The following is a 57671-nucleotide window of genomic DNA, read 5'->3' as shown; positions in this document are numbered from 1 at the left end:
CGACAATGTAGGGCACTCCTACCTGCCGCGCTAAAAGTATATGTTCCCGCGTCTGGGGCATGGGGCCGTCGGCTGCCGATACTACCAGGATGGCGCCGTCCATCTGAGCCGCACCCGTGATCATGTTCTTGACGTAGTCGGCGTGGCCCGGGCAGTCGACATGGGCGTAATGCCGCTTTTCTGTCTCGTACTCGACGTGGGCCGTGGCAATGGTGATGCCCCGTTCCCGCTCTTCCGGTGCCTTGTCGATCTGGTCGTACGCCGTGGGTACGGCCCCCCCGGCTTTGGCCAGGCAGAAGGTGATGGCTGCCGTCAGAGTCGTCTTCCCGTGGTCAACGTGACCGATGGTTCCAACGTTGACGTGGGGTTTCTTGCGTTCAAATTTTTGTTTGGCCATGGGTGGTTTTGCCTCCTCCGTTATTGAGAAATGAAAGGTGAGAAGCCTGAAAATAACTTCACTCCAGGCTGGCATTGTTTTTACTCGCTCCCTGGTCCTCGCGGATCAGCCTACGGCTCAGCCTCGGTCTCGGGCGCCCAGCACTCACTTAACTCAGCTACCTCCAAAGGTAGTACGACTGCATAGACCGAAGAACTGGTTACTGTAACTTGGTTACTGTGAGTGCTGGGCGGCCTATTCGGCATCCTTGCCTTTAGAATCCGGCCTTTGGCCTCTCTGTCCTCGGCCCCGCCCTCGCTCCTCGGCACAGCCTGCGGCTGCTTAACCGCTCGGTAGAAGCTCGCTCGCTCCAAACAAATGCCAGCCCGTTATTTCATCCTTCTGATGGTGTCGCGTTAGCGGCATGAGGGTCTGTTAATAATGGTGGTCTACCGTCCAAAGTAGCCCCTTTACCAACAACGGAACACGCCCCATTAAAATGTTCAGTTACCGAAGCAGGCAGTAAAACTTCCCACTTCGCACTTCCCTATGCTTATGCTCCCTGGCGTTTGCTGATAATCTCGGTGGCGATGTTCTGGGGTACCTCTTCATAATGATCAAACTGCATGACGTAGGTACCCCGGCCCTGGGTCCGGGACCGCAGGTCGGTGGCATAACCGAACATCTCGGCCAGAGGGACAAGGGCGCGAATGACCTGGGCGCCGGACCGGGGCTCCATACCTTCCACCCGGCCGCGGCGGGAGTTCAGGTCACCGATAACATCGCCCATATATTCTTCCGGTACCACAACTTCGACCTTCATGACCGGTTCCAGGAGAACCGGCTGGGCCTTTTTGGCGGCATCCTTGAAGGCCAGGGAACCGGCAATCTTAAAGGCCATTTCCGAAGAGTCGACCTCGTGGTAAGAACCATCCACCAGGGACACCCGCACATCTACTACCGGGTAACCGGCCAGAACACCGTTGGCCATGGCTTCCTGGACGCCGGCGTCAACTGCCGGGACATACTCTTTGGGTACAACCCCGCCGACGATCTTATTAACAAACTCATAACCCTTCCCGGGCTCCTGGGGTTCTACTTCAATAATCACGTGGCCGTACTGGCCGCGGCCGCCCGTCTGGCGGATAAACTTGCCTTCGGCCTTGACCGGCCGGCGAATGGTCTCTTTGTAGGCCACCTGGGGCCGGCCGACTTTGGCACCCACTTTAAACTCCCGCAGCAGGCGGTCGACAATTATCTCCAGGTGCAGTTCGCCCATGCCGGAGATAATGGTCTGCCCGGTTTCGGGGTCGGTATGCATCTTAAAGGTCGGGTCTTCCTCGGCCAGTTTCTGGAGGGCCAGGCTCATCTTTTCCTGGTCGGCTTTAGTTTTGGGCTCAATGGCTACGGAAATAACTGGCTCGGGGAATTCCATGGCCTCCAGGACAATGGGATGCTGCTCGTCGCACAGGGTATCGCCGGTGGTCGTTTCCTTCAAGCCCACCGCTGCCGCTATATCACCGGCGTAGGCCTCTTCAACTTCCTCCCGGTGGTTAGCGTGCATGCGTAAGATACGGCCGATCCGCTCCCGGCGGCCCTTGGTGGAATTGTAAACATAAGAGCCAGATTTGATGGTCCCGGAATAGACCCGGAAAAAGGTTAACTTGCCTACATAAGGATCGGCCATGATTTTAAAGGCCAGAGCGGCAAAGGGCTCGTTATCGCTGGAATGACGCTCATCCTCGGAGCCTGTTTCCGGGTCAATACCCTGGATGGCTGGCACGTCAGTGGGCGCGGGTAAGAAATCCACCACCGCATCCAGCAGGGGCTGAACGCCTTTGTTTTTAAAAGAAGAACCGCAGAGAACCGGTACCATCTTGACAGCAATGGTTGCCTTGCGAATACCGGCCTTGATCTCCTCTTCGGTTAGCTCTTCCCCTTCCAGGTACTTGAGCATTAATTCTTCATCGCTTTCGGCCACAGCCTCCAGCAACTTCTCCCGGTATTCGCGCACCAGGTCTTCCATGTCGGCTGGAACAGGCCCTTCCTCAATGGCGGTCCCTAAATCGTCAGTGTAGTAAATGGCCTTCAGGCGGATCAAATCTACCAGGCCGCGGAAATTATCTTCAGCGCCAATGGGTAACTGGATGGGCACCGGATTGGCTCCCAGGCGGTCGGCAATCATCCTGACGCCCCGGTAAAAATCAGCCCCGATCCGGTCCATTTTATTGATATAGGCAATCCTGGGTACGCCGTATTTATCCGCCTGACGCCAGACGGTTTCCGACTGGGGCTCAACCCCGCCTACAGAACAGAAGACGGCTATAGCCCCATCCAGGACGCGCAAAGAGCGTTCTACCTCCACGGTAAAATCCACGTGGCCTGGCGTGTCGATAATGTTAATACGATGGTCCCGCCAGAAGCAGGTAGTAGCAGCCGAGGTAATGGTGATACCACGTTCCTGTTCCTGGACCATCCAGTCCATGGTTGCATTGCCTTCATGCACTTCGCCCATACGGTGCACGCGGCCGGTATAGAAAAGTATCCTCTCGGTGGTAGTAGTCTTACCGGCATCAATATGGGCCATGATACCGATATTCCTGGTTTTTTCCAGTGGGTATTCTCTAGCCATAAAGTTTCATCCCTTCTTGTAATCAGGTTTCAGGTACCGGAGGTCGCTGTGAGGTGAGACCTCCAGTTCCTGGGCCCCTGACCCCCACACCTACCACCGGTAATGAGCAAAGGCTTTGTTGGCTTCCGCCATCTTATGTGTATCTTCGCGTTTCTTGACAGCACCGCCGGTATTATTGGCGGCATCCATCAACTCGGCAGCGAGTTTTTCGGCCATACTCTTGCCGCTACGCGTCCGGGCGTAGTTTACCAGCCAGCGGATGCCCAAAGTTTGCCGCCTTTCCGGCCGCACTTCCACCGGTACCTGGTAGTTGGCACCACCCACCCGGCGGGCCTTAACTTCGAGGAGCGGCATTACATTTTTGAGGGCTTGTTCAAAAACCTCCACCGGATCCTTACCGGTTTTTTTCCTGATGGTGTCGAAGGCGTCATAACAAATCCGCTGGGCTAGCGATTTTTTCCCATTGAGCATGACCTGGTTAATTAATTTGGTAACCTTGGTACTCCCATAAAGCGGGTCCGGTAAAACCTCCCGCCGGGGAACACTGCCTCGCCGTGGCAACCCTTATCCCCCCTTACCACTACTTTTTGGGCCGTTTGGCCCCGTACTTAGAACGGCCCTGGTTACGGTTCTGGACGCCGGCAGAATCGAGGGTACCTCTGATAATATGATACCTGACGCCCGGCAGGTCCTTCACCCTGCCCCCCCTTACCAGGACCACCGAGTGTTCCTGCAAATTATGACCAATACCGGGGATGTAGGCGGTTACCTCAATGCCATTGGTTAGGCGTACCCGGGCTACCTTGCGCAGGGCCGAATTGGGCTTTTTGGGTGTAGTTGTATAAACACGGGTGCAGACACCCCGCTTCTGGGGACATTCCTTTAAGGCAGGTGCCGTCGACTTTTTGACTACCTTTTCCCTTGCCTCTCGCACCAGCTGCTGGATTGTCGGCATTCCTTCCACCTCCTTCCCCGGCTATTCTTCCAAGATAACGGCTGAGGCTGAACCTACTTCGATGCCGCAGGCCCGCCCCAGCTCTTTCATTGAGTCTACCTCGACTACTTCTACACCCCGTTCGCGGCAAAGCTGAATTAACGGCCCGGTTACATGGGGTTCGGCATCCTTAGCTATATAGACCACCCGGGCTGTCCCCTTCATTACCGCTTTGGTGACCTGTTTGGTGCCTACCACTCGTTTTTTGGCCACCCGCAAACGCTCATAGGACATAATTCAACCTCCCCTGGGCAGTCACACTTTCTTATACTATCATTTTCCGGTAGCCGTGTCAACAGATTCTGGCGTAGCCTCTCCTTCCCCTCCAGCTTCCGGGGTTATTACCCTTAGCTGCCGGTAGCGGCTCATGCCGGTACCGGCCGGGATCAGCTTACCGATAATTACATTCTCTTTCAGGCCCAGGAGGGGATCTACCCGCCCCTTGATGGCTGCTTCCGTCAGCACCCGAGTCGTTTCCTGGAAGGAGGCTGCCGACAAGAAAGAATCCGTCGCCAGGGAGGCCTTGGTAATGCCCAGCAGCACCGGCCGGGCCGTCGCCGGTTTGCCGCCGCTGGCCTGGACCTTCAGGTTTACATCTTCAAATTCAAAGGCGTCCACCAGGGTGCCGGGCAGGAGATCGGTATCACCCTCATCTTCCACCTTGACTTTACGCAGCATCTGGCGGATCATCACTTCGATATGCTTGTCGTTGATGTCGACCCCTTGCAGGCGGTAAACCCGCTGCACTTCCCGCAGGAGATAAAGCTGGACACCTCGGACACCCTTTACCTTTAACAGGTCGTGGGGGTTAACGGAACCCTCCGTTAACTCATCACCGGCTTCCACGTGGTCGCCTTCGTTAACCTTCAGGCGGGAGCCATAGGGAACATGGTAGGAGAACTTTTCACCATTGGCGTCGGTGATTTCAATCTCCCGCCGGCCCCGGATCTCGTTAATGGCGGTAATGGTGCCGGTAGTCTCGGCAATAGTGGCCTGGCCTTTGGGTTTGCGTGCTTCAAAGAGTTCTTCTACCCGCGGCAGGCCCTGGGTGATGTCCTCACCAGCCACACCGCCGGTATGGAAGGTACGCATGGTCAGCTGGGTACCGGGCTCGCCGATGGACTGGGCGGCGATAATCCCCACGGCTTCGCCAATTTCTACATCCTTACCCGTGGCCAGGTCCTGGCCGTAGCATTTACGGCAAACGCCGTAGCGGGTCCGGCAGGTGAGGACGGAACGGATCTTTACCTTTTTAATACCGGCAGCCACAATGGTCCGGGCCGCCTCATCACTAATCATGGTGCCGGCGGCTACCAGGAGTTCACCGGTTTCCGGGTGGTAAACATCCTCCAGAGCATAACGCCCGGTCAGGCGTTCTTCCATCTTTTCGATTACCTGGTTGCCCTCGTGGATTTCCTCCACTTCAATACCGGCCGTGGTACCGCAGTCGTCTTCCCGGACAATGACATCCTGGGCCACGTCCACCAGGCGCCGGGTGAGGTAACCGGAGTCCGCCGTCCTTAAAGCCGTATCGGCCAGGCCTTTCCGGGCGCCGTGGGTAGAAATAAAGTACTCCAGCACCGTCAAGCCTTCGCGGAAGTTGGCCTTGATGGGCAGGTCGATAATCCGGCCGGACGGATCGGCCATGAGGCCCCGCATCCCGGCCAGCTGGCGAATCTGCTGGACGTTACCGCGGGCACCGGAATTGGCCATCATGAAGACGGGGTTGAATTTATCCATGCCCGCCATGAGCTGTTTAGTCAGAGTATCGGTGGCGTTATTCCAGAGGCTGATGACTTTCTGGTAACGCTCTTCCTCGCTGATTAAACCTTTGCGATATTGCTGGTCAATTTTCTCTACTGCGGCTTCCGTATCAGCGATTATCTCCTTTTTCTCCCCTGGCACAACGATATCATTGATGCCAATGGTAAAGCCGGCCAGGGTGGAGTAATGGAAGCCTACTTTTTTGATGCCGTCCAGCAGGGTAGCGGTGGCTTCCGTCCCCAGGAGTTTATAGCAACGGGCGATGATCTCCGTCAGCTTCTTTTTGTCAACTTCACAGTTATAGTAACCCAGTTCTTTGGGGATGGGGATTTCCCGGTTAAAAATCAGGCGGCCGATGGTCGTCTCCAGGAGCTTGCCGTCTTCCAGGCGTACCTTGATCAGGGCGTGGACGTCAATGTCCTTGTTGAGATAAGCCATATAGGCCTCATCGTAGCTGCCAAATACCCTCCCTTCGCCCCTGGCCCCGTGGCTTACGGTAGTCAGGTAATAGGATCCCAGCACCATATCCTGGGTCGGCGAAACGACCGGTTTGCCGTCCTTGGGGTTCAGGATATGGTGGGCGGCCATCATTAAAAGGCGCGCCTCGGCCTGGGCCTCGGCCGAAAGGGGAACGTGGACGGCCATCTGGTCGCCGTCGAAGTCGGCGTTATAGGCCGTACAGACCAGGGGGTGAATCTGGATGGCCCGGCCTTCCACCAGCACCGGCTCAAAGGCCTGAATACCTAAGCGGTGCAGGGTCGGTGCCCTATTTAAGAGGACCGGGTGCTCGGCGATAACCTCCTCCAGGACGTCCCAGACTTCATTCTTTACCCGTTCCACCATACGCTTGGCACTTTTTATATTATGAGCCAGGCCTTTATCTACCAGCCGTTTCATAACAAAAGGCTTGAAGAGTTCCAGGGCCATTTCCTTGGGCAGGCCGCACTGGTGGATTTTTAGTTCCGGCCCGACAACTATTACCGAGCGGCCCGAGTAGTCAACCCGCTTGCCCAGCAGGTTCTGGCGGAAACGGCCCTGCTTACCTTTGAGCATGTCGCTTAAAGACTTCAGGGGCCGGTTACCGGGGCCGGTCACCGGCCGGCCCCGGCGACCGTTATCAATCAGGGCGTCCACGGCTTCCTGGAGCATGCGCTTTTCATTGCGGACAATAATGTCCGGCGCCCCCAGGTCCAGGAGCCTCTTCAAACGGTTGTTGCGGTTGATTACCCGGCGGTAGAGATCATTGAGATCAGAGGTGGCAAAACGCCCGCCGTCCAGCTGGACCATAGGCCGCAGTTCCGGGGGTATCACCGGGATGACATCCAGGATCATCCACTCGGGACGGTTACCAGAGGCCCGGAAGGCTTCTACCACTTCCAGACGGCGGATGGCCCGGATCTTGCGCTGGCCGCTACTGTCCTTCAGTTCCTGCCGCAGTTCGGCGGCCAGCTGGTCGAGATCGATTTCCTGGAGGAGCTCCTTAATGGCTTCGGCACCCATGGCCGCCCGGAAAGCATTGCCGTACTTATCCCGGTACTCCCGGTACTCAGCCTCGGTGAGCAGTTGTTTCTTCAAGAGGGGGGTATCGCCAGGATCGATAACCACGTAGGAGACGAAGTAAAGGACCTTCTCCAGGGCACGGGGTGACATGTCGAGGATGAGGCCCATGCGGCTGGGAATGCCTTTAAAGTACCAGATGTGGGAGACAGGGGCTGCCAGTTCAATATGGCCCATCCGCTCCCGGCGCACCTTGGAACGGGTTACTTCCACCCCGCAGCGATCGCAGACAATGCCCTTATAACGGACCCGCTTGTATTTACCGCAGTGACACTCCCAGTCTTTGGTGGGGCCAAAGATGCGTTCGCAGAAAAGGCCATCGCGCTCCGGCTTCAGGGTGCGGTAATTGATGGTTTCAGGTTTCTTCACCTCGCCGCTGGACCAGGCCCGGATCTGTTCCGGTGAAGCCAGACCGATACGCATGCGCTCAAAGTTGCTTACATCCAGCATTATTCCTGCCCCCCTTGAAGACCTTAAATTTCTTCTTCGTCATATTTACCGCCCGGGACTACCCTGGCCCGTGGTTTTATAACTGTAAAATCACTGTCAAAATCATCTCCTTCAACCTCCAGTTCCAGTTCGCCGGGATCAAGGTCGGCAGGATCAAAGTCCAGGTCTTCTTCTTCAGCTTCATCGACAGCCTCTCCCGGCTCTGCTTCAGGCTGGCCCTGGATGTCCAGGCCCAGGTCCTGGGCTGCTTCGACACCATCATCATCGTCTTCTTTAATTTCGATTTCTTCGTTTTCCTCCGAGAGGACTTTGACATCCAGACCCAGGCTCTGGAGTTCTTTAATTAATACCTTAAAGGATTCCGGCACCCCGGGTTCCGGGACATTTTCCCCTTTCACAATGGCCTCGTAGGTCTTGACCCGGCCGACGACGTCATCGGATTTTACCGTCAGGATTTCCTGGAGGGTATAGGCCGCACCGTAAGCTTCCAGGGCCCAGACCTCCATTTCCCCAAAACGCTGGCCGCCAAACTGGGCTTTACCGCCCAGGGGCTGCTGGGTAACCAAGGAATAGGGGCCGGTGGACCGGGCATGGATCTTGTCATCCACCAGGTGGGCCAGTTTCAGCATATACATATAGCCTACGGTAATGGGACGGTCAAAAGGCTCGCCGGTACGGCCGTCATAAAGTATGGTCTTGCCGTCTTCAGGCAGGCCGGCTTCCCTTAGTTTAGCCTTAATCTCCTCTTCCGAAGCCCCGTCAAAAACCGGGGTGGCTACATTAATCCCCAGGGCTTTAGCCGCCCAGCCCAGGTGTGTTTCCAGGATCTGGCCTAAATTCATCCGGGAGGGCACGCCCAAGGGATTTAACACAATCTCAATGGGCGTACCGTCGGGGAGGAAGGGCATATCCTCTTCCGGCATGATGCGGGAGATAACGCCCTTATTCCCGTGGCGGCCGGCCATCTTGTCCCCTACGGAAATCTTCCGTTTCTGGGCGACGTAAACCCGGACCAGCTCATTAACCCCGGGGGCCAGCTCATCACCGTTCTCCCGGGAAAAGACCTTGACATCGACAACGATACCCGACTCCCCGTGGGGTACCCTCAAGGAAGTATCCCGCACTTCCCGGGCCTTTTCGCCGAAAATGGCCCTTAGCAAACGCTCTTCGGCGGTCAGCTCCGTCTCGCCCTTGGGAGTAACTTTACCTACCAGGATGTCACCCGGGCGTACCTCGGCACCGATACGAATGATGCCCCGCTCGTCCAGGTCCTTTAAAACGTCTTCGCTGACGTTGGGAATATCGCGAGTGATCTCTTCCGGTCCCAGTTTGGTATCCCGGGCGTCACATTCATATTCTTCAATGTGAATAGAAGTAAAAATGTCTTCCTTAACCAGCTTCTCGCTAATGAGGATGGCGTCCTCATAGTTGTATCCTTCCCAGGTCATAAAGGCTACCAGGATATTGCGGCCCAGGGCCAGCTCGCCCTGGTTTGTGGAAGGGCCGTCAGCGATGGGCTGGCCGGCAGTTACCCGCTCCCCTTTGCGGACAATGGGCTTCTGGTTAATGCAGGTTCCCTGGTTGGAACGGACGAACTTTTGCAGGCGGTAGGTATCCACGGTACCGGCATCGGTGCGGATGACAATCTCGCGGGCCGTAACCCTTTCCACAATGCCGCTGTTTCTCGCCAGGACGACCACCCCGGAATCCTGGGCCGCCCGCCATTCCATACCAGTGCCTATTACGGGCGCCTCGGTCCTTAAGAGGGGTACGGCCTGGCGCTGCATGTTGGCTCCCATAAGGGCCCGGTTGGCGTCGTCATGCTCCAGGAAGGGGATAAGGGCCGTGGCCACACTGACCATCTGCTTGGGGGAAACGTCCATGTAATCAACCCGGTCGGCAGGTACGACTACAATTTCCCCGGCATGACGGGCGTTAACCCGCTTCTCTAAGAAATGGCCTTCTTCATCCAGGGGAGCGTTGGCCTGGGCAATGACGTACTTGTCCTCTTCATCGGCAGTCAGGTAATCAATTTCGTTGGTGACGACGCCCTTTTCTTTATCTACCCGCCGGTAGGGGGTTTCAATAAAACCAAACTCATTGATGCGGGCATAGGTACTTAAAGAACCAATCAGGCCAATGTTCGGGCCTTCAGGGGTCTCAATGGGACACATGCGGCCGTAGTGGGAAGTATGCACGTCCCGCACTTCAAAACCGGCCCGTTCCCGGGACAGGCCACCGGGCCCCAGGGCCGAGAGGCGCCGTTTATGGGTTAACTCGGCAAGGGGGTTAGTCTGGTCCATAAACTGGGACAGCTGGCTGGAACCAAAGAATTCCTTGATGGCCGCCACTACCGGCCGGATGTTAATCAGCACCTGGGGTGTAATGACATCCACATCCTGAATGGTCATCCGCTCCCGCACTACCCGCTCCATGCGGGCCAGGCCAATACGGAACTGGTTCTGGAGGAGCTCGCCAACAGAACGCAGGCGGCGGTTACCCAGGTGGTCGATATCATCGGGTTTAACTTCGCCATCCATAAGGCGCAGCAGGTATTTGATGGCATAGATAATATCCTCTTTGGTAAGGCAACGAATATACTCCTGCCGGCCGTTAACTTCCTGCGTCAAAACGCCATGACCCAGCTTTTTGTTCAACTTGTAGCGACCGACGTTGCCCAGATCGTAGCGCTTGGGATCAAAGAAAAGGGATTCCAGCAGGTTCCTGGCGCTCTCGACAGTCGGGGGCTCACCAGGACGCAGGCGTTTATAGATCTCTACCAGGGCTTCCTCTTCGGAATCGGTGTTATCCTTTTCCATGGTATTCTGGATACGCGTATCAAAGTCAAAGAGTTCGAGGATACGGGCATTAGTCGTATAGCCCAGGGCGCGCAGGAGGACGGTGGCCGGGATCTTCCGCGTCCGGTCAATACGGACGTAGATGCTTTCGGTATTGTCGGTTTCGAACTCCAGCCAGGCACCCCGGTTGGGAATAATGGTGGCGCCGTATACATTTGTCCCGTTAGCATCTTTACTTTCCGTATAATAGGCCCCCGGTGAACGGACCAGCTGGCTGACAATAACCCTTTCAGCACCGTTAATGATAAAGGTGCCCTTTTCCGTCATGAGGGGGAAATCCCCCATAAAGACTTCCTGCTCTTTAACTTCGCCTGTTTCTTTGTTAATAAGCCGAACCTTGACCCGCAGGGGGGCAGCATAGGTCATATCCCGCTCTTTGCATTCTTCCTGGGAGTACTTGGGCTCACCCAGGGAATAATCAACAAATTCCAGGACCAGGTTGCCGGTAAAATCCTGGATTGGCGAAATATCCCGCAAAATTTCCCGCAAACCTTCATCAATGAACCACTGGTAGGAGTTACGCTGGATTTCAATCAGGTTTGGTAACTCCAGGGTCTCCTTGATTTTAGCAAAGGTCCACCGTTCCCTGGTCCCAACCTTGACCGGATAAGCCAACATGGGTCCCCCCCACAAGAAATTCAAAAGCAAGGTGTTGAAAACCTCGCTTTTGACCTCTAAAGTTCCTGCTACCTATTATTGCCGTCCCAGGAAATACTTAATCATGTGACAGCAAATTAATGGCATTTTGTTATGTTAGCATAAAGGGCGACTAATGTCAAGGACAAAAATTATAGCCGGGGAGCGTCGGTTCCCCGGCTTCTGGCAGCAGGCAACTATTTGATTTCCACAGTGGCGCCGGCTTCTTCCAGCTTGGCCTTGATGCTTTCGGCTTCTTCTTTGCTGACCTTTTCTTTAACCGGCTTGGGAGCGTTGTCTACCAGGTCTTTGGCTTCTTTGAGGCCCAGGGCGGTAATTTCGCGGACCACCTTGATGACGTTAATCTTCTTGTCGCCGGCGGACTTCAAGATGACGTCAAATTCGGTCTGCTCTTCAGCCGGTGCTTCAGCCGGGGCTGCTGCTCCCGGAGCTACAGCCATGGCTACCGGCGCGGCAGCGCTGACGCCAAATTCTTCTTCCAGGGCCTTAACCAGTTCGGCGAGTTCCAGCACCGTCAAACCTTTGACGGCATCGATAATTTCTTGAACTTTGCTCATGATTGAGAGTCACTCCTCCTCTGAAAATCATTCTACCCTGAAAATAACTTCGTTCCAGGCTGGCATTGTTTTTGCTCGCTCCCTGGTCCTCGCGGATCAGCCTACGGCTCAGCCTCGGGCTCGGGCGGGGTTCCCGGCCTATTCGGCATCCTTGCCTTTAGAATCCGGCCTCGGACATCCTGTCCTCGGCCCCGCCCTCGCTCCTCGGCACAGCCTGCGGCTGCTTAACCGCTTGGACCAAGTCGCTCGCTTCAAACAAATGCCAGCCCTTTGTGTACCGTGTTAGCGGTATGAGGGTCTCAAGCTGCTTCTTCTTTCTTTTTGCGGATGGCCTCCAGGACGTAGGCCAGGTTGCGGATATTGCCAGCCAGGACGTTAACCAGCCCGGCCAGGGGAGCCTGGAAGCCGCCCACCACTTTGGCCAGGAGCTGTTCGCGGGAGGGCAGGTCGGCCAGGGCCTTGATTTCATCCAGGCCAATAACCCTGCCCTGCAAAACGCCCGCCTTAATCTGGAAGGTCTTGCTGTTGCGCATTACTTCCGATAAGATTTTGGCCGGTGCCGCAGGGTCGTTTAAGCTGAAGGCCGCAGCAGTTGGCCCTTCCAGGAAAGGTTCAAGGGCATCCAGGCCCAATTCCTGCGCGGCCCTGCGCGTGAGGGTATTTTTCACCACTTTAAATTCTACCCCGGCTTCCCGTAACTGCCGGCGTAGCCTGGTCATTTCAGCTACATTCGTTCCCCGGTAGTCGGCCAGGATGGTGACGATGGAATTGCCCATCTTTTCCTTTATTTCAGCCACTGCCGCAACCTTGGCTTCCCTCTGTTTGTTCATTTCCCCACCTCCGTTCTGCCAAAAATAAAAGCCCCCGCAGACAAACGAGGGCAAAAGATAATTATAATTAACCTTAAACCTGGAAGGTTAATTTTTAACTACCTCGGCAGGATATTAAGCCTACCTGGCACCTGCTGTCTACGGTAAATACCGTATGAAGTTTTTAAACTGTAATTTTAGCTATTTACCTTACGGCCCGCAGGGGGTTAACTTTGACCCCCGGCCCCATGGTCGAAGAAATACTGATGCTCTTTAAATACTGGCCTTTGGCCGCTGCCGGTTTGGCCCTTACCAGGGCTTCTATCAGGGCCTGGAAATTTTCTTTCAATTTATCTTCTGCAAAACTGGCTTTGCCAATAGGAGCATGGACAATGGCCGTCTTATCTACCCGGAATTCAATTTTACCGGCCTTGACTTCTTTAATGGCCCGGGCCAGGTCCATGGTTACCGTGCCCGCCTTGGGATTGGGCATAAGCCCCCGGGGACCTAAAATACGGCCTAGTTTACCGACCATACCCATCATATCAGGGGTAGCAATGGCCACGTCAAAGTCGAGCCAGCCGCCCTGGATTTTTTCTACCAGGTCTTCGGCGCCCACAAAATCGGCCCCGGCTTCCTCAGCTTCCCGGGCCTTTTCTCCCTTGGCAAAGACCAGCACCCGCCGGGTTTTACCGGTACCGTTGGGCAGGACTACCGTCCCCCGGACCTGCTGGTCGGCATGGCGGGGGTCGACACCAAGTTTTACCGCTACCTCAATGGTTTCATCAAATTTGGCGCTGGCCGTTTTCCTGGCCAGGGCAATAGCTTCGCCGGGTTCGTAAAGTTGCTGCCTGTCTACCAGTTTACTAACCTCGCGGTACCTTTTACCATGCTTGGGCATTTGGGCATTCCTCCTCGTGGTTCTAGCGGATTACTCCTCCCACCAGCCTCTATTCAAGCCTCTACTTCCACACCCATGCTGCGGGCAGTACCCTCGATCATGCGCATGGCTGCTTCAATACTGGCGGCATTTAGATCCTTCATCTTAAGTTCGGCAATCTCCCGGATCTTTTCCCGGGAAACCTTGCCGACTTTCTTGCGGTTGGGCTCCCCGGAAGCCGTCTCAATACCCAGGGCTTTTTTCAGCAAAACGGCTGCCGGTGGCGTTTTGGTAATAAAGGTAAAGGAACGATCTTCGTAAACAGTTATCTCCACCGGGATAATCAGGCCAGCCTGGTTGGCTGTCCGGTCGTTAAACTCTTTGACGAAGGCCATAATGTTAACCCCGTGCTGGCCCAGGGCCGGACCTACTGGCGGTGCCGGCGTCGCCTTACCTGCCGGTACCTGGAGTTTAACCACTGCCGTTACTTTCTTGGCTTTGGGTGGCATTTTTAACACCTCCTTCGAAATATGAGTGTGTGTTTCAATAATCAACCGTCATGGATGGTAGATGGTACTTTACTTTAATCAATCTTTTCTATCTGGTTAATATCCAGCTCAATAGGTGTTTCCCTGCCGAACATGGAAACCAGGACCTTTATTTTACCCTTATCGGGCTGGATCTCTTCTATCGAACCGATAAAGTTTTCAAAGGGGCCACTGGTAACGCGTACATTTTCACCCACGGCTACATCAATCCGCGGCCTCGGTTCTTCAACACCCATCTGTTGCAGGATTTGCTGGGCCTCTTCCTCCCGGAGGGGTATGGGCTTATTACCCGTACCCACAAAACCGGTTACCCCTGGTGTATTGCGCACTACGTACCAGGAGGCATCGGTTAAAATCATTTCCACCAGCACATAACCAGGGTATATTTTCCGTTTGACGATTTTACGCTTGCCGTCCTTAACCTGGATCTCGTCTTCCATGGGCACTACTACCCGGAAGATTTTATCGCCCATGTTCATGGACTCGACGCGCTTTTCCAGGTTGGCTTTAACCTTATTTTCGTAACCAGAATAAGTGTGGATGACAAACCAGGCCTTTTCCATGTTAACCTCTACCGCAAGATCAATTTGCCCAGCAGAAAACTAAAGACAGAGTCAAAAAGCCATAATAAGGCCGCCACAATGAGCACTGAAACCAGTACCACGGAAGTATAGGTTACCAGTTCCTTACGGGACGGCCAGTGGACCTTTTTTAACTCAGTCCAGGACCCCCGAAAAAATTTGGTAGCTTGCTCTTTAAAACTGGTTTTGTTGTTAACTGTTTTGGCCACGGTCTTGGTTACCATTTAAAAACCCCTATCCTATTTCGTTTCCTTGTGCACAGTGTGCCTGCCGCAGTAACTGCAGTACTTTTTCAGTTCCAGGCGATCGGGGTCATTCTTTTTATTTTTGCTGGAAGTATAATTACGTCGCTTGCATTCGGTACATGCCAGGGTAATCCCCACCCGCACTGCCGGCCACCTCCATTATGATAGAAGTGGGGAGGTGGAAAATTGCCCCGGGGGTCAATTCCACTTCCCACTTCTTTAAATTTCCCTGCTAGAAAACTCTTCTCCACCGCTCCAGGGTTTTTACCCCGGGGCGGCTAAACACTCTTATTAGTTTGCCATAAATATAAAACCCTGTCAATATTTATTTACTCGATAATCCCGGTCACGACGCCGGCGCCCACGGTGCGGCCGCCTTCACGGATGGCAAACCGTAAGCCTTCTTCAATGGCTATGGGGGTAATGAGCTCGATGGTCATGCGGATGTTGTCCCCAGGCATCACCATCTCTACCCCTTCGGGCAGTTTGACTACCCCCGTCACGTCCGTCGTCCGGAAGTAGAACTGCGGCCGGTAACCGTTGAAGAAGGGTGTATGCCGCCCGCCTTCTTCTTTGGTCAGTACGTATACTTCCGCGTTAAATTTGGTGTGGGGTTTGATGGACCCCGGCTTGGCCAGTACCATCCCGCGTTCTACTTCTTTGCGCTCTACTCCCCTGAGAAGCGTGCCAATGTTATCCCCGGCTACCGCTTCGTCCAGAATCTTCCTGAACATCTCTACCCCGGTCACTACCGTCTTCCGGACCTGGTCCCTGAGCCCGATAATCTCTACTTCATCCCCTACTTTCACCTTGCCCCGCTCTACCCTGCCGGTGGTCACCGTGCCCCGGCCGGTAATGGTGAACACGTCTTCGATGGGCATTAGGAAGGGTTTGTCGACGTCCCGTTCGGGGGTTGGCACGTAGCTGTCTACCGCATCCATCAGTTCCCAGATCTTGCTGCACCATTCACATTCCCGCTTGCCGCAGCCGCATTCCATGGCTTTCAGGGCGCTGCCTTTGACGATGGGTATCTCGTCACCCGGGAATTCGTATTCGCTTAACAGTTCCCGGACTTCCATCTCTACCAGCTCTAACAGCTCTGGGTCGTCTACCTGATCGACCTTGTTCATGAAAACGACAATGTAGGGCACTCCTACCTGCCGCGCTAAAAGTATATGTTCCCGCGTCTGGGGCATGGGGCCGTCGGCTGCCGATACTACCAGGATGGCGCCGTCCATCTGAGCCGCACCCGTGATCATGTTCTTGACGTAGTCGGCGTGGCCCGGGCAGTCGACATGGGCGTAATGCCGCTTTTCTGTCTCGTACTCGACGTGGGCCGTGGCAATGGTGATGCCCCGTTCCCGCTCTTCCGGTGCCTTGTCGATCTGGTCGTACGCCGTGGGTACGGCCCCCCCGGCTTTGGCCAGGCAGAAGGTGATGGCTGCCGTCAGAGTCGTCTTCCCGTGGTCAACGTGACCGATGGTTCCAACGTTGACGTGGGGTTTCTTGCGTTCAAATTTTTGTTTGGCCATAGGTAGTTTTGCCTCCTCCTAGAATAGCATTACTATTCGCTTTCCTTGCGCCGCGCCTCTTTCACGTAGCCGGGCGTAGCTATCCGCAAAAGATATTTCTACATTGGTTAGCCTTTTCCTGCTTGTACTCTGTATATTATTACCCTGGTACTGTAAAATAATTCCGGTAACAGGTTGCTTTTGCCATAAACAAGGATATGATAGACTTACATGTGACTTCAATATATAAAGGGAGAAGGTCTGTCCATGCCCGTCCTTGTATTAATCCTTTTGTCCGTCTTCCTGGGGGCCGGGGCCCAGGTATTATTTAAAGTCGGCGTCCTGCAGCTGGATAGCCTCAAGTTTAATATTCCGGGGATTACCGGCTTGCTTTTCAGCCCTTACATCCTGGGAGGCCTGGTAGCCTTTGCCGCCAGTTTCCTCCTCTGGCTAAAAGTCCTGGCCGAAGTCCCTTTAAGTTATGCCTATCCCATGGTTAGCCTGGGTTATGTTTTTGTCTTCTTGCTCTCCTGGCTATACCTGGGAGAAAGCCTGCCGGCCTTACGGGTCGTTGGGCTGGCCTTGATTATCGGCGGCATCCTCCTTATTGCCCGGAGCTAATTTTTACGGTTTTAAGAATAAAGCCCGGTTCCCGGGCTTTGCAGGCCACATCGGCCTGGATAAAGAGCAGGCAGGTGATACTTAAAGTGCTGGATTTTCGTTATGGAATGGAAGATATCAAGGCTAAGGTACAACAGCATACAAGCGGGCTCCTGGATGCCCGCCTATATGCTCAATCCGCCGTCCTCTTACCCCTGTTAAAGGAAGATAACGGTATCCTTTCACTACTTTTTGAAGTCCGTTCCTGTAATTTAAAAACCCAGCCAGGAGAGATCTGTTTCCCCGGCGGGCGCCTTCAACCCGGCGATAGGAGCGTTAAAGAAGCAGCCTTGAGGGAGACCTGTGAGGAACTGGGGCTGGACCCGGATTCTGTTGAAATCTGGGGTGGCCTGGACATCCTGGTTACTCCCTTCCGGCAGGTCATCTACCCCTTTGTCGGCCTCTTGCGAGAGCCCCAAAACATCAGGCCCAACCCCCTGGAGGTGGAGGAAGTCTTTACTGCACCGCTGGACCGGCTCCTCAGCCTTACCCCTGAATATCATGAAATTACCCTGCAGGTGCAACCACCCGAAGATTTTCCCTTCGATAAGATTCCCCATGGCCGGCAATACCCCTGGCGCCGGGCCAGCTGGCCTGAGCTATTCTACGAGTTTGAAGAGCGCATAATCTGGGGTTTAACGGCACGATTACTACAACATTTTCTAGCAATAATCAAAAGTGATATGTATGGTTTCATATAATCGTTATACTCTTATTTCATTCTTACTGATTGGGAAAAATTATCCCCATAAAGAAGGGCAGGCTCCAATCCTTGCCCGCCCTTCGCTCCGTTCTATTCGGCCAGCTTTTGCTCAATCCACTGCAAAGCCGGGGTTTCCCTGACGATATCCAGGTGATTATAATTCATCCCAACCTTGGCCTTTAACGGCGCACCTCTCCTGGTAACCCCCGAGGTATAAGTGGCGCTGGCCACAAAGAGTAAACCGTCGCTGTCATCAGCTTTTTCCCCGATAGGATATCCCCACCAGGTATAGTCCCAGACCTGATTATAACCATAAAGGACATACAGGTTGATGCCGGGATCTAATCCTTTGTTATTTAACTTGGCAATAAAGTTGCTGGTTCCATTGCTGCCATTGGAGTTGGCAATAGCCTGGTTAATACCTTCCGAAGTAATGTAAGCGCTTTGCCCACCATAGTAAAGATCATACATGGTTTCATTTCCATCAGCTGATGTCCAGCTCTCGGAATTAAAGGGGATAGGATGCTCGGGATCATCAACCCAGTTATGCAATAACTGGGTCTGCCCCTGGAAATAATTCCCGTTATAAGTATCAGTCATATCCCAGCGCTTATAATAACGGTATACATAATAAATATATGCTTCCCAGAAAGCTACCGGGCTGTTAAGGTTATTTTGGATAACATTCGTGTTTGCCGTATAGTACCGGAACATGGTATCGAGGCCCTTAAAAGGAGCGGCAACAGCAATGTATTTCCTCACATCGCCACGGTAATCGGTCATCCAGGAAGTATCTGTCCATTCGTTGTTTAAAGAACTCATATAGGCGATAGCCGGCAGGTTCCCTTTGCTATGAGCCACTACATCCACTTTACTGGCCCCGGTTTTTTGTTTTATTATTTCAATAGCATCAGCAATAAGTTCCGCTTGTATCAGGTTATTCCCATGGGTGTGGGGGAAAGAAATAGCAAAGACAGCGTAGCCGCGGTTGGCCAGGTACTGCATCAGGCCAGGATTGGTAATACTGCCTGGTGTCTGATAATCCCAGGGATGGGCCCAGGCACGGTTCATATCATCCCGCGCTCCATGAACAAGGAGCACCGGGTACGGTTTTGTTGCATTCTGCCAGTTAGGCCCGTAACCTAAAAGGAAATAACGATTGCTCTTAAGATGGCCGTAACTGCCGAAATCATAGTCGTTATAGGTGGAACTGTACCCGTCGTGCACGTAAATATCCGCCGGGAACCACGAGCGCACCTTGTCATTCCTGGGCAGGCTAAATTTAACAATCTTCTCCTGCCCGTTTATCATCTGGCTACTGCTGTCTCCCCATAACTCAACCCGCTCCCAGGGATACGGGTCTGTCGCGGTGGAAATAAGAACATGGGAGGCGGCTCTGGCCTCAGGCGGTGGAAGAACTGCTCCGGTTACCAGATTTACCAATAAAAAGAATACCACTAAACCGATAAACCTCCTCCTAATCCTTACCATAAACTTCCTCCTTTCAAGATTAAATTTTAATTTTATTATAGGCAAGGTATTGCATTCTACAATTTCTTTTGTATAAATGGATATTTTCTTGTAATAACTTGTTATTTAAAATGCTTCTTCGAGCATTTTTGTTAGAGTTTTGACCTTCGACCTGCTAACCCAGGCAGGAATTTCATAATCGTCAAAGATAACTTTATAACCCCCCCCGCCACAGTGTATTAACCGCTTTATCCTTTTCAAGTTAACTATATAGGACTGATGCGTCCTTACAAAACAGAAATACTTCTTCAGATCTTCTTCTACTTCCTTCAGGCTTTTGTAGCAGTAGCGCCTGCCTCTGGTGGTATGAAAGCAGGAATACCGGCCAAGCCAGGTTTCGATAAAAAAGATATCGCCAATGTTTACAAAAGTTACCTCCTGCCCGCTTTTGCCCTTTAAATAATATAAAGGTGCAGCCTTAAAAACATCTTCATTTCCAGTCCTGGCAGTAAAGCTCATAAAGGCTCTAAAAAATAACGCCACTTCTTGAAAATCTTTAAACCTGTAAATCCTACCACCTCGCATTTCCTGTACCAGTATCTCCCTGGAATTCGCCTCATTCTTCTGGTTATAGATCTGTAAAATGAATGAAGCGCAACTCTTTTTCTCCATCCCCTCTCTCTCCTCATCTCGGTGGATTACCTAATATATACACTATCCCCGCAGGCTTATAGCTAATTTCACCAGGTCTTCACCGGTCCCGGTTATCTCCTCCAGGGCGGCAGCTAAAGCTTCTGTCCCCGCCGTTTGATTGGTAACCTGGAATTGTATTTCCTGCAGCCCCTCCTGCAGGCGTTTAACAGCTGCTAGAATATGGCAATATAGTTCTTCTGTAACCTTAACTTGTTCGGCAACTCGTTCGGCCAGCTGCCGTACCTCCCTGGCCACAACTTCGAAGCCTGCTCCCATTCGTCCTAACCTGGTAGCTTCAATGCCGGCATTGAGGCCTAAAATTTTGGTCTGGTAAGCCATTCTTTCGATGAAGTTGACTATCTCCCTGGCGCGGGCAGCTTCCCTTTCTACTGCGGCAGCCAGTTCTTCGATTTTCCTTACCTGGGCGGCGATTTCTTCGGCTGCTGCCGCCAGTTCCTGCCCGCCGGCCATGGCATCCTGCATACTCCCGTTAATATTTTGGGCCATGGCCATTAACTGCTCCTCCCTTTCTATCCCCTCCGACACACTGATACCGCCAACTACCCGCCCACCCTCTCTCACAGGTATAGCCCTGGCCACATATGGTACGCCGAGTACTTCCGGTCCTACCCGTTCAACTACACGTTTCCCTTCTGCTATACAGCGCCCTACAACCGAAGCCGGGAGGAGAGGGTCTCCCGGCTTTACAGGTTGTCTAATTTTCTCTCCAGGTACGTATACCAATACCTTCTCTAGATCGCAAACAGATACGGCACAGTCTGCGGCGAATAATCCCGCAAGGCAGGGGGCCACCTCTACAAAAGCTGCCAGTAATCCCATGCTGCTTTCCCCCTTCCCTGAAGAATGCTTCTTCTACCTGGCTTTGCTTAAAGCCAGAAATCCTAATATGGCTGTATGAAATTCTTCTTTTTTCTCATAAAAGGAAGCGTGACCGGCTTCCGGAATGGTAATATACAACGAACCCTTTATAGCCCTGTGGATCTTTATCATTTCTTCCAGGGGAGTAACCATGTCTTTTTCAGCACCTATTAATAACGTCGGCACATTTATTTTTCCTAATCTTTCTAGTATGTCAAAACCACCGTGACTGGAGGACAACCTGAGATAGGCGGCGAACCAGTCACTGGTCAGCACTTCACCGAAATTCTTTTCCCTGGCCTTTAACCATTGGTAATGGGCTTCATAAAAAGTAGATGAATAGATAAAGGGCATGGCCAGTTTGAGAAACTTCTGGCCCGAGTTAAGTTTTACCGCTTCGTCCCAGGCCTCCCCAATGGCCTTAAGGTGATTGGTAAGCCGCGCGGACGTATTGGCTAAAATAAGGGTTTTTAGCATATAACCGTATTTAAGGGCAAAAAGTAAAGCGACCTGGCCCCCGTATGAGGTCCCCACCAGGTGCACCCGGGGTAACCCAAGATGGACAAACAGGTCCCGGAGATCCTCCACATGTTGGCCTATTTCATATTGCTCGCTACATTTGTCCGACTGACCCTGATCGCGAAAATCTACCCTTAAGAGCCGGTAGCCGTTGCGGGTGTAAAAGTCTACGCAATCCACCCAGCTGGCGGTGCTCATCATAATACCGTTCAGTAATACTACCGTTTCCTCTCCCGTGCCGTCCAGTTCATAATAGATCCCTACACCATTAATCTCTACTTTCGGCATATTTCTCCCCTCCGGTAACATCATTCAGGTATTGTTCCATGACGATATTTTAATAATACCCCCCACCGTTCTGTGGGGGGATAATTCATTGACAAAAAGCAGAATAATGAGCTAACAGCTGGATTCTTTTTCCTTGACATTTACCACTTCTGAGGATAACGCAACTCCAGTGCTGATGCGGGTGTCTTTTCGCCAGCGCCGGCCCAGGCTGTTAAAAGCTCGGACCAGCCCTCCCGGGAAAAATAGTACTACTACAATGTAAACAATACCGAAAATGATTAACCAGCGTTCAAAGATTGGGTGCACACTCCCCAGGCTGCTGAACCATTCATGGACTATAGTTACCAGGGCCGAGCCGACGATAGCCCCATAAAGGGTGCCGCTACCTCCAATGATAGTCATCAGCAAAGCATCCAGGGTCTTATCCACAGCCAGTACGGAGGTGCTGACAAAACGCTCCTGCAGGCCATAGAGGGCTCCAGCCAGGCTGGCCGTGATGCCTGCCACCACGGTAGAGAATAATTTGTACCGGAAGACATCATAGCCGATGGCCTGGGCCCGGCGTTCGTTTTCCCGTATGGCCTGCAAAACCCTGCCGGTGGGTGATGAAATAAATAAGCCGAGCAGGTAGAATACCAGAATAAGAAAAAGGAGGGCAAGGTAATAGAAAACAACCCGGTCCTGCAGCATTTCCGGTACCCGGAAGCTAAAACCATCTTCGCCGCCGGTCAGGCCCCGCAGTTTGAAGGCTGCTATAAAGAACAACTCCCCCAGGGCAAGGGTCATCATGGCAAAGTAGGTATCGCGTACCCGCAGGGAGATAGTACCTATTAAGAAAGCCACCACAAGGCCTAATAGTATGGCCATAACTAATCCAAGGAGGGCAATCTCCAGCCCCCGGCCCAGGTTTTTCAAAAGGAGGCCTATGGTATAGGCGCCGCTACCGAAAAAAAGGGCATGGCCAAAGCTTATTATACCGGTATAGCCGAGCAAAATATCATAGCTCATGGCAAAGATGGCGATGATGAATATATGGGTTAAAAGGTTAATAGTGGCCCGGGATTCGGTAAACAGAGGTACTGCTGCCACCAGGAGCAGCAATATGAGCAGTAATATATGAAACCTTCTTCTCTTCACTTAAATATTACCTCCTCCGAACAAACCGGTAGGCTTGACCAGCAGCACCAGCGCCATCAAGAGGACGTTTACCGCCAGGGCCGCCTCCGGTACAAACCATGATACAGCCGCCCCTATAAGCCCTACCAGCAGGGCGCCGACGAGGGAACCGACAAAACTTCCCAGCCCACCGGTGACTACGACAATAAAAGCCAGTAGCTGGTTATCCAGCCCCATGGTCGGGCTGATGGAACCACCCAGGGGCCCCATAATAGCCCCGCCCAGGGCCGCCAACCCCGCTCCCAGGGCAAACACCATGGTAAATACTTTCCTGATGTCAATACCCAGGGCCTGCACCATTTCCGGGTTCTCTACCCCGGCCCGGACAATGATGCCCAGGCGGGTCCGGGTAAGCAAAATATATACTGCCAGTGCAACCACTAATCCCACCACGATGGTAAACAGGCGGTACTTAATGAGCACAATCCCACCAAATTCCCAGCTTCCCTCCAAAAAACCAGGGGGCGGGCTGGTCAGCATATTGGGTCCCCAGACCACCTTGACAAGTTCTCCCAGGACGAGCATTAAGCCCATGGTGAGCAGGATCTGGGATAAATGATTACCGAATACCCTGCTGATGGTTGTCCGCTCCAGGATGACGCCTAGCAAAGCGCCGGCGAGAATAGCGCTTGCCAGGGCCAGGAAAAAACTCTGGGTGCGCCCAAAGACCCAAGTTCCGACATAAGCTCCCCAGAGGAAGAAGGCCCCGTGGGCAAAATTGAGGATACCCATTAACCCAAAGATAATGGAAAGACCTACAGCCAGGAGAAAAATGGCCATGCCGGTGGCGATGCCATTGGTAAATAGATTGATAAAAGTATCCATACATGCACCCCCATCATCAATCGCGTGCTTCAATGCGGGCTCAGGCTAATGCCCAGGTAACGCTGCTGCAGGGAAGTATCCGCTGCCAGGTCTGCCATCGTACCGCTATGCACTGTCCGGCCATCGTCGAGGATATAATACCGGTCCCCCACCGCCCGGGCCAGGTTAAAATTTTGTTCTACAAGGACCACGGTTGTTTCTTTTTTGATCTGTTTGATGGCTTCCGCCAGCTTTTCAACTACCACCGGAGCCAGCCCCTTGCTGGGTTCGTCGATCAGGAGCAGGCGGCTGTTGGTGACCAGGCCGCGCCCCATGGCCAGCATTTGTTTCTGACCGCCGCTAAGGCTCCCCGCTTTCTTCCGCCAGGCCGCCTTCAGGTCAGGAAAGATAGAGACTACTTTTTCCAGCAGGCCCTCCCCATTTTTGCTCCTCATTGCTATCTTTAAATTCTCTTCCACAGTGAGCCCGCTAAAAATAGCCTGGTCTTCAGGCACATAGCCTAAACCTTTTCGCGCCACCAGGTGGGCCGGCAGGCCCGTGATACCCTGGCCTTCAAACTCAATTTTGCCCTGCCTGGGTTTTAAAAAGCCCATAATAGTACGCAAGGTGGTTGTCTTGCCGGCGCCATTACGCCCCAGGAGTACCGTCACTTTCCCGGCAGGCACCTGCAGGGAAACACCTTGCAGAATGTGAAATTCGCCAATATACGTTTGCAGGCCCTCGACATTCAATATCATGCCATTCCCCCTCCCAAGTAGGCTGTCTGGACGCGTTCATCCCGGATAATTTGTTCGGGAGCCCCCGAAGCAAGTACGCACCCGTTGAACAACACGATAACCTCGTCGGAAAGAGACAGGACCATATTCATCTTATGTTCCACCAGGATGATGGTCCGGTCCCGCTTCTCCCGCAGGTGCTGCAATAGCTCGATCATGGCCGGCACCTCCTCCAGGGAGATGCCCGCCGTAGGTTCATCCAGGAGCATTACCTCAGGTTCCATGGCGAGGACAATAGCGATCTCCAGCTTGCGCTTCTCCCCGTGGGTCAGGGTGCTGGCCAGGGACCCCGCCTTTTTCCTTAAGCCAACTGTATCCAGGACTCCCAGGGCTTTGTCTTCCAGTTCTTTAAAGTGTACTACTGGCGTCAACGGGCGAAAACCGGTGCCTGCACTGGCCTGTACTGCCAGCCTCACATTTTCTAATACCGTTAATTTTGGAAACACGTTAGTTATCTGGAAACATCTCCCAAGCCCGCGCCTGGCCCTCTCATGGACAGGAAATCTGGTAATATCTTCTCCTTTAAAAAAGATCCTGCCTCTGGTGGGCACCAGTTGCCCGCTGACCAGGTTAAAGAAGGTTGTTTTCCCGGCACCATTGGGGCCGATAATTGACGTAAAGCAACAAGGCTTAAAAGACACATTAACCCCGTTTACCGCAAAGTGGCCCCCGAAAGCCATAGTTAAATCTTCCGTCCACAGGATAGCATCTGTCACTTCATTTCCACCTCCTCACTCCAGTTTAAGCCTTCTGGCCTCGCGACGCAATTCCTCTCTAAAGTCGGGATGGGCTATGGCAATGAGCCGGTTAACGCGTTCTTTCAGGCTCCGAGCCTTCAGGTGGGCCACACCGTATTCGGTCACTACATAGTCAACATCAGCCCGCAGCAAAGTTACTTTAGCCCCTTCCGGGAGGAAGGGTACAATGGTCGATATGGTACCATTTTTGGCCGTAGACCTTAAGGCGATAATGGACTTGCCGCCCCGGGACATCTGGGCACCAACAGCCGTGTCTGTCTGTCCGCCGGTACCGCTGTACTGCAGGTGGCCAAGGCTTTCCGATACCACCTGCCCGGTCAGGTCGATTTGTAAGGCTGTATTAACACTAACCATTTTGTAATTTTTAGCAATTACTCGTGGATCATTCGTGACTCTTCCCGGCTGGAACTCTATAGCCAGATTTTCATTAAGGAAATTATACAGTTTCCGCGTTCCCAGGGCAAAGTTGCCTACCATTTTGCCGGGCCAGAGGGTTTTGCAACGACCCGTAATAACCCCAGCCTCGGCGAGGTCCACCATACCGTCGGTAAACATTTCGGTATGGACGCCGAGATCCTTTTTGTTCTTAAGAAAGGTTGCTATAGCATTAGGTATACCTCCGATGCCCAGCTGGATGGTTGATCCGTCTTCAATCAGATCGGCTATAAAAGCGCCGATGGCCTGCTCTTCTGTACTGGGCTCTATAGGTGGCAGCTCATAGAGAGGGGCTTCGTTTTCAACGATATAGTCAACCTGGCTGATATGGACCTGGGTATCCCCATAAGTACGGGGCAGATTAGGATTAATTTCCAAAACTACAGTTTTGGCTACAGCCAGGAGATCCTTCTCATAGCCGACACCCAGGGACAAAGAAAAGTAGCCGTGCCGGTCCATGGGACAGGCTGTACCCCAGAAGAAATCTGGCGGGTCGAAACGGGCCTTGCGAATGCCCCAGTCACGACCGTGGGAAGGAATGAGGGATACGGTCCCGAGTTCGTGGCCCCGGCGTTCCCCGGCACCATAAAACCAGCTTTCCAGGAGGAAGTGCCCCTTCATGCTGGGGTCAAGGAAAAAATCGTACTCCCGCAGGAGCAGGGCAGAGAAGACACGCACGTTTTCCACTTCGTCCCGCCGCCTTCCCAGGGCGCCCAGGAGCCCCGGAGGGGCCGAGGCGGCCATGGCGGCGGCAATGCTGCAGCCTGAAGTAACCATACCCACGGCTTCATCTATACTGATACATTTACGACGGTATTCCTCATGCATGTTCATACGATCTGTTCCTCCTTGCTGTTCATCCCGGCCTCCCAGGCAGGCATCACCCGGCGCACGGTCCCCATTTAATGGCGGTAGCAGCCCAGGCATATCCGACCCCGGCGCTAACCATGACCACAAGGTTCCCGTCCTTCACACGCCCCTGCTCCAGGGCCAGTTCCAGGGAAAGCACCTGGTCTAGCTGGCCAATATGTCCGTAATCTTCAAGGTAAATGGACTGTTCGGGTTTCAATCCTAATTCAGAAAGGATATAATCATGGGCCGAGCGCTTCATATGCAGCAGGCATAAATAACCTATGTCCTGCACCGTATAACCGCTGGCCGCCACTGCTTCCCGGATGACCTGCAGGAAGTTAGGCATAGAAACTTCTTCCAGGCGATTCTTCATCCCCTCAGGATCGAAAACGTCCAACGTATATAGCCCCTGCGCCAAAGCTTCAGGAGTTATAGGTACTTTAGTGCCCCCAGCAGTAACCCCTACCGCATCGGCCAGGGAAGGATCCGTTATAATTTTGCTGGCCAGCACTTCGTTGCGCCCCAGATTTTTCTGCAGCACAATGGCCGCGCCCCCTGCGCCCAGGTTATACATAAAGCGCACCCGGGGATTCTTGTAATCGATAAAATCCACGTTACGATAACCGCCGGCCAGGAGGACGGTATTCAGGTTTTCGTCGGCCAGCATCATATCCCGGGCAACCTTCAGGGCCATAACCGTTGTACCGCAGCGCAACTGGACGTCAAATCCCCAGGCATGACCGGCTCCGATTCCTCCCTGTAATTTTATCGCTCCCGTCTGCAGGGGATGCTCTTTGTGCTCTTCTCCTACATAAATGACCAGGTCGATTTCTTCCGGGTCAATACGGCCCTTCTCCAGGGCCCGGCGGGCAGCCCTGATGCCCATTTCAATGGTATGGTCCTCTGAGCCGGGTACCGGCTTGCGACGAAATCCCAGCTTTTTTTCCACCACCTCCTGAGGTATCCCACTTTCCCTGGCGACATCGGCACTGGTCATATACCTGTCTGGCAGGTATACCCCGGTGCTGCGGATACCAATATTTACTGTGGCCATGTGTCTCTTTCCCCTTTCTCTTTAAAGTAATATCCAAACAAGGACAGGCCCGCAACTACGGCTCATTGTCCTCACTTTTAGAAATCGCCGCCGTCAGGGCATCTTCGTTTGGGCACACCTTCTAAAATTGAGTTCTTCACTACTTTGGCCGTTTCTAACGGGATGAACCTGGCGTCCTCCGGCCAGTTTTCTGCTTCAACAATCTCTGCCAGTAGGGAACTTACTTCCTTGAGATCGGCCAGGCGGTAGACCCGGCCGCTTTGCACATGCTGGATGGTAATGCTCCATGGTATCTGTTCGTTACCCGGCTCATGAACCACTCGAACAATAAAAGAAGCTACAACTCGTTTTGGCAATGCCTTTTGCTCCCCTCTAAAACAAAAGCCCGCTATCATCCTTCCAATAGGATGATAGCAGGCTCAAGTTGCCTTCAAGTTACATGGCGGCAGAAACCTGCAGTATCTTTTTATAAAGCTTAACCGTCTTAAGGGAAGGAGCTACGCCCATCTCTTCCCTTAACACTTGCAGGCATCGCTGGTAAACCCGTACTACCATAGCCTTGTTGTTCAATTTGCCATAGGAGTATATTTTTAAGCGATAGGCTTCTTCCCAGCAGTTATCCTTTTTCAGTATCCTGTCCGCCCATTCAATGCAGCCCTGGTAATCTCCCCGCCCGGCCAGCAGGCGGGCCAGGATTTCCGCCGCGTGGATGTACATCACCACCAGGCGTTCCCGTTCCTCCAGGCACCATTCATCCTGGTTTACTCCCTGCAGGTACTCGCCCTCATAGAGTTCCAGGGCTCTATTAAGCAGGGTCTCCGCTTGCTCCGGCCGTTCATTGACCACTTCCTCTGCCCGCCGGACCAGGCCCTCAAATTCTTCCACATCCAGCCAGAATCCTGAAGCCAGATTAAAAAAATAAGCCGTACCTTCACGCTGAATGAAAAAGGAGGGACTGCGCGGCTGCCTCTCCGGTTCCAGCACGCTTAGCAGGGTGTTCAGGGCTACTTTGAAGTCCCGGCCGGCAGCCTCGGGATCTGCTTCCGGCCATAAATAAGCCATTATTTCTTCTTTATGCAATAAGACGCGCCTTTTAGTGATCAGGAGCTGGAACAGCCGCCTGGCGCTCTCCCGGCGCCACTCGTGGCAACCGATCTCTTCTTCGCCGCGCCAGACGCGGAATTTGCCCAGGGTTTGAATGCGCAGGGTATAGCCGATGCAGGGAAACTCCGTATTTATCCCCATTTTTTGCAGCTGCCAGTCAACATAGGGCTGGCAGATATCCTGGCGCCTGGCCTCGTGTAAAAGGGGTACGGAAGCCCGGCCGTCACGGGCACCCAAAAGGGTCCCACGCTGGAGAAGAAAATCATACCCCCTGCTTTCACACAGCTCCAGTAGCTGGGTGAGCCTGGAACGCAATTCCTCACCCGGCCCTGCCTTAAATGCCAGATATGCCAGCCACCAGGCGGCCGTTGCCTTGCCAAAACTATCCCCGCAGCGGCAAAAAAGGTCATGGCCCCGCGCCAGGTACACCCTGGCTTCGGCGAGTTGCTGGCAGGTGGCTGCCGCCACTCCCAGGCAGTGATAAAGGACGGCTGTAAACCACCGGTCCCGTACCTGCTCGGTAACCCGTACCCCTTCCAGGCCGGAGCTTCTGGCGGCCAGCCAGTCTCCCTCCAGGCCATGGATCAGGCACTGGCCCATCATTACCTCCGTGCGGCCGCGGATTATCCCCAGGTTGTCGTTCAGTTCCAGCGCGCGCTGGTAGGCCTCCCGGCAGGCGCCGGTGGGCCAGCCTTTAAGGACCAGCAGGGCATGGCCCAGGCGTACATATCCCATGGCTTCCACAAAGGGCGATCGCAGTTTCTGTCCCAGGCGGATGCCCTCTTCCGCGGCGATGACGGCTTTTTCCCCCTCGCCAATCATAGAGTAACAGAGGGATAAAAGTAGTGGGGTTTCGCGAAAAGAAAGGGGGGGATGGTAGGAGCCTTTTTCTTGCGACGCCGAGCTTTCCAGCAACTGAATGGCTGCCTGCAACCTGCCGGTCCGCAGCAGGAGGCGGGCTTCAAAATTACCCCGGGTGGTGAGATGGAGCATCTCTTTGGCCAATTGCCGGTAGCGATGGGCATGACGAGGTTTGCCCTGATTGATCATGTTTTCAGCCATCAGGCCCAGGATCTCTGCTTTTTCTTCCGTATCCGCCTCGCCCAGAGCTTTATAAGCGCGGCGCAAGAAATCCTCGGCCAGGGCGGGCTGGGCTGTATCTACATAGGTTTCACCCAGCCCCTTCAAGGCCCTGCTCAGGCCTTTTCTGTCGCTGCTGTTCCTGCATTTTTCTGCCGCCCGCCTGTAGAGGGCCAGTGCTCCCTGGTAATTGGAGGCCAGTCTTTCCGCATCCCCCAGGGCCAGTAAAAACTCTACTTGCTCCTGGAATCGGGGCGGGAGCTGCTGCAGATAATGGCGCAAGAGGTGACCCCGGCCACTGCGGACCAGTTCCGAAGAAAGACGGGCCAGGACCTCAGCCGCATCAGCCCACTGGCGCCCTTCCAGCAAATGCTGGAAAGCCTGCTCCTCCTGGCCTTCCTTAAGATAAAAATATCCGGCCCGGCAATGGAGCAGCTCATAATCGGGCAGCCTTTTGCGGGCTTCCCGGCGGAGAAAATCCCGGAAGAGGTTATGATAGCGAAAAAGGCCGTTCCCCAGTTCAGACAGGAAAAGACCCTTCTTGCTGGCGCGAGATAGTAAACGGGGTGTAAATTCACCCCCCATTACCACCGTACAAGCGTGGAGGCTTAAATAATCCAGAATGGAAGTTTTGAGCAAGAATGATAATAAACTGCTATCCTGCCGCTCCAGTACATCCAGGATAAGAAATTCAAAAAGGCTGTCCAGGCTGTTATCCAGGGTATCACTAAGGGGCAACCGGACCGTCCCTTCTTTAATTCCCCTGCCGATAAGTTTGAGGGTCATAATCCAGCCTTCGCTGTAATCGTAAATCCACCGGGCGTCTTCCCGGGTGAGACGGGGCGAGAATTCCCGCGATAAATATTCATAAACTTCCTCAGGGTTCAAGGCCAGATCCTTCTCGTCGATCAGCAACCTCTGTCCCCTGGCCGCCTGGCGGTAAACTTCAGGAATTTCTACCTTTTCCCGGGAAAGAAGGGCTACCCGCAACCACCGGGGCTTACAGGCCAGAAAACGATCCAGGAACAGGGAAACCTCTTTTTCCTCCCCCACCAGGTGCCAGTCGTCGATGATTAAAATTCCTTCTGCCCCGGTATATTCTTCCAGGCTATGCAGCAGGACATTTAATACACTGTCCCAGTTTAACGCCTCATATTTTTTTAGCTCTTCTGGTAATTTATCCCTGATGCCGGGTGCCAGCTTCTCCAGGGCTCCTGCCAGGTAGCTGGCAAAAACAAAACTACTGGCATCCTCCGGCCCCGGGCTGTACCACCCGTAAGGCACCTCCAGCAGGGCAAGAGCCTGGACAATAGCGGTTGTTTTCCCGTAACCGGCCGGGGCGCTAATGACAGTAAGGGAATAATCCATAAGCCGTTGCAATTTATTTTTTAACCCAGGCCTTAACCATATATCTGCTGCAGGCCTGGGAGCAACCAGCTTGCTTTCCACCAGGGCCAGCGACTTTAGCATATCCCGGCCTCCCCTCCCGTTGTTAATAAGCCCAGGGGACTGCATATATTATTGGGATATTTCAAGCAAAAAGGCATGCCTGTAGTATTTAGACAACCGACCTGCCGGTTACAAAGAGGTGGCTTAACTTAATTTTAACATACTTTTAGTTGCATACAAGTTACAATTTGTAGTAACCCAGGTTCCCCTCAAAAAAGACGCCACGAGCTGTCGCCCGCGGCCGTCCTGACTGAAAACAGGTAAAATTAGTAACGCTTGTTTGTAATTGGAGGCACGGTTTCGTCCGGCTTTATTTCCCGGATCAGATTCGGTACCGGGTAATCAAAGCCTTCCTTTTGCTCAAATTTAATATGATAGAAGCTCTGCAGGGCCTGGTGATCCTCTTTGCGGAAGGTCATGGCACCCTTGGGTGTTTCAAAGCTCATGCCTTCCATTGCTGCGATGAGCTTATCGGCGCCGGTATCGCCACCGGTTTTTTCCACGGCCTGCAGGATAGCCGCTGCTACGGCAAAGCCACCGCAGGTAAAGAGATCAGGGGGCTGCCCATTAAAGCGTTTTTTATGTTCTTCCACCAGCCAGTCATTGAGCTTGTTTTTCGGGAGGCCGTAGTAATAGATAGAGAAGCCTTCCTGCCCTTCCAGGCCCTTCATGGCCTTCATGACGGCAATCTCCGGTGTCTGGGTGATGAGCTTAATGCCTTTATCCGCTACCTTCATATCCATAATCTGTTTCCAGGGCGTATTGGCAGTCCCGGCCCAGATAACATAAAGATAGTCGGGGCTGGCATTAATAATCCGCTGGATGTGGACGGTAAAGTCCGTGGCGTTCATGGCGACAAATTCCTGGATGGAGGTCTTGAGGCCTTTCTGTCCCGCTGCTTTCACAAAGGCGGTAGCACCATCGCGACCAAAGGAGTAATCCTGGGCCAGGATAGCGACGCTCGCCCCCGGTTTCGCGCTGGCAATGGCAGCCGCCGCGGCCAGGGCATCCTGGGTGGAGTTCCTCCCCGTCCGGAAGATGTACCTGTTCCACTGGGCCCCGGTAATGCTATCCGCCACCGCTGGCTCCACAATCATTACCCTTTTGTACTCCTGGGCCAGGGGGAGTATGGCCAGGGCGTCGGCAGAGCTGGCGCTCCCCACCAGGATGTCAACTTTCTCTTCTTCTAAAAGCTTCAGGGCTTTTTGTTTGGCTACGTCAGGCTTGGTAGTAGTGTCCTCGACCACTATCTTGATGGGCCGACCGGCCACTTCTCGTTTGCCCTGGGTAAGGTAGTCCAGCCCGAGTTCCAGGCCATTGATGGTCATCTTGCCATAAGTCTCCAGGGCGCCGGTAAGGGATGTAACTACTCCGATTTTGATCGGTTTCCCCGCCTCACTTGCTTTCCCTTTTTCCTTTTCCCCACCACCGCCACAGGCGGTCATAAAAGCAAGCAAGGCTATTGCCGTAAAAATCACAATTAGTTTTTTCCTCAATACTTTTTCCTCCTTCCCTTATTATCCAGGCATGAATTCTACAATAAAAATACTTTTCCCTGTCACCTCCCGCGCCTTTTTTAATCATTTGTTTTATCATTATTTTACGGTTATATAGTTACATGACAGTTACCAGGAAAAAACTGCTTATACCTCCTCTACCGGCGCCTGAAATGTCGCTGTAAAATTTCTGCTGCCTCCGGCGGCACCAGTCCTTCGAGGCATCCTCCAACTATAGCAACCTGGCGGACAATACTTGCACTAACAAAAGAGTATTCCGTTGTGGCCATCAGAAAAATGGTTTCAATATCTTCAGCCAGCTTTTTATTCATTAAGGCCACCTGCATCTCAGATTCAAAATCAGATACCGCTCTTAACCCTTTGATAATGACCGAAGCTCCTTCCTTTCTGGCGAAATTAACCATTAACCCCGAAAAAGGTTTGACGTTTACGTTGGCGAGGTGGCTGGTAGCAGCTTTAAGTAACTCTAATCTTTCTGCTAAATTTAAATATGTCCTTTTAGGAGTACTGACGGCCACTGCAACAATTACACTTTCAAAAAGGTTTGCTGCCCGTTTAATGATATCCAAATGGCCATTTGTTACCGGGTCAAAGGTACCCGGATAGATTGCCACCTGCAAGAGCCATCACTCCTGAAGCCAAAAATGCCGGGGTTATTACTCCCCGGCATAGTATAATTATAAAAATTTAATGCTTGTTCATAATAGACGTCACGGTTTCCTCCGGCTTTATCTCCCGGATCAGAATCGGTACCGGGTAATCAAAGCCTTCCTTCTGCTCGAATTTAATATGGTAGAGCGTCTGCAGGGCCTGATGGTCCTCTTTACGGAAGGTCATAGGACCCTTGGGGGTCTCAAAACTCATGCCTTCCATAACTTCGATAAGCTTCTCGGCGCTGGTATCACCGCCGGTTTTCTCCAGGGCCTGAACTATGGCCATTGCAGCCGCAAAGCCGCCAGGGGTAAAGAGGTCGGGAGGCTGCCCGTTAAAGCGTTTTTTATGCTCCTGGACCAGCCAGTCATTGGCTTTGTTTTTGGGCAGGCCATAATAGTATACGGAATAACCTTCCTGCCCCACCAGGTTCATCATGGCTTTCATGGCAGCGATCTCCGGCGTACCCGTTATGATCTTGATACCCTTTTCCGGCACCCGCATATCCGTGATCTGTTTCCAGGGAGTATTGGCGCTACCGGCCCAGATGACAAATAGATAATCGGGTTTAGCATTGATAATACGCTGGATGTTGGCCGTAAAGTCGGTGGCGTTCATAGGGGCGAATTCCTGGAGAATTACCTTCAGGTCTTTCTGTTCCCCGGCTTTTACGAAGGCGGCGGCACCCTCGCGACCGAAAGAATAATCCTGGGCCAGGATGGCTACCGAGGCGCCGGGTTTGGCTCCGGCAATGGCTGCCGCCACGGCCAGGGCATCCTGGGAAGAGTTGCGAGCCGTCCGGAAGATGTATTTATTCCACTGGGCACCGGTAATGCTGTCGGCCACTGCCGGCTCGACCACCATAATGCGCTGATACTCCTGGGCCAGGGGCAGGATGGCCAGGGCATCGGCGGAACTGGCGCTGCCCACCAGGATATCCACTTTTTCCTCTTCCAGCAGCTTCAAGGCTTTTTGCTTAGCTACATCAGGCTTGGTGGTAGTGTCCTCAGTTAATATTTCTACAGGTCGCCCGGCAACTTCTTTCTTCCCCTGGGAGCATACTCCAGTCCCAGTTCAAAACCATTTATAGTTGCTTTACCATAAGTCTCCAGGGCTCCGGTGAGGGAGGTAACTATCCCGATTTTAATCGGCTTCCTGGCCTCAGAAGCCTTTGCCCTATCTTTGCCCCCACTACAACCTGATAACAACAGCATTAAAAATAATAATGCAATTAACGACAGAGTGCCTTTTTGCTTCAGCTTCAATGGTTTTCCTCCTTCCTGCTAATCTCAATTGCCATTGGCTACAAAAAGGGTAGTCCAGGTGCCTGCTTCTAGATCATCAGGCCACCGTCTACACCCAGCACCTGGCCGTTAATATATGACGCTTCATCAGAAGCCAGGAACAGGTAAGCCGCCGCCACATCCCGGGGTACCCCCAGGCGTCCCAATGGTGTCCTGGATTGCATCAGTTCCAGGACCTTTTCCGGTACTTTGGCCGTCATATCGGTAATGATAAAGCCCGGCGCGATGGCATTGACGCGTATCCCTTTTTTGCCAAGTTCTTTGGCCCAGGACTTCGTTATGCCGATTACCCCGGCCTTGGTAGCAGCATAGTTGGTCTGGCCTACATTCCCGTAAACCCCCACTACCGAAGAGGCGTTGAGAATTACACCCGAACCCTGTTCCATCATAATGGGCACCACGGCCTGGGTGCAGTTGAATACGCCTTTCAGGTTAACAGCAATGACTTTATCCCATTGTTCTTCAGTCATTTTGGTCAAGAAGGCGTCTGCTGTGATGCCGGCATTGTTAATTAAAATATCGATCCGGCCGAACTCCCCTTTTGTGGCATCTACCATGTTTTGTACGCTGGCCCTGTCGGTGACATCTACCTTGAAGAAAAGAGCCCGGGCTCCTGTAGACTTGAGTTCTGCGAGAGTTTGTTCCCCCGCCGCCGCATCAAAATCGCAAATTACCACCATGGCCCCTTCACGGGCAAAAAGAAGTGCCGTTTCCTTGCCGATGCCCCTAGCTCCTCCGGTAATGATGGCTACTTTATCCTTTATACGCATGAGTTCTCCTCCTCGAAATATTTTTTGATATAATTTTATTAACCTTCCTTTTCAGGTCCTCTCTACAATCGTAGCTACTCCCATGCCACCGCCCACACACAGGGTTGCCAGACCATACCGGCTCTGGCGCTTTTGCATTTCATGCACCAAAGTAACCAAAATTCTGGCACCGCTGGCGCCAATGGGATGCCCCAGGGCTATAGCACCACCGTTCACGTTGGTCTTAGTTAAATCCAGTTCCAGTTCTTTAGCTACCGCCAGGGATTGGGCAGCAAAGGCTTCGTTGGCTTCGATCAGGTCCAGGTCGGCAATGGTAAGACCGGTCCGCTTCAGCGCTTTACGAGTGGCCTCCACCGGCCCGATGCCCATGATGCTGGGGTCTACCCCGGCCGTACTCCAGCTGCGAATGGAGGCCACAGGCTTCAGACCCAGGGTTTCGGCTTTCCAGGCCGAAGTTAGCACCACTGCTGCTGCTCCATCGTTAATCCCCGAAGCATTACCGGCCGTAACCGTCCCATCCCTTTTGAAGGCAGGTTTCAATTTGGCCAGGGCCTCCGCAGTGGTGCCAAAACGGGGGAACTCATCCTGGACAAACACGACAGGCTCTCCTTTACGCTGGGGTACTTGTACCGGGACAATCTCATCCCGGAAACGCCCTTCCTTAACAGCCTTTTCTGCCCGCCTCTGGCTCTCCAGGGCAAAACAATCCTGCTCTTCCCGGGTAATATGGTAACGTTCGGCCAGGTTTTCGGCAGTAATGCCCATGTGGTAGTTATAGAAAGCATCCCAGAGACCATCTTTAAGCATCACATCTATTACCTGGTCATCTCCCATACGGCTACCCCAGCGAGCTCCAGGCAGGGCGTAAGGTGCCCGGGACATATTCTCTACGCCTCCGGCCACAATAACATCCGCCTCCCCTGCCTCAATAAGGCGGGCGGCCAGGTTGATGGCCCGCAGGCCCGAGCCGCAGACCATATTGATCGTTATAGCCGGGACTTCCACGGGAAGGCCGGCCTTGATGGCTGCCTGGCGTGCCGGGTTCTGTCCCAGTCCTGCCTGGAGTACATTACCCAGGATTACTTCATCCACCTGGCCGGGTTCTATCCCGGCTCTGTGCAGGGCTTCTTTTATCACGATGGCCCCCAATTCTACTGCCGGAATGTCCTTTAAGGTTCCCCCAAAACTGCCGATGGCCGTGCGCACTGCACTGAGAATAACCACATTGTCCACGCCCGTCATCCTCCATTTTGTTTTAACAATACCTCTGTTTCATTAACTCGCATTTATATAATTATTTAATTAAGATTCTTACTCAGGTCATTCGAACTCACCTTCCCTGCTTAAACTTCTTCACTTCATCACATATACTAGGGCAACCTGGTTACTGTTAGGTTACACTTTTACTTGCTGCCCGGCTTCCACTTTAACCCGTCTTTTCCCGCACCCCTACGGGCTTTCGTAACCCCCCAGTAACTTATACTGTCTATACTTACAATCGCTAAAGTTTTTAAGCCCAGGGAGTGACTGATATGGATCAAAGCCTGGAATTCGATGCCATCCAGATCGGTCAGAAGGCCAGCCTGACCAAAACTATTACAGAATGCGACATCTATACCTTTGCCGGTATCACGGGGGATTTCAATCCGGTTCACATTGATGCCGAGTTCGCCAGGAAAAGCATCTTTAAAGAAAGAATTGCCCATGGGATGCTAACTGCCGGTCTCATATCTGCTGTCCTGGGTACGAAACTGCCAGGCATAAATACCGTTTACCTCAAGCAGGAACTGGAGTTTACATCTCCGGTACGCATTGGCGATACCATTACTGCCCAGGTAGAAGTCCTGGAAAAGAAGCCGGAAAAGAAGATCATCCGCCTCAAGACCATTGCCACCAACCAGGAGGGAAAGCTGGTCCTCAAAGGAGAAGCCGTAGTCATGAAGCCGGTTTCGTGAATGTGCCCACTAATATTTCATGGCTTGCTTGATATGTTTATTTGTAACCGGAGGTGCTTAAAGATGGAATTCAATCTCAACAAAACGCAGGAAATGATTCGCCAGATGGTACGGGAATTTGCCCGGAAGGAAGTAGCTCCTGGAGCTGCCGAACGGGATGCCAGCGGCACCTTTCCCTGGGAAATCGTCCACCAGATGGCTGATTATAACCTGCTGGGCATTCCTTTCCCAGAAGAATACGGCGGGGCAGGGGCCGATACTTTAAGCTACATCATCACCATCGAAGAACTGGCACGGGTTTGTGCTGCTACAGCCGTTATTGTCTCGGCCCACACTTCCCTGGGGGCCCACCCCATCTACCAGTTTGGTACCGAGGAACAGAAGCAGCGCTTTCTTGTACCCCTGGCCCAGGGAAAAAAACTGGGAGCTTTCGCGTTGACCGAACCCAATGCCGGGACCGATGCCGGTTCCCTCCAGGCTACTGCCATCCAAGAAGGAGATCATTATATCCTTAATGGCAATAAAGTTTTCATCACCAATGGCGGTGTGGCGGATGTCTATATTGTCTTTGCCAGGACTGGCCTGGGCAAGGGGAGCCACGGTTTAACGGCCTTCATAGTTGAAAAAGGTACGCCCGGCCTCTCCTTTGGAAAAAAAGAAGACAAACTCGGTATCCGCGCCTCCAGTACGACCGAACTCATTTTCCGGGATTGTCCTGTCCCTGTGGAAAACCGCCTGGGCGAAAAAGGAGATGGCTTCAAAATTGCCATGCAGACCCTGGACGGGGGGCGCATCGGTATTGCTGCCCAGGCTCTGGGTATAGCCCAGGCCTGCCTGGACGCTTCCGTGCGCTATGCCAGAGAGCGAGAGCAGTTCGGCAGGCCCATTGGTTCTTTCCAGGCCATCCAGTGGATGCTGGCCGATATGGCCACCCAGATCGAAGCAGCTCGCCTGCTGACTTACCGGGCGGCGTGGCTTAAAGACAGGAAACGCCCGTTCTCACGGGAAGCGGCCATGGCCAAGCTTTTTGCCTCGGAGACGGCCATGCAGCAGGCCATCAAAGCCGTCCAGATCCATGGCGGGTACGGTTACATGAAGGATTATCCCGTAGAACGGTTCTTCCGTGATGCCAAAATAACCGAGATATATGAGGGTACATCTGAAGTCCAGCGTCTGGTCATCTCAGCCAGCATGTTACGATAGGAGGAAAAGCCCATGCGCATAATCGTCTGCATCAAGCAAGTGCCCGATACCACGGAAGTGCGCATCGACCCGCGTACCGGTACCCTGATCCGTACAGGCGTACCCAGTATAATCAACCCCGAAGATCTTCACGCCCTGGAGGCGGCCCTGGCTATTAAGGATCAGCAGGGGGCGGAAGTTATTGCCCTGTCCATGGGACCGCCCCAGGCTCAGGATGCCCTGCTGGAAGCCCTGGCCATGGGGGTTGACCGGGCCATTCTCTTAAGCGATCGTAATTTTGCCGGCGCTGACACAGCAGCCACTTCTTATACCCTGGCCCGGGCTATCAAGAAAATAGGTTCTTTTGATCTGGTGCTGACCGGCCGCCAGGCCATTGACGGTGATACAGCCCAGGTGGGCCCCCAATTGGCCGAACTGCTGGATATACCCCAGGTAACCTACGTTCAGCAGTTAAGCCTGGCGCCCGACGGTACCTGTCGCTTACAACGGGCTCTGGAGAACGGCTACGAAGTGGTGGAGACCAGGCTGCCGGCCCTCTTTACAGTAGTCAAAGAACTGAACACCCCGCGCTATCCCTCTATCCGTGGTATTGTCCGCGCTTGCCGGCAGGGCGTCACTGCCTGGACGAGTGCAGACATAGCGGCCGTTACCGCTCTCACAGGACTTAACGGGTCGCCCACCCGGGTACGCCGGACTTTTATACCGGAGCATAAAAAAAGCTGCACCATCCTTAACGGCTCTCCCCAGGAGAGTTGCCGCACCCTCCTGCAACATCTTAAAGAACGCCGGATCTTGAAATTTGAACAATTATAGAAGGAGGTCCTGGTTAAAACCATGCGTATAAATAGTGACCTCTGCACGGGTTGCCGCCTGTGCGTGCGCCACTGCCCCTTTGACGCTATAGAAGTAGTTGATAAACGGGCCCGTTTCAAAGATAACTGTAATAGCTGCGGAGCCTGCATAGAAGTTTGTAAATTCCACGCTATCACTCTAGATGAGGTCCCAGGAAAGAGTACTGGAAGGGCTGAGGAAGGGCCCGTAACTTATGCAGGCATCTGGGTCTTTGCCGAGCAGCGGCAAGGGCGCCTGGCCGGGGTAGTGCTGGAACTCCTGGGCGTCGCCCGGGAACTCGCTTCCCAAAGTAATACTGATGTAACTGCCGTACTGTTAGGTCAGGGCGTTGCCGGCCTTGCCAGCCAGCTCATCGCCTGCGGCGCTGATCGTGTTTACCTGGTGGAACACCAGGAGCTGACCAGTTACCGCACTGAGCCTTATACTTATATTCTCAGTAACCTGGTGCAGGAATACCGGCCAGAAATCCTCCTCCTCGGTGCTACCCATATCGGCTGTGACCTGGCCCCGCGCCTGGCCCGGCGCCTGAATACCGGCCTGACTGCCGATTGTACTGGTTTAGCCGTTGACCCTGAAGAAAAAATTCTCCTCCAGACCCGGCCGGCCTTTGGTGGTAATCTCATGGCTACCATCGCCTGCCCCCACCACCGGCCCCAGATGGCCACGGTGCGCCCGGGGGTGATAGTGAAATTAGAGCCGGATTACACCCGCAAGGGCGAGGTCATCAGGCAATCTTATACTATCCCCCCCGAAGTCCTGCGAACCACAGTACTGGAAATTGTACAAACAACTGCAACTACAGTAAACCTGGAAGAAGCGGAAATAATTATTGCCGGCGGGCGTGGTTTGGGTGGACCGGAAGGCTTCCGGAAGCTAGAAAAAATCGCGGCCCTCCTGGGGGCTACTGTAGGTGCTTCCCGGGGAGCTGTGGAGGCCGGCTGGATTGGCCGCGAGCATCAGGTGGGCCAGACAGGTAAAACTGTGCAGCCCAAACTGTATATAGCTTGCGGCATCTCCGGAGCCATCCAGCACCTTGCCGGCATGCAGCGTTCGGGCTGTATAGTAGCCATTAATACTGACGCCAGCGCTCCTATCTTCAGGGTTGCCGATTACGGCATTGTAGGCGATGTTCATCAGATTCTACCTGTGCTGGCCGAAGAAATACAGACCTTCAAGTAAATGCTATAAATACCCTGTATATAGAATGGCAAAAGGGCGCCACGTAGCGCCCTTTCACTTTAGCTGCTAGTTGCCGAAGAAGAGCAGGATGAGAACCAGGAACAGGATCAAGGCCCAGCTGCCAAATGGGCCTGGTCCGAAGAAGCCGCCCATGGTTATTCCCCCTTTCCGGAATACCTAACCAGGATTAATTGCCAAAGAAGAGCAGGATGAGGATCAAGAACAGGATTAAAGCCCAGCTGCCAAATGGACCTGGTCCGAAGAAGCCGCCCATGGTTATTCCCCCTTTCTCCGGTAGTTAGAGGCGGTTAATTACCGAAGAACAGTAGTATCAGTACCAGGAAGAGGATAAAAGCCCAGTTGCCGAAAATGCTATCTGCCATCTTGTGGCCCCCTCTCCAATTTCTCCAGGTTTTACTTTAACTTATGCCATTGCCTGCCAGGAGGTTACACTCCTGGAAAAACGCCCGGCAGGTTACCGGGCTAAACGAAGATAAATAAAGCGATCAACAGGAACAGGAAAAGGAATACCAGGCCGCCATCGGCAAAGATGTCCCGTACCTGGGCTTCAGGCTGGATCTGGACTTCAGCCATGATGCCACCCCCTCTGAAAATAGATACTGGCCGCCAGATGCCACTCCAGGCTGCGGGCCTTTTACCCCCTCCTTTTTAATCCCTCCAGGTATTTTATGTATCTCCTGCACCGGTGGTTACCAAATAAAAAATCCCCCGTATGGGGGATTTGGCTGGGTAATTATCATTAAACATTAAAGCGAAAGTTAATAATATCGCCATCCTGGACGATATAATCTTTGCCCTCCAGACGGGCCAGGCCTTTCTCCTTCACTTTATTCATGTCGCCCAGCCTTTCCAGGTCGTTGAAGTTCACCACTTCGGCGCGGATGAAGCCCCGCTCAATATCGCTGTGAATCTTACCGGCCGCGGCCCGGGCATTGGTGCCCTCTTTGATGGTCCAGGCGCGGACCTCATCTTCCCCGGCCGTGAGGAAGGAAATTAACCCCAGGCGACGGTAAATGGCCCGGGCCAGCCGGTCAATACCCGGTTCGGTAATGCCCATTTCTTGCAGGAATACTTCCCGGTCGGCGGGTTCCAGACGGGCTATTTCGGCTTCCAAGGCCGCACAAAGGGTTAAAACCGGGATGCCCCTGGCGGCAGCATAGGCCTCAACCTCTTCCTGGCCCTCATAATGACCTGCCCGTAACTGCTCTTCGTCAATATTGACCACAATGATCATGGGTTTGGTGGTTAAAAACCCCATGTGCCGTAAAACCTGCCATTCTTCGGCCGTAAGACCAGCTTCCAATAAAGGCTTTTCCGCTTCCAGGGCTTCCTGGCAGCGGCGTAAGGCGCTTTGTTCGGCCAGCAGGTCGCCCTTAATCTTCTTGCTGGCGGCAATGCGTTCCAGCCTGGTTTCCACCAGTTGCAGGTCAGCCAGCAGGAGTTCCGCATTGATCATCTCCAGGTCGCGCACCGGATTGAGGCTTCCCTCCACATGGAGCACGTCCTCCCGTTGAAAGGCACGGACGACATGAAGCAGGGCATCTACCTCCCGGACGGCAGCCAGGAAGGCTGCCCCGGCGCCACGGGTCAATCCCGGTACATCAATAATCTCCAGGGTGGCCGGGGTAACTTTACGAGGGTGGTAAAGGGACGCCAGAAAATCGAGGCGGGGGTCGGGAATGGGCGCGGTGCGGATATTGGTTTTTGTCCGGCCGGCAAAGGCCGAGGTCTCCGCCTCAGCCTGGGTTAAAAGGTTGAATAACGTCGTTTTGCCTACCAGGGGCAGGCCGATAATACCACAGGTCAGGGCCAACTGTCTTCACCTCGGCAACAGTATAACAACTCTGGTGGCAAAAAGAAAGGCCAATGCTTATTATTATTTTCTTGGGGCAATAAAAAAAGGAGCTATCTTGCTCCTTCTGAGATGAATTTTTGGAGCCCATAACCGGGATTGAACCGGTGACCTCCGCCTTACCAAGGCGACGCTCTACCGACTGAGCTATATGGGCATGGTTGCGGGGGATGGATTCGAACCAACGACCTTCGGGTTATGAGCCCGACGAGCTACCAACTGCTCCACCCCGCAATATAAATTTATATGGTGGAGGGGGCTGGATTTGAACCAGCGAAGGCTGCGCCAGCAGATTTACAGTCTGCCCCCTTTGGCCAACTCGGGAACCCCTCCATATTTCCTTTTCAGGCGCAACAGTAATTATAGCATCCTGCCTTGTTGGCGTCAAGCCCTTTTTCCCGGTAATTACTGGTTATTATCCCGCCGTTCCAAATAACGCTCCAGCTTGCGCTTCACGCGCTGGAGGGCATTATCGATGGATTTAACATGGCGTTTCAGGTCAACGGCAATCTCCTGGTAGGATTTACCTTCCAGGTAAGACATTAAAACTTTCCACTCCAGGGAACTTAAAATCTCGCCCATTTTTTCTTCGATGTCAACGAATTCTTCCTGGCTGATGATGAGCTCTTCCGGGTCGGTAATCTTGGAACCAGAAATAATGTCCAGCAGGGTGCGATCGGAATCTTCGTCATAAATGGGCTTATTGAGAGAGACATAAGAGTTCAGGGGGATGTGCTTTTGCCGGGTGGCTGTTTTAATGGCCGTGATAATCTGCCGGGTAATGCACAGCTCGGCAAAGGCCCGGAAGGAGGACAACTTGTCACCGCGAAAATCGCGGATGGCCTTGTAAAGGCCAATCATCCCTTCCTGGACAATATCCTCCCGGTCAGCGCCAATGAGGAAATAGGAACGTGCTTTCGCTCGGACAAAATTGCGGTACTTATTAATCAAATATTCCTGGGCTACTTCATCACCCTCCTGGGCCAGGTAAACAATGTCCTCATCCCCAAGAACTTCATAGGGTTGCCACGTTTCCTGCTGTACATTGACGCTCATGCCAACGCCTCCACCCTGGATTTCCAAGAACCATAGTAATAAAAGGAGGCCCTATATCTTGTCCAATAACATCAATAATTATACAAGAAACCCATCTCAACCGCAAGAGTTAACTACTGCCTACTGGCGGCGCCATTTTTCTAGAACTTTAAGGGTTTCCCCTTGGAGTCGCCCATCCAGGGAGTTCCTCTGGGGGGCCTTCTGGCCCTCCCTGGCCATCTCCCGGTGGGCGTTTTCAATGTAAGCCTTTAACTCGGCTACCGGTAGACGGAGGGCCCCGCCTCCCAGGATCATGCACTGCTCGGCCGCATCGGCAGTTGCTACGTAAACCTGGCCTTGAGTATTGAGGTTCCTTACCAGTTTCTCGATGACAGCGTCAGCCGTTTCACCCTCACGACTGTAAATAATCTCCACGCCGCCGATCTTTTCCTTCTTTTCCACTGCCCCGGCAACCTTATGGGCATCAAAGACAATTATTACCTGTCCACCCCAGTAAGCCTGGTAATTAATTAACTCTGCTATTAGTTTATCGCGGGCATGGGCAAAACTTGACTCTTCTTTTAGCTTAACTAATTCCGGCCAGCTGTATAAAAAGTTATAGCCGTCAACAATGAGCACATCAGGCACAGGTTCACCCCGTTTCATACCGGGCAGCAATACCTCTGGCGGACGACCTCATACATTAAAACTGCAGCTGCGGCAGCAACATTTAAAGAATTAATTCTCCCGCGCAGGGGCAATCTCACGGTAAAATCACAGTGGGACCTGACCAGGGGGGAAAGCCCCCGGCCCTCGCTCCCGAAGACCAGGACGAGGGGTATGGTAAAATCGGTAGCAAAGGCTTCCCTGGTGCCATCGCCCTCAGCACCAATGACCCAGATCCCTTCAGTCTTTAGCCTGGCGATGGCCTGGGACAGGTTGGTCACCCTGGCTACAGGGACATACTCCAGGGCTCCGGCAGCAGCCCGGGCCACGGCTGTGGTTAAACCCGCCGTACGTCGCCGGGGGATAATAATGCCGTGGGCGCCGGCGGCTTCTGCCGAGCGTAAAATGGCCCCCAGGTTATGGGGATCCTCCACCTGGTCCAGCATGATTAAAAAGGGGGACTCCTGTTTTTCCCGCGCCAGGGATAGGAGGTCGTCAAGTTCGCCATAACTCCTGGCCGCCGCCAGGGCTACCACGCCCTGGTGTCGGGAACCTGCCATTTTATCCAGGACCGGCCTGTCCACCCGCTGGACAGGAATTCCCTGGCTCCGGGCCAGGGCGAGGATCTCGCCAATTACCCTGCCTTCCAGCCGGGGGGCCATTAAAATTTTATGCAAGGGCCGGCCGGCCCGCAGGGCTTCCCGGACCGGGTTGCGGCCGGCAAGAATATCGTCCATTAACTTTCCTCCCTGGCACGGACAACCGGCGCCCGGCCACAACTCAGGGCGCCTTCGTGGCAGACGCCTTCCGTCTCGCAGGTGGGCCCGGCGTGGCTAAAAATGAGGGGAGCAATCTTTCTCACCTGGTCCCTCATTTTTAAGGCCAGTTCCCGGATTTCCCACTGGGCCCGGTTACAGCAACGCAGGCGAAAAAAATTAAACAAACTGCGGGCATTAAAGGTACATACCAGCTTTGTCTCACAGGCATTGGGTAACAGGTAGCGGGCATCTTCCCGGGGGACCAGCTCCTGTATTTCATGATATGCCTTTTGTAAGGCCCTCATACATTCCTGGTAGCGAGCCAGGGCTTCCGGCACGGCGGCGATGCTGGGGGGGATAATGTAGGTGAAGTTGTCTTCGTTGACGTAACGCTGGGATTTCTGGGAATAGGAAGCTATGCGGTGCCTGACCAGCTGGTGGGAAAGGACGCGGCTGACCCCTTCTATGGCAAAGGTAAAGGTGATATGCTCCAGGGGGGATTCATGGCCCAGGGATAAAAGCAGGCGCAGCAGCCTTTCTATTTCCTCTCTATCCATTGCGGCCAGAAGCCTGCTTGCCCCCCGGGGCGAATAACAGAGGCGGGCCGCCGCGGCCACCAGGCGCTCCGGCTCCGGGGTATGGCTGATGAGTTCGACTTGCATTTTAATCCTCTCCCTGTTATACTTCCGCCAGCTCAAAAATCAGCCGGGCAAGCTCATCCAGTCTTTGCCACTCGCCCTTGAGGTACAGGTAACCGAAGAGACTTTCCAGGGCCGTGCTGGAATGGTACTCCTCCGGGACGGCGCTGCGGGGCAGGTGACCCGGCCGGGCGTTACGGCCCCGGCGCAGGATGTCCTTTTCCGTAGCCGTCAAGTGGGCCTCCAGGACCGGTACTAACCTGGCCTGGCCGGCGGCCCGGACGAAACGTACGGCTTCCCGGTGCAATTGCTCCAGCCTGGCGGGGCCGCGGCGCACCAGGTGGGTGCGGATCAGCAGTTCGTAAACGGCGTCTCCGACATAGGCGAGAACCAGGGGTGAAAGGCCGGCAACGGGATCCACTGTCGCTCCTCCAAAAATAACTCTATTGCAGGCTGGCATTGTCGCGCTCGCTCCCTGGCCCTTGTGGAGCGCCCAGCACTCAACTCGTTTGTAATAGGTATCTCTTCGCAAACAAAACCGTTGCGAATTGAGTGCTGGGTCAGCCTCGGGCTCGGGCGGGGTTCCCGGCCTATTCGGCATCCTTGCCTTTAGAATCCGGCCGAAGGCCTCGCTGTCCTCGGCCCCGCTTATCATCCCTCAGCTTCGCCTGGGCTGCTTCGCCCCTCGGTAGAAGCTCGCTCGCTTCCGACAAATGCCAGCCAGGCATTTTCATGCCCTCGCTGGTGGCGGCGTGCTGCCAGGAGGGAGTCCTCAGCTTTTCTTCCAGCGGGGCCCGTAAGGAGTATCCTCCAGGATTATCCCCAGGCCTTTGAGACGGTCGCGGATGGCGTCGGCCGTGGCCCAGTCTTTGCGCTGCCGGGCTTCCTGGCGGATGCTTAAAATGATGTCCATGAGGCCTTCCAGGAGAGCATCATCCAGCTGCTGCTGGGGCCGGCCAAAGAGGCCCAGGACATTTTCGCCCAGTTCCTCAAAAACCGTAGCTACCCTTTTAACAACCCCGGCGTCCGGCCGGGCCGTCCCAGCAAGGTAACTATTGATCTCCCGGGCCAGGTCGTAAAGGGCCGCCAGGGCCCGCGCCGTATTGAAGTCATCATCCAGGGCAGCCGTAAACTCCTGGCGCAGTTCTTCAACCCGCCCGGCCAGGGTAGCGCCCTTTTCGCTGCTGGCAGTTGACCCACCGGCACCTCCCAGGTGGCAGCGGGCCTCGTTCAAAAGGCGGCGGGTATTTTCCAGGCGTTCCAGGCCCTTCTCGGCGGCCAGGAGCCCGGCGTCATCAAAGTCAATGGGGCTGCGGTAATGGGTAGAAAGTAAAAATAGGCGCACCGCCAGGGGCCGGAAACGGCTGGCGATGTCCCTTACCAGGAAGAAATTACCTTTAGACTTGGACATCTTTTCTTGGTTGACGGTGATAAAGCCGTTATGCAGCCAGAAACGGGCAAAAGGGCAGCCTGTCTGGGCTTCTGCCTGGGCAATTTCGTTTTCATGATGGGGAAAAATGAGATCAGCGCCGCCACCGTGGATATCGAACCCTGCCCCCAGGTATTTCAAGGCCATGGTGGAGCACTCAATATGCCAGCCCGGCCGGCCCGGCCCCCAGGGGCTATCCCAGGCCGGTTCCCCGGGGCAGGCGGCCTTCCAGAGGGCAAAGTCCAGGGGGTTACGCTTGGCGGTATTGACTTCCACCCGGGCGCCGGCCCGCATTTCCCCGGGGGTACGCCTGGACAGGCGGCCGTAGGCGGGGAACTTTTCTACTTCAAAGTAAACGTCGCCGCCGGCTTCATAGGCAAAACCGCGCCTTATAAGCTCCTCGATGGCGGCGATAATATCTCCTATATGCTGGCTGACCCGGGGATAAAGGGAGGCCCGCTTAACATTTAAGGCATCGGCGTCGTGAAAAAACTCTTCAATATAACGTTCAGCTATACTTAAAACCGGTACTCCTTCTTCCCGGGCCCTGTTGATGACCTTGTCGTCAATGTCGGTGAAATTCTGGACATAAATGACGTCATAATTCCGGTATTCCAGGTAACGCCGGAGGGCGTCAAAGACTACCAGGGGCCGGGCGTTGCCCAGGTGGATATAGTTATAAGTGGTCGGCCCGCAGACATACATCCGCACCCGGCCCGGCTCAGACGGAGTGAACTCTTCCTTTCGTCCCGTCAGCGTATTGTACAGGTAGATGCTCATCCTTGCTGGCCTCCAGTTCTTCGATCCTTCGTTCCAAACGCTGGATCTGGCGTTGCAGGCAGAGGAGCATTTCAGCAACCGGATCCGGCAATTCGTCGTGGCGGAGGTCGATTTCGCTGATTTCGGCATCGGCAATTTTGCGGCCGTTACGGACAACCACCTTGCCCGGAACACCTACCACCGTGCAGTTGGCCGGCACATCACGTAAAACAACGGAACCGGCGCCTATTTTGACATTATCGCCTATAGTAATATTCCCCAGAACCCTGGCCCCGGCACTAATGACGACATTGTTGCCAATGGTGGGGTGGCGCTTTCCCTTTTCCTTGCCGGTACCCCCCAGGGTAACTCCCTGGTACAGGGTGACGTTATTACCTACTTCTGCCGTCTCGCCGATAACCACTCCCATGCCGTGGTCGATGAAAACGCCTTCACCCAGTTTAGCCCCAGGATGGATTTCAATCCCGGTCAGGAAGCGGTTGAACTGGGAAATGAGCCTTGCCAGCAGGGTCAGGCCATGGCAGTAAAAGAAATGGGCGATGCGGTGGAGGAGCAGGGCATGAAAACCGGGATAACAGAGGATGACCTCCAGCAGGCTCCTCGCTGCCGGGTCACGCTGGAAAATAACTTCAATATCCCTTTTTAGCTGCCGCCACAAAGCTATCAACCTCCTCCCGATAATTATAAAAGCCTTCCATCCCGTCAGGGACGAAAGGCCGCGGTTCCACCCTGTTTGGAGATTGCTCTCCCCCTCAGCGGGCAATATATTGCCCAGGCCATAACGGGGCCCGCCGGCAGAACCTACTTTCGCTTCAGCCCTGCAGCTCCCAGGGGCACTTCAACGCCCGGTATCCGGGACCACTTCCAGCCACTGGTGCTCCCTCTCTGGTGACCCTTGGTGCGCCTACTCTCCCTGCTCATAGCCGTTAGCGTTATAAACCTTTAATCAAAAACATTATAAACCGGGGTGTTCATCACTGTCAAGCAACAAGACGCTGGCCTGGGCGGCAATACCCTCGCCCCGCCCTGTAAAGCCCAAGCCCTCAGTGGTTGTGGCCTTAATGCTGATCTGGCCTTTATGAACTTCCAGGGCCCGGGCTATCCTCTCCCGCATGCTGTCAATAAAGGGCGCGAGCTTGGGCTGCTCGGCTATGATAATGGTATCGGCATTGCCCAGGCGGTAGCCCGCCTGCCTGACCATACGGTAAACCTCCTGCAGCAGGACCAGGCTATCGGCGTCTTTATACCGGGGGTCCCCGGGGGGGAAATGCCTGCCGATATCCCCTAGGGCGGCCGCCCCCAGCAGGGCATCGGCCAGGGCATGGAGCAAAACATCGGCATCGGAATGGCCGGCCAGGCCGAGGGAATAGGGGATTTCAACCCCGCCCAGGACCAGGCGCCGGCCCGGGACCAGGCGGTGGACATCAAAACCGCAGCCGGTACGCATTAACTATCACCTGCCATAATGGCCCGGGCCAGGACCAGGTCGCCCGGGGTGGTAATTTTAATATTTACTTCTTCTCCTGGAACTAGTTTCACCGGGTAACCCGCCCTTTCCACCAGGGCCGCATCATCGGTAGCCTGCCAGCCATTAATTTCAGCCTCCCGGTAGGCCGCTGCCAGCCAGTCCCGGCGGAAAACTTGCGGTGTCTGTACCGCCCAGAGACCCCGGCGTTCCAGGGTGGCAGTAACCAGATCCTCTGTATTACCCCTCTTAATGGTTTCTTTCACCGGGAGGGCTGCAATGGCCGCCCCGGTATCCCGGGCCGCCGTAATCACCCGCTCCAGCAGGGCCGGACTCAAAAAAGGCCGTGCACCATCGTGCACGGCCACCCATTCTGCTGCCGGCGCTACGGCCTTAAGGCCGGCCGCAATGGAATCCTGCCTCTCCCTCCCACCGGTGACTATTTGCCTCACCTTCCGGTAAGGCCCACCTGTAACCACCTGATGGCACAGGGGGATATCTTCGGGCCGGGTAACGACGATGACTTCATCTACCAGGGGGGAAGCCTCGGCTACTGCCAGGATGTGGGCCAGGATGGGTTTATCTCCCAGGGGTAAAAAAACCTTATTGCTACCGGACCCCAGCCGCCGGCCCTGGCCGGCGGCGGCCACAATCAGGCTTAAGAAAGGCACTGGTACTCACTCCGCTCCAGGGCCTGGTGGTTGGAACCCATTTTACGTTCCGGCCCTTTGGGCCGGGCAAAAATCATCCGGCCGGCTGCCGTTTGCAGGACGCTTGTCACCAGGACGGCAATGGTCTGGCCAATGTAGCGGCGGCCATTTTCGACCACAATCATGGTGCCGTCATCAAGGTAAGCCACGCCCTGGCCAATCTCCTTGCCATCCTTGATGACCTGGACAGTCATTTCTTCACCCGGCAGGACAACGGGTTTGACAGCATTGGCCAGCTCATTAATGTTCAATACCCGCACACCCTGGAGTTCGGCCACCTTATTCAGGTTGTAATCATTGGTCAGGATGGGGGCGGCCAGCTTCTGAGCCAGGCGGACTAATTTGCTATCCACCTCCGTCAGGTCTTCAAAATCAACTTCCAGGACCTTGACGTTCACAGCCATTTCCTTGCGAATTTTATTGAGGATATCCAGGCCCCGCCGGCCGCGGTTACGTTTTAACAGGTCAGAGGAATCTGCTATGTGCCGTAATTCTTCCAGGACAAAAGAGGGTATCACCACGGTGCCTTCGATAAAGCCGCTTTTAATAATATCGGCTATACGGCCGTCAATGATAACGCTGGTATCCAGGATTTTGGCTCCCGGTTTCCCGCTATCAATCTTGCCTTTTTCCCGGTCCTTGCCACCCCAGCGGGGAATGAGGTTAAACAGTCCCCAGACTTCGTCCTTGCGCTTGGTGCCCAGGCTCCAGCCTAGGTAGCCAAAGAAGAGGCTGCCGGCCATAGGAATGTAGGGTCCCACCAGGGGCAGGTGAAAGAAGGAGGCCCCCAATAAATTAGCGATTATAAGTCCAAAAATAAGTCCTAAGGAACCGCTGATTATTTCCTGGGCCGGTGTCCGCTGCAACCTCCCCTCCAGCCAGCGCGTCGACTGGGTGACGAAATTAATCAGGCGCTGCGCCAGGCTATAGCCAATTAAGGCCGCAATCAAGGTCACCAGGGCCAGCAGGGTCCAGCGTAAGCCCGGTAGAGGGCTGCTGCCCCAGCTCTGCTGCCAGATGGCCAGTCCCATTTGGGCAGCATAAAAGCCCGTCGCTGCCGCCACCAGGGCTATGGCACCCCGTAAAATCCGGTATAACATCCCTTCACCTTCTTTACTTCCTTTCTTTTCAATTCTTCCTCACCCGGCCCCATCTTATACCATGGGAACCATCAGGCTAAAAGTTTTTCCAACATGGTTTCTACCTGCTTTTTTTCATAGTTGCGGGCCAGGGCCAGTTCACTGATTAAAATCTGGCGGGCATTTTCCAGCATTTTGCGCTCGCCGGTGGACAGCCCCTTATCGTGCTCCCGTCTGGCCAGGATACTGACTACTTCGGCTATCTGGTAAATGTTACCGCTACGCAACTTCTCCAGGTTGGCCCGGTAGCGATGGTTCCAGTTGGTGCCGGTACTGCCGGTAGCTTTTTTCTCTTTGAGAATCTTTATTACTTGCTCAACGCCCTCTTCGTCTACCACTTCCCTTAAACCCACCACCTGCTCACTTTCCAGGGGCAGCATCACCTTCATATCACCCAGGGGAAAGCGCATAATGTAGTACTTTTTCTTTTGACCCAGTACCTCCCGCTCCTCAATGGCCTCAATGATTCCCGCCCCGTGCATGGGATACACTACTTTATCGCCCACTTTAAACATCCCCTGTTACCCCCATTCCGGCAAAGCCGTGCATATTATAATTATAGCATGATTTAAGCCGTCAAACCGAGTTCCAGGGCCTCAACCACTGACCGTACATCATAGATTTCGTAATCATTCCGGCCTATAAGACGGCATTTATTACCCGCCGGGATAAGAAAACGCCTGAAACCCAGCCTGGCAGCTTCTTCGATGCGCCTTTCAATCTGGCTTACGGCCCGGACTTCCCCCGCCAGGCCAACCTCCCCTAAAACTAAAGTTTCGGCCTCTACCGGCCGGTCTTTAAGGCCGGAGGCTATGGCCAGGCAAATGGCGAGGTCGGCTGCCGGTTCATTGATGGCGATGCCGCCGGCGACGTTAAGGTATACGTCATAGCCGCCCAGGTGTAATCCCGCCCGTTTTTCCAGGACTGCCGTCAGCAACAGGGCGCGGTTAAAATCGACCCCTGTAGCCAGCCGCCGCGGGTTGCCAAAGGTAGTCGGGCTCACCAGGGCCTGGATCTCCAGGAGCAGGGGCCGGGTCCCTTCCAGGCAGGCCACTACACTGGAGCCGGCTACCCCGGCCGGCCGCTCGGCCAGGAGCATTTCCGACGGGTTGGCCACTTCCTTAAGCCCCCCGGTAACCATCTCAAAGATCCCGATTTCATTAGTGGAACCAAAACGGTTTTTGGCGGCACGCAGGATCCGGTAGGCCTGGTAGCGTTCTCCTTCCAGGTAGAGGACGGTGTCCACCAGGTGTTCCAGGACCCGGGGACCGGCCAGGAAGCCTTCCTTGGTGACGTGGCCGACCAGGATTACTGCCGGGCCACCGTCTTTGGCCAAGCGCAAAAAACGCGCCGCACATTCCCGCACCTGGGATACGCTCCCTGGCGCCGCCTGGATGGCCGGCAGGAACATGGTTTGGATGGAGTCAACAATGACTGCTACCGGGCCTAACCCTTCTATCCCGGCCAGGATGGCTTCTACATCCGTCTCGGCCAGTAAATAGATCTCCCCACTAAGGGCCCCCAGGCGCTGGGCCCTGAGCCTGACCTGCCCGGGCGATTCTTCACCGGAGACATAAAGGATCTTGCCATACCTGGCGGCAAGCCTGTGGGCCACCTGGAGGAGTAAAGTCGACTTGCCAATGCCAGGCGCCCCGCCGACAAGAAGCAAGGAACCAGGTACCAGGCCACCCCCCAGCACCCGGTCCCACTCGCTTAAAGAACTTACCAGGCGCTCCCCGGCAATATCAGTTATCCCTGCCAGCAAAGCAGGAGGTGCCTTCAATCCCGCCAGCCGGCTTATTCCTTCCAGGGGCATCGTCTCAGCCACCAGGCTGTTCCAGCTGCCGCAACCGGGGCAGCGGCCTAAAAAACTTAAGCTTTCATATCCACATTGCTGGCAGACAAAGCGCTCTTTTGTTTTCGCCAGGAAGATCACCTCCCCCAGGCATTATACACCAACCGCCCGGGGTTGGGAAGTCCTACCAGTCAAGGCCTTTTCTTCCTGGGTTAGCTGGGGGCGTCGGCGATGCCAGCCCAGGTATTCCTTAACGCGGTTGACAGTCAAATTCAGCACCTGGTCTTCGCCAATACCAGCACTGCGGGCCACCTGCCAGGCCCGGGCAAAATTGCCCACTGCCGTAAAGACATGGGCATCGCTATTTAAAGCCACCCAGACCCTATATTTTTGGGCCAGCCTGGCCAGGAGTTGACAGCGGGGCAGGCTGCCCGGCCGGCTGACCTTAAAGGAATTGTTATTGATCTCCAGGGCTTTATGCTCGGCGGCAGCCGCCAGGACCAGCTTTTCTATATTCAGGGGAAATTCGGGATTGCCCGGGTGGACGATAATATGTACCCGGGGATTCCTTAAGGCAGCCAGGGCGGCCCGGGTATATTCTTCCTCGGACCGGTTATCGAAACCAGTACCTGTATGGAAGCCCGCCAGGACAATGTCTAACTGGTCCAGCAGGTGGTCGGGTACATCCAGGTGACCCTCTGGGTCCAGGATATTTGCTTCCACGCCCCGTAGAATTTCTACGCTGCCAATCTTGCGGGGCAGGGCTACCAGATTGCTGAAGTAATATTCATGGGGACCGCCAGGCATTTTGAGGCCGTGATCGGTAATGGCAATCATCTTCAGTCCCCGTTTTTCAGCAGCTTCAGCCAGTTCCTTAACGGTACTGTACGCATGGCCGCTGGCGATGGTGTGGGTATGGAGGTCCGCTTCCAGGTGCACTTTCCTTCACTCCTTTTTTACTCCTTCTAGCTTAACAAAAGATTATTAAAGTCACATTAGAATTGCTTTATCTTAATCTTAATCCATAAATTGGCAACAATTTTGGTGGCTTAAGAATAAATATTAACACTTAACGGGGGCATAATACTATCAGCAGGGTCGGCCAGGGCCGAGCCCAGAAAATTATCGGGTCCAATGACGGGCTCGCTAATTTTCGGCCAAAGGTCGTCAGCAGGTCAAAAGGCTTGCTGACCGGCCGGCGGGCAGATCAGCATCTGTTCGTCATGGCTTGCCGTTAGTCCGAAGGATTAATGGCAGGTCGGCAAGGATGGTTGCTGGTCGAGCTAAGATGACCATAGTTGCCGCAAGGCTTTTATAACAAAAAGCTCGAGGTTCGTAAAGGTCGAGAGATCTTTACGGGCTTCCCAGGTAGCTGTGGTCATCGAGCAAAGGTTATTGTAGTTGCCGTAATGGTCTGTGGCAGCCGGAAGGTTGTCGCAGGCTATGCAGGTAGCTGCAGTAGCCGGCGTTAAGGTTCTGACCGGCTCTTTAAAATGAAGGCCCTCCTCTATGGAGTGGCCTTCATTTTTATACCTAAAAAAGTGGCCCAGAAAACCTGGGCTTACAAGAGTGTATATATTATAAGGAGGTCAGAGGACACCTGATTTGGAGGTAATCAGGTATTAAGTTTAATGATATTATAACTCATTCCTGTTAAGAATCAATAATGGCCTTGTTAAGTTTAGATTAATTTTGAGGCTTCTCCGGTATGGGACTTTCCGCCTGTACCTTTCCTTCAGTTACTACCGGTAAGGTAAAAAAGAAACGGCTGCCCTGCCCCGGCTGGCTGGTTACACCGACATTACCATCGTGGGCTTCAACGATATGCTTAACTATAGCCAGGCCCAGGCCGGTACCCCCCATTTCCCTGGAGCGAGCCTTGTCAACCCGGTAAAAACGTTCAAAAACCCGGGGCAGGCTTTCTGCCGGTATACCAATACCGGTATCTTCTACTTCCACCTGGATGCCATCGTTCTCCAGGCCGGCCCGTACCGTTACCCTGCCGCCGGCAGGGGTGTACTTAATGCTATTGTCAATTAAATTTAGCAAAACCTGACTTAAATAATTCTCGCCAATGGCCAGGGAGGGCAGGCCTTCCGGTATTTCTACTTCCAGATTAACCCCCTTTTCCCGGGCCAGGGGATTAACTGTAGCCAAAACTCCCTCCAGGGTAGGTATGAGCTTGGCCCGGCCGGGGCGGACCCGCTGGGGTTGATTTTCCAGCCGCGAGAGAGCCAGGAGATCTTCAATTAACTGCTGTAGGCGCTGGGCCTCTTTATTGATAATACCCAGAAAACGGCGGCTCACTTCCGGGTCTTCCAGGGCCCCTTCCAGCAGGGTCTCCACAAACCCCCGGATAGACGTCAGGGGCGTGCGCAGTTCGTGGGAAACGTTGGCCACAAACTCCGTCCGCATTTGTTCCAAGCGGCGGATATTTGTTATATCCCGGATGGTCAGGGCCGCACCCACTACCCGTTTTTGGGCACTGAGAATGGGCGCCCCATAAATTTTAAAAAGCTGATTAGTAGTAGGAAAAAGGCGGGTTTCTATCTCCAGGGGCATGCCGCTGGACAGGATTTCTTTGACGAGTTTATCGACCTCATGATTGCGAATTACTTCCAGTAAATACTTGTGCTCAACTTCCGTACCTTTCTTGCCAAACATGGCTTCAGCCGCCGGATTTAAAAGCATTACCCGGCCCACCTGGTCCACAGTTAACAGGGCGTCACTCATACTGGCAAGAATTGCTTGCATTTTATTTCTTTCTTCTGCCATTTCCCGGAAGTTGTTGCGTAAAGTTTCCACCATGACATTGAGGTGGTGGCTCAACAACCCTATTTCATCATTACTTTGAATCTCGATCCGCTGCTCCAGGTCGCCGCCGGCAATTTTTTGCGTCAGGGGTAGCAGGGCCGTCAGGGGCATAATTATCCCCCGGGACAGGATAAAGGTCCCGGCGATCATAACTACCAGGATCACCAGCATGGTCAGCAGGAGCTGACCTTCCAGCCCGGCCACCAGTACACCCGCCCGGAAGGGCGGCAGCCACGGCAGCCCCAGGGCGTCAAGGATGGCCTGGCGCAGGTAAAGATAAGCTGCCACCAAGGTCAAAAAGAGGAGGGTTAAAAAGTTTAAGGCGATCTTCCAGCGTAAAGAGCGCAAGGCCATCACCACCACTTCCAGTTATGTAAGCAAACACGAGGCGACGGCCACAACTGCCGGGTCAAACTGGCTGCCACTACCCCGGCTTAGAATAGCCACTGCTTCTTCGGGTGTCCGGGTAGGCTGGTAGGGCCTTAAGGAAGTCATGGCATCAAAGGCATCGGCTACGGCTATGATCCGCGCCCCCAGGGGGATTTCCCCATCATGCAGGCCATAAGGATAACCCTTGCCATCATAACGTTCGTGATGCAGGCCGGCATCATGGGCTATATCTTTTAAACTGGTAACACTGGTCAATAAATCTATGGTCCGCACTGGATGCTGGCGTACCACCTTTAATTCCCGGGCATCGAGCCGACCTGGTTTATCTAAAATGGCCCGGGGAACGGCAATTTTGCCAAAATCATGGAGGAGCCCGGCAATTTCCAGGCGCTGGATTGCTTCTTCGCTAAAACCCAGGCAGCGGGCCAGCCGCATGGCGTAGCTGGCCACCCGGCGGGAATGACCGGCCGTATAAGCGTGTTTGGCGTCGATTATCTGGGCAAAAAGGTTGATAGTAATTTTCATCGGCTCAGCCACCTGGAAATTTACAGGTGGCAGGTCTAAAATTACCCTGAACATTTTTAACTCCAGGGCGGCATTGGTGGCTACTTCTGCAAATAACGAGCCCGCCATCAGGCTATCGAGAACTGTTAACAGTTCCGGCGGAAAGGCCGCCTGGACCGTCCAGGCCATGGCCTTTTTGACGGTAGACCAGTCGCTGCCAGGGTAAGCCCGCAGGGTTAGATCAAATTCATCAGCCACCCCCAGGAGGAGGGCACCGGGAACGATAGCTCCGCCTTTAAGGCCCTGGGGGTAGCCGGAACCATCCCAGCGTTCATGGTGATCGCGGATCATGGCCGCCACTTCCTCGCCCAGGCCAGGAATGGCGGTTACCATGGTCGCCCCCCTGGCAGGGTGGCCCCTTATTTCCGGGTTTTGCCTGGCTCCTGCCTTAAGAGTAAGGTGCACCAGGTGGTCGTCCAGGCCCATGGCACCAATGTCGTGGAGCAGGCCGGCATAAAAAACCTGGGTGGCCTGACCGGGCAATACTTTTTGGGCCAGTTCCTGGGCCACCAGGGCTACCCGCCAGGCATGGTAAAGTTTAGTCTCTTCTTCTATATCCAGGATGGTTGATAGAGCCACCACCAGTTCACAGAAAGAACGATCCGCCGGGCAGCTCACGGCTCCCCACCCCCTTTATAAAAAAATCGCCCTTTATGTTGGTTATAAAGAGCGATTTACCCTGGCATAGCTTTAGCCTTCCTTAGCCTCTTTGTTTACCACCTTATTCAGGTCGGCAACAAGGCTAGCAACATCAATACCGTGGGCCATGGCTCCCTGCTCGATATTTTCAAAGCGTGCCGCCGCGCAGCCCAGGCAACCCATCCCATGCTCCATAAAAACCGGCACTGTCTGCGGGTACTTGCTGACTACTTCTGTAATGCTCATTTCCTTCGTAATGGTGGCCAAAGGATTCACCTCCTATCTCAATAATTTGCTTCTAGCTCGTTAAATCTCTTGCTCTCTTAGATTTTCATTTTTATGATGAAGTCCAAGAAGGCAGACTAAGCCTTCATCTTCATCATCAGTAGACGTAGTTGTTGTGGA

At 53.9% G+C, this 57671-nt stretch carries 54 protein-coding genes, 3 tRNA genes, 1 pseudogene and 1 other annotated feature (1 of these 59 running past the window's edge); of the genes and pseudogenes, 6 read left to right on the top strand and 52 right to left on the bottom strand.

The features are described from left to right. The 15 genes from tuf (MOST_RS13240) to tuf (MOST_RS13170) form a co-directional block, all read right to left on the bottom strand. Positions 1-397, bottom strand: the 5' portion of a protein-coding gene (gene tuf, locus MOST_RS13240; RefSeq protein ID WP_054937171.1) for an elongation factor Tu. 806 nt of this gene lie to the left of the window's left edge; the window shows 397 of its 1203 coding nt (coding positions 1-397); it begins with the start codon at positions 395-397; its stop codon lies beyond the left edge, outside the window. A 532-nt stretch (positions 398-929) separates the two neighbouring features. Then, the gene (gene fusA, locus MOST_RS13235) at positions 930-3008 is read right to left on the bottom strand and encodes an elongation factor G (protein WP_054938438.1); all 2079 of its coding nucleotides are present in this window, start codon (positions 3006-3008) and stop codon (positions 930-932) included. 90 nt (positions 3009-3098) lie between these two features. Beyond that, positions 3099-3569 carry a 30S ribosomal protein S7 gene (gene rpsG / locus MOST_RS13230; protein ID WP_054938437.1) on the bottom strand — a complete coding sequence of 157 codons (471 nt, stop codon included), beginning with the start codon at positions 3567-3569 and terminating at the stop codon, positions 3099-3101. Between the two features lie 19 nt (positions 3570-3588). Next, entirely contained in the window at positions 3589-3963 is a 375-nt protein-coding gene (rpsL, locus tag MOST_RS13225) for a 30S ribosomal protein S12 (RefSeq protein ID WP_054938436.1), read from the bottom strand. Between the two features lie 21 nt (positions 3964-3984). Continuing rightward, complete coding sequence (locus MOST_RS13220; protein ID WP_054938435.1) at positions 3985-4236, bottom strand: L7Ae/L30e/S12e/Gadd45 family ribosomal protein; 252 nt, start codon at positions 4234-4236, stop codon at positions 3985-3987. 39 nt (positions 4237-4275) lie between these two features. After that, entirely contained in the window at positions 4276-7773 is a 3498-nt protein-coding gene (gene rpoC, locus MOST_RS13215; protein ID WP_054938434.1) for a DNA-directed RNA polymerase subunit beta', read from the bottom strand. 23 nt (positions 7774-7796) lie between these two features. Further along, complete coding sequence (gene rpoB, locus MOST_RS13210; protein WP_170067057.1) at positions 7797-11246, bottom strand: DNA-directed RNA polymerase subunit beta; 3450 nt, start codon at positions 11244-11246, stop codon at positions 7797-7799. A gap of 218 nt (positions 11247-11464) precedes the next feature. Further along, on the bottom strand, positions 11465-11845 hold the full coding sequence (rplL, locus tag MOST_RS13205; RefSeq protein ID WP_054938433.1) for a 50S ribosomal protein L7/L12: 381 nt from the start codon (positions 11843-11845) through the stop codon (positions 11465-11467). Positions 11846-12144: 299 nt separating this feature from the next. After that, on the bottom strand, positions 12145-12675 hold the full coding sequence (gene rplJ, locus MOST_RS13200; RefSeq protein WP_054938432.1) for a 50S ribosomal protein L10: 531 nt from the start codon (positions 12673-12675) through the stop codon (positions 12145-12147). 14 nt (positions 12676-12689) lie between these two features. Further along, positions 12690-12837, bottom strand: a sequence feature (ribosomal protein L10 leader region). 22 nt (positions 12838-12859) lie between these two features. After that, on the bottom strand, positions 12860-13555 hold the full coding sequence (rplA, locus tag MOST_RS13195; RefSeq protein WP_054938431.1) for a 50S ribosomal protein L1: 696 nt from the start codon (positions 13553-13555) through the stop codon (positions 12860-12862). A 53-nt stretch (positions 13556-13608) separates the two neighbouring features. Continuing rightward, on the bottom strand, positions 13609-14043 hold the full coding sequence (rplK, locus tag MOST_RS13190; protein WP_054938430.1) for a 50S ribosomal protein L11: 435 nt from the start codon (positions 14041-14043) through the stop codon (positions 13609-13611). Between the two features lie 74 nt (positions 14044-14117). Next, a complete protein-coding gene (nusG, locus tag MOST_RS13185; protein WP_054938429.1) occupies positions 14118-14645 on the bottom strand; it encodes a transcription termination/antitermination protein NusG in 528 nt (175 codons plus the stop codon). 8 nt (positions 14646-14653) lie between these two features. Beyond that, complete coding sequence (gene secE / locus MOST_RS13180) at positions 14654-14887, bottom strand: preprotein translocase subunit SecE (RefSeq protein ID WP_054938428.1); 234 nt, start codon at positions 14885-14887, stop codon at positions 14654-14656. Between the two features lie 15 nt (positions 14888-14902). Then, a complete protein-coding gene (gene rpmG, locus MOST_RS13175; RefSeq protein ID WP_054938427.1) occupies positions 14903-15052 on the bottom strand; it encodes a 50S ribosomal protein L33 in 150 nt (49 codons plus the stop codon). A 185-nt stretch (positions 15053-15237) separates the two neighbouring features. Next, entirely contained in the window at positions 15238-16440 is a 1203-nt protein-coding gene (gene tuf, locus MOST_RS13170; protein ID WP_054937171.1) for an elongation factor Tu, read from the bottom strand. A 246-nt stretch (positions 16441-16686) separates the two neighbouring features. On the opposite strand from tuf (MOST_RS13170), the gene MOST_RS13165 reads away from it, so the two are divergent. Both MOST_RS13165 and MOST_RS13160 read left to right on the top strand, forming a co-directional pair. Continuing rightward, positions 16687-17040, top strand: coding sequence for an SMR family transporter (locus MOST_RS13165; RefSeq protein WP_054935901.1), 354 nt, complete (start codon positions 16687-16689; stop codon positions 17038-17040). 86 nt (positions 17041-17126) lie between these two features. Beyond that, positions 17127-17780, top strand: a complete 654-nt coding sequence (locus MOST_RS13160; RefSeq protein WP_208974801.1) for an NUDIX hydrolase — start codon at positions 17127-17129, stop codon at positions 17778-17780. 92 nt (positions 17781-17872) lie between these two features. Here the strand turns inward: MOST_RS13160 and MOST_RS13155 are convergent, their stop codons facing one another. The 17 genes and pseudogenes from MOST_RS13155 to MOST_RS13075 all read right to left on the bottom strand — a co-directional run bounded on the left by MOST_RS13155 (position 17873) and on the right by MOST_RS13075 (position 36615). Next, a complete protein-coding gene (locus MOST_RS13155) occupies positions 17873-19273 on the bottom strand; it encodes an esterase/lipase family protein (protein ID WP_054935902.1) in 1401 nt (466 codons plus the stop codon). A 105-nt stretch (positions 19274-19378) separates the two neighbouring features. Continuing rightward, positions 19379-19924, bottom strand: coding sequence for a LytR/AlgR family response regulator transcription factor (locus tag MOST_RS13150; RefSeq protein WP_054935903.1), 546 nt, complete (start codon positions 19922-19924; stop codon positions 19379-19381). Positions 19925-19966: 42 nt separating this feature from the next. Then, positions 19967-20785, bottom strand: coding sequence for a methyl-accepting chemotaxis protein (locus MOST_RS13145; RefSeq protein ID WP_054935904.1), 819 nt, complete (start codon positions 20783-20785; stop codon positions 19967-19969). A 33-nt stretch (positions 20786-20818) separates the two neighbouring features. Then, entirely contained in the window at positions 20819-21631 is an 813-nt protein-coding gene (locus tag MOST_RS13140; RefSeq protein WP_054935905.1) for an alpha/beta fold hydrolase, read from the bottom strand. A 111-nt stretch (positions 21632-21742) separates the two neighbouring features. Then, positions 21743-22768 carry a branched-chain amino acid ABC transporter permease gene (locus MOST_RS13135; RefSeq protein WP_054935906.1) on the bottom strand — a complete coding sequence of 342 codons (1026 nt, stop codon included), beginning with the start codon at positions 22766-22768 and terminating at the stop codon, positions 21743-21745. After that, entirely contained in the window at positions 22769-23632 is an 864-nt protein-coding gene (locus MOST_RS13130; protein WP_054935907.1) for a branched-chain amino acid ABC transporter permease, read from the bottom strand. 29 nt (positions 23633-23661) lie between these two features. Further along, positions 23662-24369, bottom strand: coding sequence for an ABC transporter ATP-binding protein (locus MOST_RS13125; RefSeq protein ID WP_054935908.1), 708 nt, complete (start codon positions 24367-24369; stop codon positions 23662-23664). Next, positions 24366-25088, bottom strand: a complete 723-nt coding sequence (locus MOST_RS13120) for an ABC transporter ATP-binding protein (protein ID WP_054935934.1) — start codon at positions 25086-25088, stop codon at positions 24366-24368. The genes MOST_RS13125 and MOST_RS13120 overlap by 4 nt, the downstream gene beginning before the upstream one ends. A 51-nt stretch (positions 25089-25139) precedes the next feature. After that, a complete protein-coding gene (locus tag MOST_RS13115) occupies positions 25140-26435 on the bottom strand; it encodes an acetyl-CoA hydrolase/transferase family protein (RefSeq protein ID WP_054935909.1) in 1296 nt (431 codons plus the stop codon). 46 nt (positions 26436-26481) lie between these two features. Further along, positions 26482-27507 carry a 3-oxoacyl-ACP synthase gene (locus MOST_RS13110; RefSeq protein ID WP_054935910.1) on the bottom strand — a complete coding sequence of 342 codons (1026 nt, stop codon included), beginning with the start codon at positions 27505-27507 and terminating at the stop codon, positions 26482-26484. 77 nt (positions 27508-27584) lie between these two features. Then, complete coding sequence (locus MOST_RS13105; protein ID WP_054935911.1) at positions 27585-27863, bottom strand: hypothetical protein; 279 nt, start codon at positions 27861-27863, stop codon at positions 27585-27587. Between the two features lie 79 nt (positions 27864-27942). After that, positions 27943-31161 carry an ATP-binding protein gene (locus MOST_RS13100; RefSeq protein ID WP_161952850.1) on the bottom strand — a complete coding sequence of 1073 codons (3219 nt, stop codon included), beginning with the start codon at positions 31159-31161 and terminating at the stop codon, positions 27943-27945. Between the two features lie 245 nt (positions 31162-31406). Continuing rightward, complete coding sequence (locus MOST_RS13095) at positions 31407-32585, bottom strand: substrate-binding domain-containing protein (RefSeq protein ID WP_054935935.1); 1179 nt, start codon at positions 32583-32585, stop codon at positions 31407-31409. A gap of 209 nt (positions 32586-32794) precedes the next feature. Further along, a complete protein-coding gene (gene coaD, locus MOST_RS13090) occupies positions 32795-33277 on the bottom strand; it encodes a pantetheine-phosphate adenylyltransferase (RefSeq protein WP_054935913.1) in 483 nt (160 codons plus the stop codon). Positions 33278-33344: 67 nt separating this feature from the next. Continuing rightward, positions 33345-34573 (bottom strand): annotated as a pseudogene (locus MOST_RS13085) (substrate-binding domain-containing protein). A gap of 68 nt (positions 34574-34641) precedes the next feature. Further along, complete coding sequence (fabG, locus tag MOST_RS13080) at positions 34642-35382, bottom strand: 3-oxoacyl-ACP reductase FabG (RefSeq protein ID WP_054935914.1); 741 nt, start codon at positions 35380-35382, stop codon at positions 34642-34644. A 51-nt stretch (positions 35383-35433) separates the two neighbouring features. Continuing rightward, a complete protein-coding gene (locus MOST_RS13075) occupies positions 35434-36615 on the bottom strand; it encodes an acetyl-CoA C-acetyltransferase (RefSeq protein WP_106007191.1) in 1182 nt (393 codons plus the stop codon). 299 nt (positions 36616-36914) lie between these two features. Here MOST_RS13075 and MOST_RS13070 point away from each other — a divergent pair, with 299 nt between their 5' ends. The 4 genes from MOST_RS13070 (at position 36915) to MOST_RS13055 (ending at position 40571) form a co-directional block, all read left to right on the top strand. Further along, positions 36915-37337: a MaoC family dehydratase gene (locus MOST_RS13070; protein WP_054935916.1), complete on the top strand. Its 423-nt coding sequence runs from the start codon at positions 36915-36917 to the stop codon at positions 37335-37337. A gap of 63 nt (positions 37338-37400) precedes the next feature. Continuing rightward, entirely contained in the window at positions 37401-38540 is a 1140-nt protein-coding gene (locus MOST_RS13065) for an acyl-CoA dehydrogenase (protein WP_054935917.1), read from the top strand. A 12-nt stretch (positions 38541-38552) separates the two neighbouring features. Continuing rightward, entirely contained in the window at positions 38553-39353 is an 801-nt protein-coding gene (locus tag MOST_RS13060; RefSeq protein WP_054935918.1) for an electron transfer flavoprotein subunit beta/FixA family protein, read from the top strand. Between the two features lie 21 nt (positions 39354-39374). Further along, positions 39375-40571, top strand: a complete 1197-nt coding sequence (locus MOST_RS13055) for an electron transfer flavoprotein subunit alpha/FixB family protein (protein WP_054935919.1) — start codon at positions 39375-39377, stop codon at positions 40569-40571. 760 nt (positions 40572-41331) lie between these two features. On the opposite strand, the gene ychF is transcribed toward MOST_RS13055, so the two are convergent. The 20 genes from ychF to MOST_RS12955 all read right to left on the bottom strand — a co-directional run bounded on the left by ychF (position 41332) and on the right by MOST_RS12955 (position 57512). After that, on the bottom strand, positions 41332-42405 hold the full coding sequence (gene ychF / locus MOST_RS13050; RefSeq protein ID WP_083476493.1) for a redox-regulated ATPase YchF: 1074 nt from the start codon (positions 42403-42405) through the stop codon (positions 41332-41334). 120 nt (positions 42406-42525) lie between these two features. Then, positions 42526-42601, bottom strand: a tRNA-Thr gene (locus MOST_RS13045). Position 42602: 1 nt separating this feature from the next. Then, positions 42603-42678: transfer RNA gene (locus MOST_RS13040), tRNA-Met, on the bottom strand. Between the two features lie 13 nt (positions 42679-42691). Further along, positions 42692-42777, bottom strand: a tRNA-Tyr gene (locus MOST_RS13035). A 72-nt stretch (positions 42778-42849) separates the two neighbouring features. Next, the gene (sigH, locus tag MOST_RS13030; RefSeq protein ID WP_054935920.1) at positions 42850-43500 is read right to left on the bottom strand and encodes an RNA polymerase sporulation sigma factor SigH; all 651 of its coding nucleotides are present in this window, start codon (positions 43498-43500) and stop codon (positions 42850-42852) included. A gap of 120 nt (positions 43501-43620) precedes the next feature. Then, complete coding sequence (locus MOST_RS13025; RefSeq protein ID WP_161952849.1) at positions 43621-44127, bottom strand: NYN domain-containing protein; 507 nt, start codon at positions 44125-44127, stop codon at positions 43621-43623. A 14-nt stretch (positions 44128-44141) separates the two neighbouring features. Continuing rightward, positions 44142-44882 (bottom strand): 23S rRNA (guanosine(2251)-2'-O)-methyltransferase RlmB, encoded by a 741-nt coding sequence (rlmB, locus tag MOST_RS13020; RefSeq protein ID WP_054935922.1) that lies wholly within the window; start codon positions 44880-44882, stop codon positions 44142-44144. Continuing rightward, positions 44882-45565 (bottom strand): FAD-dependent thymidylate synthase, encoded by a 684-nt coding sequence (gene thyX, locus MOST_RS13015; RefSeq protein ID WP_054935923.1) that lies wholly within the window; start codon positions 45563-45565, stop codon positions 44882-44884. Before thyX ends, rlmB begins: the two co-directional genes overlap by 1 nt. Positions 45566-45581: 16 nt before the next feature. Continuing rightward, a complete protein-coding gene (locus tag MOST_RS13010; RefSeq protein WP_054935924.1) occupies positions 45582-45962 on the bottom strand; it encodes a Mini-ribonuclease 3 in 381 nt (126 codons plus the stop codon). Between the two features lie 351 nt (positions 45963-46313). Continuing rightward, positions 46314-47744: a cysteine--tRNA ligase gene (gene cysS / locus MOST_RS13005; protein ID WP_054935937.1), complete on the bottom strand. Its 1431-nt coding sequence runs from the start codon at positions 47742-47744 to the stop codon at positions 46314-46316. Continuing rightward, complete coding sequence (gene cysE / locus MOST_RS13000; RefSeq protein WP_054935925.1) at positions 47692-48408, bottom strand: serine O-acetyltransferase; 717 nt, start codon at positions 48406-48408, stop codon at positions 47692-47694. The genes cysS and cysE overlap by 53 nt, the downstream gene beginning before the upstream one ends. A 297-nt stretch (positions 48409-48705) precedes the next feature. Further along, on the bottom strand, positions 48706-49197 hold the full coding sequence (ispF, locus tag MOST_RS12995) for a 2-C-methyl-D-erythritol 2,4-cyclodiphosphate synthase (RefSeq protein WP_054935926.1): 492 nt from the start codon (positions 49195-49197) through the stop codon (positions 48706-48708). Beyond that, positions 49197-49886 carry a 2-C-methyl-D-erythritol 4-phosphate cytidylyltransferase gene (gene ispD, locus MOST_RS12990; RefSeq protein WP_054935927.1) on the bottom strand — a complete coding sequence of 230 codons (690 nt, stop codon included), beginning with the start codon at positions 49884-49886 and terminating at the stop codon, positions 49197-49199. Before ispD ends, ispF begins: the two co-directional genes overlap by 1 nt. Then, entirely contained in the window at positions 49874-51025 is a 1152-nt protein-coding gene (locus tag MOST_RS12985) for a PIN/TRAM domain-containing protein (RefSeq protein WP_054935928.1), read from the bottom strand. Before MOST_RS12985 ends, ispD begins: the two co-directional genes overlap by 13 nt. Before the next feature lie 71 nt (positions 51026-51096). Next, positions 51097-51579, bottom strand: coding sequence for a CarD family transcriptional regulator (locus MOST_RS12980; protein WP_054935929.1), 483 nt, complete (start codon positions 51577-51579; stop codon positions 51097-51099). Positions 51580-51632: 53 nt separating this feature from the next. After that, positions 51633-52991, bottom strand: a complete 1359-nt coding sequence (gene radA / locus MOST_RS12975) for a DNA repair protein RadA (protein WP_054935938.1) — start codon at positions 52989-52991, stop codon at positions 51633-51635. A gap of 21 nt (positions 52992-53012) precedes the next feature. Beyond that, positions 53013-53798: a phosphatase gene (locus MOST_RS12970; protein ID WP_054935930.1), complete on the bottom strand. Its 786-nt coding sequence runs from the start codon at positions 53796-53798 to the stop codon at positions 53013-53015. 747 nt (positions 53799-54545) lie between these two features. Further along, positions 54546-56027, bottom strand: coding sequence for a two-component system histidine kinase PnpS (pnpS, locus tag MOST_RS12965; protein WP_054935931.1), 1482 nt, complete (start codon positions 56025-56027; stop codon positions 54546-54548). Positions 56028-56042: 15 nt separating this feature from the next. Continuing rightward, positions 56043-57245 (bottom strand): HD-GYP domain-containing protein, encoded by a 1203-nt coding sequence (locus tag MOST_RS12960; protein WP_054935932.1) that lies wholly within the window; start codon positions 57243-57245, stop codon positions 56043-56045. A 72-nt stretch (positions 57246-57317) separates the two neighbouring features. Beyond that, positions 57318-57512 (bottom strand): DUF1858 domain-containing protein, encoded by a 195-nt coding sequence (locus MOST_RS12955; RefSeq protein ID WP_054935939.1) that lies wholly within the window; start codon positions 57510-57512, stop codon positions 57318-57320. Positions 57513-57671 lie beyond the last annotated feature (159 nt).

Origin of the sequence: Neomoorella stamsii (assembly GCF_002995805.1) — a bacterium.
Taxonomy (GTDB): domain Bacteria; phylum Bacillota; class DSM-521; order Neomoorellales; family Neomoorellaceae; genus Neomoorella; species Neomoorella stamsii.
This window is presented reverse-complemented; position numbering and strand designations above follow the sequence as displayed.

Excerpts from the sequence above, each read along its gene's own strand:
- fusA (WP_054938438.1), bottom strand. The coding sequence starts at position 3,008 with ATGGCTAGAGAATACCCACTGGAAAAAACCAGGAATATCGGTATCATG.
- rpsL (WP_054938436.1), bottom strand. The coding sequence starts at position 3,963 with ATGCCGACAATCCAGCAGCTGGTGCGAGAGGCAAGGGAAAAGGTAGTC.
- MOST_RS13220 (WP_054938435.1), bottom strand. The coding sequence starts at position 4,236 with ATGTCCTATGAGCGTTTGCGGGTGGCCAAAAAACGAGTGGTAGGCACC.
- rpoC (WP_054938434.1), bottom strand. The coding sequence starts at position 7,773 with ATGCTGGATGTAAGCAACTTTGAGCGCATGCGTATCGGTCTGGCTTCA.
- rplL (WP_054938433.1), bottom strand. The coding sequence starts at position 11,845 with ATGAGCAAAGTTCAAGAAATTATCGATGCCGTCAAAGGTTTGACGGTG.
- rplJ (WP_054938432.1), bottom strand. The coding sequence starts at position 12,675 with ATGAACAAACAGAGGGAAGCCAAGGTTGCGGCAGTGGCTGAAATAAAG.
- rplA (WP_054938431.1), bottom strand. The coding sequence starts at position 13,555 with ATGCCCAAGCATGGTAAAAGGTACCGCGAGGTTAGTAAACTGGTAGAC.
- rplK (WP_054938430.1), bottom strand. The coding sequence starts at position 14,043 with ATGCCACCCAAAGCCAAGAAAGTAACGGCAGTGGTTAAACTCCAGGTA.
- nusG (WP_054938429.1), bottom strand. The coding sequence starts at position 14,645 with ATGGAAAAGGCCTGGTTTGTCATCCACACTTATTCTGGTTACGAAAAT.
- secE (WP_054938428.1), bottom strand. The coding sequence starts at position 14,887 with ATGGTAACCAAGACCGTGGCCAAAACAGTTAACAACAAAACCAGTTTT.
- tuf (WP_054937171.1), bottom strand. The coding sequence starts at position 16,440 with ATGGCCAAACAAAAATTTGAACGCAAGAAACCCCACGTCAACGTTGGA.
- MOST_RS13165 (WP_054935901.1), top strand. The coding sequence starts at position 16,687 with ATGCCCGTCCTTGTATTAATCCTTTTGTCCGTCTTCCTGGGGGCCGGG.
- MOST_RS13155 (WP_054935902.1), bottom strand. The coding sequence starts at position 19,273 with ATGGTAAGGATTAGGAGGAGGTTTATCGGTTTAGTGGTATTCTTTTTA.
- MOST_RS13150 (WP_054935903.1), bottom strand. The coding sequence starts at position 19,924 with ATGGAGAAAAAGAGTTGCGCTTCATTCATTTTACAGATCTATAACCAG.
- MOST_RS13145 (WP_054935904.1), bottom strand. The coding sequence starts at position 20,785 with ATGGGATTACTGGCAGCTTTTGTAGAGGTGGCCCCCTGCCTTGCGGGA.
- MOST_RS13140 (WP_054935905.1), bottom strand. The coding sequence starts at position 21,631 with ATGCCGAAAGTAGAGATTAATGGTGTAGGGATCTATTATGAACTGGAC.
- MOST_RS13130 (WP_054935907.1), bottom strand. The coding sequence starts at position 23,632 with ATGGATACTTTTATCAATCTATTTACCAATGGCATCGCCACCGGCATG.
- MOST_RS13125 (WP_054935908.1), bottom strand. The coding sequence starts at position 24,369 with ATGATATTGAATGTCGAGGGCCTGCAAACGTATATTGGCGAATTTCAC.
- MOST_RS13120 (WP_054935934.1), bottom strand. The coding sequence starts at position 25,088 with ATGGCTTTCGGGGGCCACTTTGCGGTAAACGGGGTTAATGTGTCTTTT.
- MOST_RS13115 (WP_054935909.1), bottom strand. The coding sequence starts at position 26,435 with ATGAACATGCATGAGGAATACCGTCGTAAATGTATCAGTATAGATGAA.
- MOST_RS13110 (WP_054935910.1), bottom strand. The coding sequence starts at position 27,507 with ATGGCCACAGTAAATATTGGTATCCGCAGCACCGGGGTATACCTGCCA.
- MOST_RS13100 (WP_161952850.1), bottom strand. The coding sequence starts at position 31,161 with ATGCTAAAGTCGCTGGCCCTGGTGGAAAGCAAGCTGGTTGCTCCCAGG.
- MOST_RS13095 (WP_054935935.1), bottom strand. The coding sequence starts at position 32,585 with ATGACCGCCTGTGGCGGTGGTGGGGAAAAGGAAAAAGGGAAAGCAAGT.
- fabG (WP_054935914.1), bottom strand. The coding sequence starts at position 35,382 with ATGCGTATAAAGGATAAAGTAGCCATCATTACCGGAGGAGCTAGGGGC.
- MOST_RS13070 (WP_054935916.1), top strand. The coding sequence starts at position 36,915 with ATGGATCAAAGCCTGGAATTCGATGCCATCCAGATCGGTCAGAAGGCC.
- MOST_RS13065 (WP_054935917.1), top strand. The coding sequence starts at position 37,401 with ATGGAATTCAATCTCAACAAAACGCAGGAAATGATTCGCCAGATGGTA.
- MOST_RS13060 (WP_054935918.1), top strand. The coding sequence starts at position 38,553 with ATGCGCATAATCGTCTGCATCAAGCAAGTGCCCGATACCACGGAAGTG.
- MOST_RS13055 (WP_054935919.1), top strand. The coding sequence starts at position 39,375 with ATGCGTATAAATAGTGACCTCTGCACGGGTTGCCGCCTGTGCGTGCGC.
- sigH (WP_054935920.1), bottom strand. The coding sequence starts at position 43,500 with ATGAGCGTCAATGTACAGCAGGAAACGTGGCAACCCTATGAAGTTCTT.
- rlmB (WP_054935922.1), bottom strand. The coding sequence starts at position 44,882 with ATGGACGATATTCTTGCCGGCCGCAACCCGGTCCGGGAAGCCCTGCGG.
- thyX (WP_054935923.1), bottom strand. The coding sequence starts at position 45,565 with ATGCAAGTCGAACTCATCAGCCATACCCCGGAGCCGGAGCGCCTGGTG.
- ispF (WP_054935926.1), bottom strand. The coding sequence starts at position 49,197 with ATGCGTACCGGCTGCGGTTTTGATGTCCACCGCCTGGTCCCGGGCCGG.
- MOST_RS12985 (WP_054935928.1), bottom strand. The coding sequence starts at position 51,025 with ATGTTATACCGGATTTTACGGGGTGCCATAGCCCTGGTGGCGGCAGCG.
- MOST_RS12980 (WP_054935929.1), bottom strand. The coding sequence starts at position 51,579 with ATGTTTAAAGTGGGCGATAAAGTAGTGTATCCCATGCACGGGGCGGGA.
- pnpS (WP_054935931.1), bottom strand. The coding sequence starts at position 56,027 with ATGGCCTTGCGCTCTTTACGCTGGAAGATCGCCTTAAACTTTTTAACC.
- MOST_RS12955 (WP_054935939.1), bottom strand. The coding sequence starts at position 57,512 with ATGAGCATTACAGAAGTAGTCAGCAAGTACCCGCAGACAGTGCCGGTT.